This is a genomic window from Enhygromyxa salina (assembly GCF_000737335.2).
Taxonomy (GTDB): Bacteria; Myxococcota_A; Polyangia; order Nannocystales; family Nannocystaceae; genus Plesiocystis; species Plesiocystis salina_C.
This window is the reverse complement of the sequence record NZ_JMCC02000018.1, coordinates 57,672-107,372: the sequence shown is the minus strand read 5'-3', so window position 1 is coordinate 107,372 and position 49,701 is coordinate 57,672. Positions and strand designations below refer to the sequence as shown.

33 protein-coding genes and 1 pseudogene (1 of these 34 cut by a window edge) are annotated in these 49,701 nt (G+C 64.7%); 4 read left to right on the top strand and 30 right to left on the bottom strand.

The genetic code is table 11. The annotated features are described in order from the left end of the window. From DB30_RS09020 to DB30_RS09005, 5 genes and pseudogenes are all read right to left on the bottom strand, one after another. On the bottom strand, positions 1–2,079 hold a 2,079-nt coding region (locus tag DB30_RS09020; protein WP_205632943.1), incomplete at its 3' end, for a DUF6519 domain-containing protein. Positions 2,080–2,104: 25 nt separating this feature from the next. Continuing rightward, positions 2,105–5,605 carry a hypothetical protein gene (locus DB30_RS09015; RefSeq protein WP_146658339.1) on the bottom strand — a complete coding sequence of 1,167 codons (3,501 nt, stop codon included), beginning with the start codon at positions 5,603–5,605 and terminating at the stop codon, positions 2,105–2,107. Then, positions 5,606–5,914: pseudogene (locus DB30_RS43055) on the bottom strand (DUF6519 domain-containing protein); the annotation flags it as partial. A 30-nt stretch (positions 5,915–5,944) separates the two neighbouring features. Further along, positions 5,945–8,335, bottom strand: a complete 2,391-nt coding sequence (locus tag DB30_RS09010; protein WP_052547827.1) for a hypothetical protein — start codon at positions 8,333–8,335, stop codon at positions 5,945–5,947. Between the two features lie 38 nt (positions 8,336–8,373). Further along, positions 8,374–9,714: a baseplate J/gp47 family protein gene (locus tag DB30_RS09005; protein ID WP_146658338.1), complete on the bottom strand. Its 1,341-nt coding sequence runs from the start codon at positions 9,712–9,714 to the stop codon at positions 8,374–8,376. A gap of 904 nt (positions 9,715–10,618) precedes the next feature. Between DB30_RS09005 and DB30_RS42195 the strand changes: the two genes are divergently transcribed. Then, a complete protein-coding gene (locus DB30_RS42195; protein WP_052547823.1) occupies positions 10,619–10,801 on the top strand; it encodes a hypothetical protein in 183 nt (60 codons plus the stop codon). A gap of 307 nt (positions 10,802–11,108) precedes the next feature. Here DB30_RS42195 and DB30_RS08995 read toward each other — a convergent pair whose 3' ends face one another. The 14 genes from DB30_RS08995 to DB30_RS08930 all read right to left on the bottom strand — a co-directional run bounded on the left by DB30_RS08995 (position 11,109) and on the right by DB30_RS08930 (position 25,581). After that, entirely contained in the window at positions 11,109–13,568 is a 2,460-nt protein-coding gene (locus DB30_RS08995) for a baseplate J/gp47 family protein (protein ID WP_052547821.1), read from the bottom strand. After that, on the bottom strand, positions 13,568–13,945 hold the full coding sequence (locus tag DB30_RS08990; protein ID WP_146658336.1) for a GPW/gp25 family protein: 378 nt from the start codon (positions 13,943–13,945) through the stop codon (positions 13,568–13,570). Before DB30_RS08990 ends, DB30_RS08995 begins: the two co-directional genes overlap by 1 nt. A gap of 10 nt (positions 13,946–13,955) precedes the next feature. Beyond that, a complete protein-coding gene (locus tag DB30_RS08985) occupies positions 13,956–14,123 on the bottom strand; it encodes a hypothetical protein (RefSeq protein ID WP_153258258.1) in 168 nt (55 codons plus the stop codon). Between the two features lie 144 nt (positions 14,124–14,267). Beyond that, positions 14,268–14,807, bottom strand: a complete 540-nt coding sequence (locus tag DB30_RS08980) for a phage baseplate assembly protein V (RefSeq protein WP_052547819.1) — start codon at positions 14,805–14,807, stop codon at positions 14,268–14,270. Continuing rightward, positions 14,804–16,063: a hypothetical protein gene (locus DB30_RS08975; RefSeq protein WP_052547817.1), complete on the bottom strand. Its 1,260-nt coding sequence runs from the start codon at positions 16,061–16,063 to the stop codon at positions 14,804–14,806. Before DB30_RS08975 ends, DB30_RS08980 begins: the two co-directional genes overlap by 4 nt. A gap of 10 nt (positions 16,064–16,073) precedes the next feature. Continuing rightward, positions 16,074–16,355, bottom strand: a complete 282-nt coding sequence (locus DB30_RS08970; RefSeq protein ID WP_052547815.1) for a hypothetical protein — start codon at positions 16,353–16,355, stop codon at positions 16,074–16,076. A 25-nt stretch (positions 16,356–16,380) separates the two neighbouring features. Beyond that, positions 16,381–17,082 (bottom strand): CIS tube protein, encoded by a 702-nt coding sequence (locus tag DB30_RS08965; RefSeq protein ID WP_052547813.1) that lies wholly within the window; start codon positions 17,080–17,082, stop codon positions 16,381–16,383. Continuing rightward, positions 17,079–17,351: a hypothetical protein gene (locus DB30_RS08960; protein ID WP_052547810.1), complete on the bottom strand. Its 273-nt coding sequence runs from the start codon at positions 17,349–17,351 to the stop codon at positions 17,079–17,081. The genes DB30_RS08965 and DB30_RS08960 overlap by 4 nt, the downstream gene beginning before the upstream one ends. Then, positions 17,344–19,389 (bottom strand): ATP-binding protein, encoded by a 2,046-nt coding sequence (locus DB30_RS08955; protein WP_146658335.1) that lies wholly within the window; start codon positions 19,387–19,389, stop codon positions 17,344–17,346. Before DB30_RS08955 ends, DB30_RS08960 begins: the two co-directional genes overlap by 8 nt. Before the next feature lie 8 nt (positions 19,390–19,397). Continuing rightward, positions 19,398–20,789: a Pvc16 family protein gene (locus DB30_RS08950; protein ID WP_052547807.1), complete on the bottom strand. Its 1,392-nt coding sequence runs from the start codon at positions 20,787–20,789 to the stop codon at positions 19,398–19,400. A gap of 9 nt (positions 20,790–20,798) precedes the next feature. Further along, the gene (locus DB30_RS08945; protein WP_052547805.1) at positions 20,799–21,506 is read right to left on the bottom strand and encodes a hypothetical protein; all 708 of its coding nucleotides are present in this window, start codon (positions 21,504–21,506) and stop codon (positions 20,799–20,801) included. A gap of 320 nt (positions 21,507–21,826) precedes the next feature. Continuing rightward, complete coding sequence (locus DB30_RS08940) at positions 21,827–22,669, bottom strand: hypothetical protein (RefSeq protein WP_052547803.1); 843 nt, start codon at positions 22,667–22,669, stop codon at positions 21,827–21,829. 47 nt (positions 22,670–22,716) lie between these two features. Further along, entirely contained in the window at positions 22,717–23,220 is a 504-nt protein-coding gene (locus DB30_RS08935) for a phage tail protein (protein WP_052547802.1), read from the bottom strand. A gap of 36 nt (positions 23,221–23,256) precedes the next feature. Further along, complete coding sequence (locus DB30_RS08930) at positions 23,257–25,581, bottom strand: DUF2586 family protein (RefSeq protein WP_146658333.1); 2,325 nt, start codon at positions 25,579–25,581, stop codon at positions 23,257–23,259. Between the two features lie 272 nt (positions 25,582–25,853). Between DB30_RS08930 and DB30_RS08925 the strand changes: the two genes are divergently transcribed. Continuing rightward, positions 25,854–26,324 (top strand): hypothetical protein, encoded by a 471-nt coding sequence (locus DB30_RS08925; protein ID WP_052547798.1) that lies wholly within the window; start codon positions 25,854–25,856, stop codon positions 26,322–26,324. A 206-nt stretch (positions 26,325–26,530) separates the two neighbouring features. Here DB30_RS08925 and DB30_RS08920 read toward each other — a convergent pair whose 3' ends face one another. The 9 genes from DB30_RS08920 to DB30_RS08880 form a co-directional block, all read right to left on the bottom strand. Continuing rightward, on the bottom strand, positions 26,531–27,286 hold the full coding sequence (locus tag DB30_RS08920; RefSeq protein WP_052547796.1) for a LuxR family transcriptional regulator: 756 nt from the start codon (positions 27,284–27,286) through the stop codon (positions 26,531–26,533). Positions 27,287–27,368: 82 nt separating this feature from the next. Next, entirely contained in the window at positions 27,369–28,007 is a 639-nt protein-coding gene (locus tag DB30_RS08915; protein WP_146658332.1) for an eCIS core domain-containing protein, read from the bottom strand. 140 nt (positions 28,008–28,147) lie between these two features. Then, positions 28,148–29,389, bottom strand: coding sequence for a right-handed parallel beta-helix repeat-containing protein (locus tag DB30_RS41310; protein WP_052547792.1), 1,242 nt, complete (start codon positions 29,387–29,389; stop codon positions 28,148–28,150). Between the two features lie 76 nt (positions 29,390–29,465). Beyond that, positions 29,466–30,443, bottom strand: coding sequence for a diacylglycerol/lipid kinase family protein (locus DB30_RS08905; RefSeq protein ID WP_052547790.1), 978 nt, complete (start codon positions 30,441–30,443; stop codon positions 29,466–29,468). 17 nt (positions 30,444–30,460) lie between these two features. Then, positions 30,461–31,489 (bottom strand): NAD-dependent epimerase/dehydratase family protein, encoded by a 1,029-nt coding sequence (locus DB30_RS08900; RefSeq protein WP_240480193.1) that lies wholly within the window; start codon positions 31,487–31,489, stop codon positions 30,461–30,463. Next, entirely contained in the window at positions 31,486–36,315 is a 4,830-nt protein-coding gene (locus tag DB30_RS08895) for an AMP-binding protein (RefSeq protein WP_052547788.1), read from the bottom strand. Before DB30_RS08895 ends, DB30_RS08900 begins: the two co-directional genes overlap by 4 nt. Before the next feature lie 8 nt (positions 36,316–36,323). Next, positions 36,324–37,901, bottom strand: coding sequence for an NPN-dependent hydroxyacid isomerase, LarAH14/15/16 family (gene larAH / locus DB30_RS08890; protein ID WP_052547786.1), 1,578 nt, complete (start codon positions 37,899–37,901; stop codon positions 36,324–36,326). A gap of 9 nt (positions 37,902–37,910) precedes the next feature. Continuing rightward, entirely contained in the window at positions 37,911–38,570 is a 660-nt protein-coding gene (locus DB30_RS08885; protein WP_052547839.1) for an HAD family hydrolase, read from the bottom strand. Positions 38,571–41,963: 3,393 nt separating this feature from the next. Further along, positions 41,964–43,244, bottom strand: coding sequence for a tetratricopeptide repeat protein (locus DB30_RS08880; protein WP_052547780.1), 1,281 nt, complete (start codon positions 43,242–43,244; stop codon positions 41,964–41,966). Positions 43,245–43,506: 262 nt separating this feature from the next. Here DB30_RS08880 and DB30_RS08875 point away from each other — a divergent pair, with 262 nt between their 5' ends. Continuing rightward, positions 43,507–46,797 (top strand): efflux RND transporter permease subunit, encoded by a 3,291-nt coding sequence (locus tag DB30_RS08875; RefSeq protein WP_146658331.1) that lies wholly within the window; start codon positions 43,507–43,509, stop codon positions 46,795–46,797. A gap of 153 nt (positions 46,798–46,950) precedes the next feature. On the opposite strand, the gene DB30_RS08870 is transcribed toward DB30_RS08875, so the two are convergent. After that, positions 46,951–48,573: a GMC family oxidoreductase gene (locus DB30_RS08870; protein ID WP_052547776.1), complete on the bottom strand. Its 1,623-nt coding sequence runs from the start codon at positions 48,571–48,573 to the stop codon at positions 46,951–46,953. 19 nt (positions 48,574–48,592) lie between these two features. Further along, positions 48,593–49,081 (bottom strand): sugar dehydrogenase complex small subunit, encoded by a 489-nt coding sequence (locus DB30_RS08865; protein WP_052547774.1) that lies wholly within the window; start codon positions 49,079–49,081, stop codon positions 48,593–48,595. 513 nt (positions 49,082–49,594) lie between these two features. Here DB30_RS08865 and DB30_RS08860 point away from each other — a divergent pair. Further along, positions 49,595–49,701: the start of a hypothetical protein gene (locus tag DB30_RS08860; RefSeq protein ID WP_146658329.1), read on the top strand. Its footprint extends 499 nt past the window's final position; the window shows 107 of its 606 coding nt (coding positions 1–107); the start codon lies at positions 49,595–49,597; its stop codon lies off the right edge, out of view.

Here is a 49,701-nt window from a genome sequence, read left to right as displayed (position 1 = left end):
AATGTTCACGCCGCCGAGTGCCCCACCCGCCTCGGCATCCGCCGGCACAGTGACCGAGCAGCCACGCATGCTCATCGTGTCGCCGCCGAGCACTACCAAGTAGCTGAAGCCGACCGCGCCGCTGTTCGAGATGTCGCAATTCACAATCTCGACCTCGGTCGCGGCTGCCACGGTGATCGCGGGCGCGGGCAGCCGCCAGTTGGTGACACCGGCCCCGTTCTGAAAGTAGTTGCCGTCGGCAACGATCGTCAGGTTCTCGAGACTGATCTGCTTGCACTCGCCCGCGCCCTCACCATCGACGATCTCGACGCCCACGGACGAGTACGCGATGATCGTGAGATCCTTGATCACAACCCCGGTACAGTCATCAATTTTGAACACGGGTGGCTCGAACACCGTGAAGTCTAGATTGTCGGTGGTCGGCGCTGGGTTGCGGATAATCGTTCGAGGCCCGCAGCCCTCGATCGTCACATTCGCACAGCCCGTGAGGTTCGCGTGGTCCTCGTATTCCCCGGGCAGAATACAGATCTTCCCGCCAGCTTGGACCATGTCCACCGCGTCCTGCAAGGAGCTCACCTGCCCGTGACTGGTCTTCCCGTCACCCACGGTGACCGTGCAACACCCCCCTTCGCACAGCCGCCGCAAGCGCGTGCGGCAGTCGTGAACGGTCGCCTCGGACGGGTCCGGCTCTGTGTCCCAAGACACTGTGGCCAAGGGCGCAAAGAAGCGCCGCGGCCCATGGGGCGCGACCCCGCCGGAGACCGTGTCGTCGAGATCCCAGGGTGTCACCACGTCAGGGGTGGAGGGCCGCGCAGCGATGATCCAGTAGTCGCCCGGCTTGCCCACCGCGTTCAGCGTGACCGTGAGTCCAATGTTTCCAAGCGGCTGCGGGTCATCAACGCCACATTCGATGATCGGCGTACTGGTGACGTCCCCGCCGCGATCCCACACGCGCAGGTACAGATAGTCCTGCTCACCAATCGCGTCGCGGTCGCTCCAGTGCACCTCGTGCTCGGCCAACCACTCCAACCAGCCATCGGTGATCTGATCGCTCAGCGTCAGCTCCTTGGTCTGCGGGTCGTAGCTCGTCGCCACCGTGGTCAAGAAGCCCTCGGCCTCCGCCACTTTCTCGTCGTTGGGGAGCTTCGCGCCCCACTGCAAGATCTCCACGACCTGCCCAGCGCGCGGCAACGCGGCCGCGTCGGCCGGCTCCGTCAAGAAGCTCACGGTCACGCGATCGCCATTCACCTTCACCCGATATAGCGGCGACGCGTTGTCAAATCCCCACACAAAGCCGCTCACGTCGCCATCGTCGCGCAGCTCGACCCGAATGGTCTGGTTCTGCGCGCCAACGTAGCCCGCCGTGACCGGATCGGCGCACAGGTCCTCGTCGTCGCTCGAGCTGTTCGTGGTTACCGTGAGTAGGGCGCTGCTGCGCAGTTCCCCTGTGGCCGCGTCATAGCTTGCCTTGCCACCGTCCTCCAGATCCGTGATCAGCAACGGGAACGCGACGTCACAATCCGCGCTACCCACATCTGGCCTGACCATGAACCGGCGCATTCGCTTGATCCGCACCGAGGTATCGCGGCCACCAAGGGCGACCTCGCGTAGCTCGCTGTCTTCGATCGCGGTCACCGGCTGCTCCCACGCGTAGACGTACACGAGATCGACACGGTCGGCTTCGCCGAATTCATCGGGCATGTTGGCGGTGAGGCTGTCTACCTGCAGCCAGTCGGTCTGGCCCAGAAACGTCTCATATCCTGCGTTGAGATCAACCGCAAGACGCAGCCCGCCAATGTAGTAGCTGCCATCCCCAACCTGAAAGTCGTAGGTCAGGTGGTTCGCTACCAGCGGCATCGCAACGCTCACGCTAGCGCCGTCTGTCGTGAGGCGAAAGCCATCATTGGGCGTGCCCTTCGAGCAAGCAATATCGAGCACGGACTGCCGAAAGTCTTCGGCCACGATCCCAGCGCGCTCGTTCCAGTCGCTGTCAACGATGACGCGGCCTTGCTGCAGGTGCACGCTCGAGTAGTGCTTCTTCGGTTGCAGAAGAAAACGGGAGATATCTTGGGTCGCCATGGCTGTTCCTGTATTTCTTGACGGCTCAGGCCGTTACGCCAACGATGTGGAGGGAGCCCAGCTGTTCGTGGTTGTGCGTCGTGTAGACACAGTAGGTACTATTCAGCCGGTTGATGAAGACGTTGTTGACGACAACCGCAGCCGTCGGGGGTGTGGAGAAGCTTGTTCCGCAGTGGTCGCCAACACACGAGGTGATGAGCGAGGCCTCGCGCAGCTCCGTCACGGTGGCATCGGTGGGAGCAACCGCGGGTCCAGCGAGAACGGACAAGAGCGCGTCGCGCAAACCCTCTCGAAATCGGTTCGCCCGCACCTGAACGCTGCACGCGGCCCCCACGTAGCAGTTTGTCACGACAAAGCTGTAGCCTGCCGGCGCGGCCATGACGTCGTTGACGAAGTCTTCGTCGAACTCTTCGGCGAGTTGATGGGTGTCGACCTCGAGGAAGTTGTTGCTGACCACGACCGAATCAAGAGAGGAGAGCAAGTAGGCAGCGGCATGCCCACCGGCGACGGTCCAGTCGAGGAGACCCCGATTGTCGCAGAAGCTAATGGTTCCGCCCATCACTGGCCCCTGGCCTGGATCCACCATGTGCATCGTCGGGAGGGTGGTCCCGGTCCAGGCGACCTCGGATGCTGGCGACAATCCAATAATCTGGACACAGGCCCCGCCCATGCCATGCTCCATCGAGCCGTAGCGTAGGACCGAATTATCGATCAACGCGTTGTCCGCGGTGTCGCCCTTCGACGTGAAGCTGTTCTCCGTCACCTGAACATCGTTGAACGCACCGCGGACCCACAGCGCCTTGCCTGTGCGATGCGCGACTTCGTTCTTGTGCACCTTCAGGGCCACGCTGCCGGTGCCAACCGTGAAGCTTGGCTGCGGAACCGTGATATTGAAGTGAATCGTGTCGTAGTAGGTGTCGCCACGCAAGGCCGTGACTTCTTGGATTGCGATTCCGCCGCGGAACCCCTCGGGTACAGACCCAGACGCTTCCAGGCCATTGTCGACCACGTAGTTGTCGACGACCACAAGATTCTGCATCGCGACAAATCCCAGGCCACAGCTTGGGGTGCTGTGGTCGGCGCCATTATTCACAATTCGGTTCTGTGCCACCGTGCAGTCGATCCCAGCGGAAATGGTAAGCCCGCCGAGCCCCAGATCGCAGCAGCCCTCCCCACGGGGCGCGAAGATGTCGGAATCGATGCTCGTGATTTGGAGGTTGCGATGAATATGATTGTTGGTGATCAGCAGCTTCGCTACAACGATGAACGCAGGAACATCGCCGCCCGAGAGCATGATGTGGCTAAAGCGCATCATGCCAGTCGAGATCCCCGAAAGGCCCATTGCGCTGATGCGGTTTCGGTCAAGGCGAACGTCAACCAGATGCCCGGCCGGAGTCCACAGCTTTCCCATGCCCGGGTCGCCCAGCGGGGCACCGGTCACCGGCGGGTACTCGAACAAGCTGGAGACTGGCTCGCCAAGGCCACGTTCGGCGGCCGTCCAGATATCGGACATTGCGATCGTCTGCGACGCCCCTGGTGCTGCTACCCAACCTAGTGCGTGACCAAGCGCGACCCCAAACCCCCAGCCCCCATGGACGACGTTGCGGGCCACCTCCACATCTACGGACTGGCTGAGCACATGAATTCCGCCCATGGCGTCCGCCACCGCGCCCGTGTTGAACGCCCCGGCCTGGACCCAGTTGTCATGGATCCGCAGTTTTATCCCACCAAGGACCAGCGCGCCCGTGTAGCTTAGCTTGTCCTCGACCTGGACTCGACAGTTCACGACCGTGAGGTCTTCGCCGCCAAGGGCCAGGACCGCCGGCTGCGGCAAGGCGAAGGTGTTGGGTGCGAGTGTGTAGGCGCCATCCTGGGTGAACTCGAGACCCTCAATTCGGATTCGCTTGCACTCATCGTTGACGCCACGAATCTCAACGCCGCTCGCGCGATTCGCTACGACTGAGAAGTTCTTCAACGTGATGTCTTGGCAGTCCGTCAAAGTGACAACGGCGGCGCCCTTTGTCGTGATCTCCGACCCCAGGTCCTCGAGGTTGACGTTTTGCAACTTGGAGAGCGGCCCGCAGCCCGCGATGGTCACGCCGGTCACCCCATCGAGTTCGACCTCGCCGTCATGAAGCCCGGGCAGCAGGCAGATCTTTCCGCCTGTGCTTGGCAGCAGGTCAAGCGCTTCTTGCAGGCTGTTGACCATTCCGTTGCTCTCTTCGCCGTCGCCAACGGTGATCGTGCAGCAACCGCTCACACACAATCGCTGGAGCTTGCAGCGGCCGTCGATGACACGCGCAACGGGATGCCGCCATACCGGGTATAGAGCGCCGCCGCCAAGGGGTGGGCCGTTGTTGTACTGAACGGCAATACCCGTAACGCTCGTCATGGCCACGAGCGCGTCGTGGAGGCCCATGAACTCCAGTGGCGCCTCCCACTCGATGATCGCCAGGGGCGCAAAGAAGCGGCGCGGCCCGACAGGGGCGTCGTTGTCCATCAGCTGCCACGGCACGACGTTGTTCGGCGTCGCCCGACGGGCAGGCACAACCCAATAGTCGCCGGGCCGACCTTTTCCGCTCAACCTGACCTGCAGCCCGGTATGCCCCAGCTCGACCGGTCCGTTGGCGAGGTCGATCGTCGTGCCGCTGCTGGTATCCGAGCCGCGGTCCCACAGGCGCAGGTAGAAGTACCCGCTGGAGGGGTCCTCGCTGTTCCAGTGCTGAGGATTCGCGTTCAGCCAGTCAACCCACTCTTGCGGCGCGAGCGACCCGAGCTCGAGCTCACGGCTTGCGGAATTGTAGCCCTTGGCCACTTGAAACAGCTGCCCGGTGAGCTCGGCGACCTTCTCGTCATTGCATAGCTTCGCTCCCCACGGGATGATCTCGACGATTTGATCCGCCCGCGGCGCAAGCCTGGCGTCCCTTGGTTGATTCAGGAATGTGATGGTCTTGAGGTCAACGCCGAGCTTCACCCGATACAGCGGTGCGGCAGAACCAAAACCCCATGTGATGCTGGTATCACCGCGCATCTCCACGCGGATCGCCTGGTCCTCGTGACCAAGGTAGCCGCTTGGCGGCTGCGGTCCGCAGGGCAGGTCGCCCGTCTCGGCCACGGGCGTCACCGTGAGGCGCGCGGTCGGAAATAGCTCGTTGTTGTTGTCTTCGAACGTGACATAGCCATCGTTCCCAAGCTCAGTTGCGAACGCAGCCAGCCCCTCCATGGGGTTGTCAGTCCCGATGTCGCTGATCACGTGGACGCGACGCATCCGACGAATCCGGGCTGCGCTGTCCGGGCCGCTCAGCGCACGCTCACGTAGCTCGGAGTCCTCGACAACCGTGACCGGCTGCTCCCACGTCTCGAGCAACACGAGATCATGGCGCCGCACCGGAGGCAATTTTTGGATCTGTGCCGGGGTGAGGTGCTGGAGCTGCGCCAGCGGAAGCGGCAGCAAGTGCGTGATCCCGGGGCGCGCTGGCGCCGTCACCTCAACGCTGCGCCGCAACCAATCCGACTGCGTGGCCAAGCTCTCGGCCTGGTCGAGCTGCAGGCGACACCCACCGACGAAGATGCTACCGGGATTCAAGGTGAAGTCATACGTGTCCGGCTCCCAGATCGAGCCTTCCGTGACAACGACATCCGTCACCGCGAAGCCGTTGTTCGTGCTGCCTTGAATGCCAACCAACTCCATGAGGGTCTGACGGAGATCCTCCGCCACGAGCAGCGCGTCCTCGTTCCAGTCCGAGTCGAGCAGGCTCCGCCCCTGCTGCATGCGGACGCCAGCGTAGTGCTTCTTGCGCTGCAGAAGTTGGCGCGTGATATCGAGGTTGGCCATGAAGTTGTCGCTTGGGTCTGGGGTCGAAGATCAGTTGTCGTTGACGAACTGTTCAATTAGATCGTAGGGCATGAACTCTTCGAGCTTGGCCTGTAGGTCAGCACGCTTGATTTGTTCGAGCAGCTTGTTGCAGGCGCCCATTTCACAGTGGTTCTCGGCGCCTGTTTTCAGCTCGACTGGCGCCGCCTGCGATAAGCGAGCGTAGTCGGGGTCGCCGAACCGGATCGAGTCGAACCAACCCGCAGAGAACTGAGTGTAGAAGTGAGACTCGAAGGGCCGCGGCCAGTTTCCCTCTACCGCAGCGCTGAAGCGAAAACAACCATGCTGGCGGTCGGCAATGGTCCCAGACCCCAAGATGATGCTGTCGCTCACGTACAACCGGTTTGCAACGATGTCGCCTACAATCGTGCAGCGCTCGATGTGTACCTCACCAAATGCAGTGGTGATTGCAGCGATTTCACCCATGTCTGGGGCGTGAATCACCGAGTCTCGAATGATGATCTTGCCAACCGAGCACGGGTCGGCGCCAGCGACGTTCTCGAGGATCGGGCCCAACACAGAAGACTCGATGATGAGTTCTTCGACGTAGCCCGTCAGTTCCAACTGGACGTAGGGTATGGCCTGACACTGCGTCGGCACCGGCCGCAGCTGCTCGCCCCCGGGATCCAGCGTACAGTTGCGGATTTCCACGCGATCCCAAGTATTTGTCAGGGTGATCTTTCCCTCTCGAATTTCACAGGGCCCGGTCGCTGGCACAGGGTCCTGGATTTCGTCAAGGGTGTCCTGAATGCCGATCCAGAGCCCGTCGAACACGAGGCAGCGCAGGTCGGTGGGCAGATCTTTGGGCTTGGCGCTGATCGTCCAGGTCGCCTCGTCATTGGACACGCGCAGGTATGGGCGCTGGTTGTTTGCGGCCTGGAGCCGGTAGCTCTCGACGAGCTCGAGCGGTTCGGGCGGAACGTAGGTCTTGCTATCAACGATCTCGTCGGTCACTTCGAACAGGCCGCTGGGCGTCAGCGCGACCGGGCCAAGCGCGTCTCCGCCGTCATCGAGTAGATTGACGTCTGTCGTCTCGATGCTGGCGCGTCGGTCGTAGGACCCCGCTCCAAGCGCACAAGCGGCGCCATAATGAATGACCCGAGCGATCGGTACTTTGTCGAGGGCGTCGGTGATCACCGCGCCCGTGTGTGGGTCGATGACAAGATCGTAGGGCGAGCTTGGCCCATTGATGATCGTGTGAAAGGCCGCACCCCACAGCGACAGGTTCCCCGCCAGCACTGCCTCACGCGTGGACGCAACAGCGGTCTTGTCGGTGCCAACCGCCATCGTCAACGCCTGATTGCCGCCATCGAGGTCGGCCCCGTAGAGCTGCGCGCTGCCACATCCCTCGACCAGCGCGGCCGCACGCAGCAGACTGAAGTTGAGGAGGATGTTCGACTTCGCGGGGTCCGGGTGCGAGTTGATGAGGCGGCTCAGCTCGCCTGCACTGCGGAATCGAAACCCCGAGTACTTCTGCAGCACCGTGATGGCCGCAGGCGTCAGCGGGAGCGCAGCGATGTCTGCATCGGTCCATTGATACTCGGCGTGTGCCAGCAAGCGACGCTCGATGGCACGAGGCATCTGCCACTCTCGCGAACGGGACCACTGATCCCCGCTTGGGCGTTTGGCGGGCTGAAACAGCGGCGCCGCACGACCCGACGGGTCCAGTGCCCAGGTGTAGGGGTCAACGCTGGTCCCAATCCTCACCGCGGTCGGATAGTTGATCTCCAGCGCGCGCATGCGATGCGCATGCACGCCGATCTTCGAGATGCCGTAGCGACCCTGCTGGCTGCCACGACCGGGATATCGGCGAAAGTCCGGGGTGTGGTTGAGCTCCTCGAAGGCGGTCCACGCCAGCGCGGGAATCCGCGGGCTACGAAGGTTGGCCCAGCCGCCGCGCGGTGTCTGGGTGACCCTGCCCAGCTGCGGCTGGGGGTCGAGCAAGTGGTAGCTGCGAGCGAGCCGCCGGCGGGTGTCGAGGTGGCTTCCCGTCCAACCGGTGATGTCGGCCAGCAGGCGCTCGAGCACCCAGGGCGTGCCCTTTCGGCGGCGATAGAAGATCGTCCGAGCGACGTCGACACGGCGCGCGCGCGGGTTGAGCTGGTGGACCATTCGGGTGGCGACCAGGGCCCCGAGCTGCTCGAGCGCGTCGTCGTCCGCGAGCTCGACGAAGTGGTTCTCCCAGATCCGGTCGAGGGTTCGGCGCAGATCCGCAGATTGGCCGCCCATGGTCTCGACGATCGTGCGGAGCGTGCCGGGGGTATTGGTGCGCGCATCTTTCTCACGATAGAAGCCGGGGATCCACTGCCACAGCTTCTCCGCATAGTAGGCGTCGTACGCATCTTGGGCGATGTTGGCGCTTTGTTCGACTTCGCTTGGCATGATTTGACCTTCTGTGGTTTCGCGGCGTCTGCTTCGACTCAGACGGGGGGAGAGTCGGTGAACGCGAGGTAGTAGCCCTCTGGCGCGCTGACTGTCTTGCCCATCGGCGAGTAGTCGACCGAGGCACCTCGCACCGCGAGCACGCCTTGAACCGAGTGAATCGCCGCGTACAGCTCGCTGCGATGGAAGGCACCGCCGATCACGGCGTTGCGGGGGACCAAGAGGCCGTCGCGCTCGTCGTAGAGCGTTGCGTGGACCGCCGCTTGGACGTCTTGCGGGATGTAGCTTGGGTCCAGCTCGAGATCGAGGTTTAGATAGCGGTACAAGGGCAACGCTTTGACAACCTCGACGCGCGCGCCGGGCTCGGCCATGTTCTGCAGATAGGTGCGCAGGTCCGGGGAAGGGTCTGCGAAGCCCTCGCAGACAATCCAGACTTTGACGAGGGCGTCCTCGCCATCAGCGTCCCAGGCCCAGCGCGCCCGCGCCTGGACAACGCCGCCGTAGCGGGCAGCCTCGACCTCGAAGTCCGCGAGCGAGACGAGGTGACCGAGCACGCGCAGGCTCTGGATCGCTTGCTCGCGGGCCTGCGCTGGGGTTGGGGGATCTTCGCCGCCCGTCGCGGGGAGCGGATTGGAGACCGACTTCACGCCTGGGATGGGACGGACCAGCTTGTTGATCGCGTTGGCCTCGACGTTGCCGCCGGTGCCAAAGCGGTAGGTGGCGACGACGTTGTTGGTGCCGGTTGGGAGCCGCTTGCCGAGCTCGCCGTCGCCGAACTGTATGTGCGTGTTGTGGTCGGCGTCGTGGCGGATGACGTAGATCTCATCGGTTGGGGTGGCGCCGTAGAACGACAGGGCGCGGGTCCATTTCAGGCCGTTGACGTAGACCTCGAGCTCCGGTTTGCGGCCGCCGGGGGCGAAGGGATCGGCGAGGTAGGTGAGCGGGGACCTGGCGAGCTGGAGCGACTGCCATGGCTGCGCGGCGTTGCCGGAGCCTATGATCTCGCGGTTGACGGTCTCGCCGCGAGTGACTTTGGTTAGGCCCCACAGGAAGGTGATCGGCTTGACGAGCTCGCCTTGGAATTGTGTATCGAGGATCTTGGTGATGGTGATGTGGGGGGTGTCGTTGAGGGTGGAGCCACCGCCCTTCGCGGGGACGGCGTTGCCTTCGGCGTCTTGGATGATGATGTTGGTGTCGGCGGCGGGGAGCGAGCTGTCGGGGCTGAGGGTGACGGGGCTGGGGATGTTGAGGAGGTGGTTGGCGGTGACGGTGCGCGTGGGGATCCGCTCGATCGTGCCGGCCTTACGGGCGTCGAACCAGACTCGGATGAGGCTGACGGGGTTCTGATAGCCGATTACGGAGGCCGCTGCGATCGTCAATTGCGTTAGTGGGAACGTAGCCTCTTCGAAGGCTCCCGCGCCGAACCCCGTGTTGGTCACGCGACACGCCATGATCTTCACGCCTGCCTCGACAATAACGACATCCCCCGCCGAGATACTCGAGTATAGGCCGTCCAAATAGAGAATGGCATCAGCCCCGAGAAACTCGTACGAGATCTTTCCGCTAGGGTTACCTAGCCCCGCCGACGAGGCCATGACATTGACCTGCAGTGGCTCTCCTGCCGCCGCACCTAGTCCCAACGTCTCGACGAATTCCCCGACAGCATAGCCCATCCCACTATCCACCAACGCGGTAGCGACAGCCGCATTGTATCCGTCTCCGACTTCGCAGTATGCTCGATAGCCTGCCACGATGCTCGAGTTTCCCAACGGAATACCGACAGCCTCTCCGACGATTTCAGCAGCACTCCATATGCCCGCTCCCGAGGACACCACCGCGCCCTCATAGATACCATTCCGACCCGCAAACTGCCGCTGCGAATCCGTCTCCAAGGCTGTGGCTGGAGTCGTGAGCACATCCGAGGTTGCCGCAATGCCGAGCCCCGGGCTCATTGCCAAGTGCGACATGTCACAGATCAATGGCCCGGCCGGAGGCAGGACCGTATGGAATATTACTTGAAAATCCAGCATGAGTCTACTTTCGGTTGTCTCCCAGAAAATGCCATGGTAGCGTCGCGCGTCATGGACAACAAAGGTCTTACTCTGGTCGCGCTCTTGGTCTTCTCCGGTTTGAGTTGCACCTCAGGCGGCGAATCAGGTGTATGCGTCGCTGGAGAGATCGATTGTGAGTGCAACGCGGGTCTGTGTGTGGTCGGAGGTATTTGTGTAGGGAACGTGTGTCTGGAGGAACCCGAGCCTACTTCGTCCGAAAGCGACAGCGATCTTGACTCTGGAGAAAGTGGTGATGGGGATGGGGACTCTGGTGATGGCGATGGGGACTCTGGTGATGGCGATGGCGATGACGACTCTGGTGATGGCGATGGCGATGGCGATGGTGATGAAGGCAACTGCGAGGCCGGCGAAACATGGTGTGACGGAATCTGCGTGGATACGTCCATTGACCTAGAGCATTGTGGATCCTGTGGTCATGCCTGCGAGGTTGTAGACGGAAATGGCGCTTGCAGTGAGGGAGTTTGCGCGCCAACCCTCGGGAACTGTGTCGCTACCGGTGAACCCTTGGTGAGTTGCAGCGAAGCCTGCGCCGCCCAAGGCAAAGTGTGTGCGGCGGGTGGATGTGGTGGGAGGACGCTGACTTGGCACGGAAATCTCGACTCGTGCAACTCGTTTATCGGAAGTGCCGGAGGTGGCCCGTGTTCCCTCCCAACGGAGCCTGTCACCAACTACTACCGCTGCTGCTGCGGCGAGCAATAACATCAAACCACCTCCCGCACGCGAACCACCACCGTCCCCCGCTCCGGCCAGCGGGGGTCGTTCACCACCCGCAAGATCTGCCCACTCCCCACCCCAAACTCCCCTTCACTGAATTCCCGTCGCCCCGTCTTCTCCCGCGCGCGGAGATCGATCCTCTCCACCGCCCGCACCCCCGCGACGCTCTGAACCTTCGCCTCCAGCGAGCTGCGACGCAGCGGCGTCCCAAACGTGAAGTTATCCGGCGCAAAGAAGCCACCAGGCCCGGTCAGCGCCGACAAGACGTCGGCCTCGACCTGCCCGGCGTAGTACCCACCACGCAGGCAGACTTCAATCCATAGATCGAGGTCAATGTAGTCCGGCGCCGCCAACACGTGGACGTCGCGCCCAACCTGCCGGACGCAGTCCATGACATCCTCGAGCTCTTCGTGCTGATCCGCGGTCATCGTGAACGCCCCCTTCGGATCCGCAGCCACAAACACCGTCAGCCAGCTCCCGGTCCAGCGAAAGCTCGCGTTGGCCCGCTGCACCCAGTCCAGCCGCTCGGCCAGGCGTTCGTAGTCGGCTGGCGTGACGGCGCTGAGCCCTTCATGCCGGAACGCAACCGGCGCGAGCAGCTTTGCGCGCCGCATGTCTTCGGGGTCAACCCCTGTCGTCACGTCGAAGGGGTTGGACACCGCGCTCAGGTCAGGGGTGAGCGGCGGCGCACCGTCAACCGGATTAAACAAGTGCACGATTGCCCCGGCCCCCACGTTGGCGAGCGACCCCGGCCCGGAGCGATAGCGGACCCGGAACACTGTGCCGTCCGCCGGGGTCCGCCCGAACTCTCCGTCGCCAAAGCGAATCGTGTATCCGATATTCGCGGCCCAATCCTGGTGGACGAGCTCGGTCCCGTCCGGCTTGCGATAGCCAATGATCCGCCGCCAGGTTCCGTCCTCGAGCGTGAAGTGCTCGTCGTCGCCGATCGAGTCGAGCAGGGTCCTTCGCCAGACCCACTGCTTGTCGCCGTCCCACTCATCGAGGTCGACCGCGCTGACCTCTTGCAGCTCGATCTCGGGCACCGAGGCGTTGAGCTCGCCAAGCCAGCCAAGGCTGAGCGCCTCGCATTGTCGCGGTGAGTAGCGAAACAGCGGCGGCCGCGATGTGGCCAAGGAGTTCAGCGGCCCTTCGCGCTCGACCACGTCTTCGGCCTCTGCGACGCTGCCATCGCCACGTACGCTGAAGTACTCCGTGAAGGTCGCGCCTGCGGTGGCGGGGACGACGTTGGCCTTGACGGTTGTGTTGGCGATGACCATGGGGCTCGGCAGCGCCTCGTCTTCGGACCAGGCCACGCGGGTGACGTTCTGGCCGGCAAGGGCATCGACCATTTCCTCGTATTCGGTCACGTGGACGAGGTGTCGCTGTGCGGGCGAGCCGTCGGCGGGGTCCTCGTGGAGTACGAGCATGCGGCCATTGACGTCCCAATCGCCCGTCCCGCCGGCGAACCCAAGCAAGAACATCTCGGTCGCACCTTTGGCGAGCTTGGGCTTGGCGCCGTCGGGCTCGTAGGCGGTCAGGGTGTTCCACGCCTCTTCGAGGTTGAACTCGCGCGGGTCGCCAGTCTCGGGCAGATGAACGTCGCGCAGGCCTTCGCCGAATTCGAAGGGGATCGGCGCCTCACCCATTCGGTGGGCCCAGACCTGGGTCCCGGCGTCCACGGTGACGCTGCCCTGCCCCGGCGCGACGTCGAGCTCGAGCACGGTGGTGGGACTGAGGCCATCGTGCATCTCGTAGTCGAGCAGGCGCACGAGCTGACGAAGCGAGCGGCGCTGGCTGAGCTCATCGAGCACGCCCTCACGGATGAAGCGATCTTTTATATAGTTGAACTCGTCGCCGATCGCGGCCATGAGCTCGAGCATCATCACGCCAACGTCGGCGTCGCTGCGGTGCGTCCATAGCGGGTACTTCTGTGTGGCGTAGTCGAGCAGGGCCGTGCGCAAGCTGGTGAAGTCGCGTGCGAGCGGGTTGAGCTCGAGGCCGTCGGCGGGCTCGGGGCAGCCCTGATCGGCGGGCACCAGCTTGCAGTCGAGCGAGCTCGGGCAGGCCTGCTTGAAGCTGAACTCAGCGGTGTGGTAGTGCCAATCCAAGAAGTCTGGATCGGTGATCTCGAGCTTGTAAGTTGAGAAGTCCCCCGGCTCGGCCACGGTGATCTCGAGGTAGACCCGCCCACCAAGCTCCTTCCATTGTGCCTGCGTGATGGTGGCCTCGGCCAGCTTGGTGCCGCCCGTAGGGGCCCAGATCCGCAGCTTGGTGGCGTCATACGCGACCGGCAAGACACCCGCGACCCACGGCACGTCCAGGGTGTCCGGCGCGAGCAGAAACCATACGCGCAGGACAGTTTGGTCGGCGGGGTCGACGACCTCGACGAAGTCGATGCCGGTCAGCTCAGTCTGCGCGCACAGCAATGTCAGGCGATCTTCAGCCATCAGCTCGTGACCTCCAAGTTGAGATGACGCTGATCCATGCGCGCGTAGAGCGTGTAGACGATGGCGACGTTCAGTCGCGCGTCCACGTTCTCGACCTGGACGTCGTCGACGCGGATGAGATCGCCAAGGGTCTCGCTGAGCGCGTTGTAGATCATGGTCTGTGCCAGCGTAGCCGTGGCGGCGGTGATGGGGCTATGGACGAGTCGTCGAATACCAGCACCAAACTCAGGCTTATAAATACGCTCTCCTGGGTTGGTTAGCAAGACCTGTTCGATCAACTGTTGAACATAATCGGGGTAGTCGGTCTCGACGCGCAGGCGCTTGCCTGCGACGTCGTCCTGGACTGGATGATGAAGAGCTCGGATGGGCGTTCGCATGGTCACGTCTTCACATTCCGTTGCCGCGGGTGTCGCCCTGGACGACCGTCATTGTCCCGGTCAACTGGGTCTCGGCGTCGACTGAGACCCCGACCGAATTCGTGCCTAGGGTTGGCATGTTGTTGACACGGACCCGCTGGTTCGACAAGAACCACAGACCAGTACCACCCGCGAACAAGACCGTGTCAGTTACGAGTCCAATATACCCTTGGGCGGTACGGGCTCGGCGGTTGGTTGAGATCCTGCTTGTACCGCGCTCGGCCAAGTGCGACTGCACACCCGCCGGAAAGCTGGAGAATTTCCCTGCCATGGTCTTTGCTCCTCAGGTTACCGACATGGCCCCGTCATGAACGTCGAATTTGGTCACGTTGAGCGCCGTCTTCATGGTCTCGACCTGATGCACGATCTGCGTCTTGGCCTTGCCGCGAATCTCGCCCCCCTCAATCTCGAGGATGGTCTGATTTGCGTTGCTTATCGAGATTTTGTTGGCCTTGTCGTCGATGCGAATCTCGATCTTCTCGGTCTTGATCAGCTTGATGTGCGGTTCGTGGTCCGCTGGCGCGATGTCCTTCTCACTCCAAAAGCATCCCGTCCAGATCGGCAGGCTAGGGTCCCCAGCCTCGAATTCGACCCAAACTGAAGTCCCCTCTTCGGGCAAGAAGAGCATGCCGCGGTCCTTGCCTGCGTACGGTACACACGGCAACGCCCACATCGGGACCTTGCCCATGATCGTAGCCTGAACCTCGATTCGGCCCCGGTGGTCCGGGTCCTCGTTGTTGACGACGATGCCGCGGTACTTGCCGTAGAGGCGGCCCTCGAGCGCGTTCAGGGTCTCGTCGTCTTGGTCGAACTCGCGCGTCATAGGTTGAGCTCCTCGGTCTGGTTCTTGGAGTTGCTGCGCAGGGTGACTTGCATCCAATGTCCGACCGCGTTGATGACGTGGGTGACGTCCGTGGCTTGGTACTTTCCCGCGACCCCACAACCACCCCCGTCGACCTCGAGGACCTGGTGCGGCTCGACGATGCCCTGAAGCATGTGCGCGCTGGTGAGCGCCTCCGCCCGGATGTACCAGCTCGCCTCTGTCGCGGCCGCGAACGCCAGCCATTGGTTGATGTCGGGCTCGCCGTTGCCGCCAACGGTCATGCAGCGGTCGCCCTGGTTGTCGCCCTTCCCCAGTGACTCACCCTCGGTTCCTCCTGTGCCAGCCACCCCGGGGCCGTTGTTCTGCGAGGCGTCGAGGCTTGTGGCGTCTTCAGTCTCGCTCTGGGTGCCATCGCCGAGATCTTGACCGTAGGAGGTGGCCGAGGTCGGGGCCTCGTTGTCCGATGTCACGCTGAAGCTCACAACCGTCTCGCAGCTCTCCGCGTCGCCAAGGATCGAGAACTTATGGGCGTCTGTATCACCCAGCACCAAGCCGTCGAAACCCTCGGCGCTCGGCGGTCCTTTGCTGGTCTCCCGCTCTGGCGAGGCTTCGATGTGAGCCTTGGTTGTGATCTTGAAGCCCGGGTTGGGTGCGAGCGACATGACGTCGTAGGTCAGCCAAAAGCAATACGCGCTCTTCTTGGTGAGGTCGTACACTGCCTCGAGGTCCGTGCCTCGATAGTTGAAGGAGAGCCCGTTCTTCTCGTACTTTTTGATGCCCTGCCCCACACTTGGGCTCTTGCTGATCGGGCTCACAAGCCGCTCGATGATCTCTTTGGTGTCGCCGTTTTCTTGCGAGGGAACGTTGTACCGGTTGATCCGCGTACGGACATCTTGACCGCGGATCTCAAACCACGATCCCGAGCCCCCAACGTTGATGTGGAACTCGGCGTTCTCGATCTGGCCGCGCACCAGACACCTCAGGTCGGCGGGGATTGGCCCCCCGGGCTCCGGCGGGGCGCCGTTGGCCACCAAAATCGCAATGCCCCGGGACTTGGAGAACAGCTCCTGCGCCTTCTCAGCTGCGTCTTTGTCGTCAAAGTCTTCCTGAAAACGGATCGCAAAGGTGGTCTGCTTGCTCAGATGTTGCTCGACCCGGATCTCTGTGATCGCGCTGTCGTGCGTGGGGTCGAGCGACCCGAACTCATCGGAGTCTGGGTCCCCGCTCTGCATCAAGACTATCGCGCCAAAGCTCATGGTGGGTCCATCAGTACGGGGTTGGGATCTTGATCAGCTCGACCTCGGCCAGCTGATCGGGCAGTAACACATCGTTGAGTTCGCAGATCTTCCAGTACGCGCTGGGGTCGCGCAGGTAGTAGTTGGCCAGATGATCGAGGCGTTGCCCCTCGCGACGTATGTGCTCACCGAGCTCCGCCAAGGGTGGTTGTTTGGCCCGCCCCACACGCTTGACCTTGCGGCCTTGTTCATCGGTGACCTCGACGATCGAGGCGTGGCGTACGTAGCGGCTGTTCTTGGCGTAGAGTGACATGTTGATCCTTCGAACTGGCCCCGGGTCAGAACAACGGCGGAATACCGCTCGCGCGCTTGGCCGCGTTGATGGAATTGAGGATCGCCAGCTTGTCCTCGTTGAGTCGCGTCCAGCTGTACGCCGCGGTAGCGATCTTTTGGGTGATGTTCTGGTGACACTTGAAATTGTCGGGAGTCATCACCTCGAGGCCAAGCGCGACCGTTGCGTGCAAAGGCTGAAGATCTGGGGAGTAGAGCGTCTCTTCAACGCTGTAGCTGGTCACGCGCACCGGGACAATGCGGTTGACACCCCACACGAACAGCACGATCGGTACGGTGGGCCGCTCGACCTTGCAGCTGGACTGTCCTGCGAGGGCCTTTGCGTTGCGGACCAGATCACCAAACAAGCCCTCGCTTGGGTAGGTCAGCTTCTTGAGCGCGGCCAGCTGGTCGCCAATGCCGTACTTGGTAGCGATGGGGTTGCGACCCTCGAGATCGTCGGTCGCGTCGAGCTCGACCGAGAGCGTGAAGCTCTCTTTGGGGTTGAAGGGCTGGACCATGGGCATCTGGGCCCCGCGCTGGGTCTGGTCGACCTCGGCCGGGTTCCAGGGCGTGACGGTGTGGCTGATCTTCGTGGGGTTGTATTGAAACAGCACCACGTTGGGCAGCACGACCCCGACGATGTCCTTGACGAGCTGGATCAACGCGCCTTTGTGCAGCCCTGGCTCTGGCCTTCCGAATTCGGTCATGGTGAGTCCTTCTTGCCGTTGCGAAGCTGTAGGGCGATCGCACGGGCGATCGCTTTGGCGCCTTGGTGACGCAGCGCCTGCTCATCGAGGCGCAGTCGCATACCGCCGATCCTGGTGGACCCAAGCGCTGGGTTGGCTGCCAGCTCGTCCCCAAGCGCGTGGCCGATGTCGTGCGTGAGCTGGTGTGGATCGCCAAGCCCAAGGCTGCTCGGGGCCCGCAGGTGGAGGGCGTCGATGCGAACGTTTGCGTGGTTGGGGGTGTCAGGCATGGTGGCGCAACCTCTCTCGCTCGCGCTCGCTGAGCGATCGCCCTTCTTTGCCAAGCTCGCGGTCGATGCCCGCCACCAGGTGTTCAGCCGCGAGCGACTTGCGGGCGCGACGGGCGATGAACAGCGCCGCGAGCACGGCGTTCTTGATCTGCGCTCCGGAGATCTCGACGGCGTCTGCGAGCACGGCGATGGCGGGTTCGAGCGGACGAAGCAGATCGGCACCAAGCAGCTCGCCAAGCACCTTTCGCCATATCGCCCGCCGCTGGGCTGCGTCGGGCCGTCGAAAGCTCAACACATAGCGAATCCGGCGAATGAACGCGGGGTCGATGTTGTTCTTCTTGTTGCTGGCTAGCAAGGCTATGCCCTGGTAGTCCTCGAGCAACTGCAGCAGGTAGTTTGTGTCGGTGTTCGCGTGACGATCGTGCGAGTCCTTGACCTCGGTGCGCTTGGAGAACAGCGCGTCGGCCTCGTCGAATAGCAAGACAGCGTTCATGCGACCGGCCCGCGAGAAGATCATGTCGAGGTTCTTGGCCGTCTCGCCGATGTATTTACTGATGACCGTGGCGAGGTTGATGCGGAACAGATCGAGCTGGAGTTCAGCGGCGACGACCTGCGCGGCCATGGTCTTGCCCGTTCCAGGGGGGCCCGTCAGTAGCGCCACGAGACCGGTACCACGCGGGAACAAGCGCCGCGCCGCGGGCTGCTCCCAGAAGCTCGCGCGCTCGGCCGCCTCGAACGCAAAGTCCTCGAGGGTCTCGCGTACTTGGGCCGGAAGCACCAGATCCGTCCAGTCAAACGGACAATCGAGCAGGCGGCCAAGCTCGCCGAGCCGACCACGGGTCTGCTCGCGGGCCATGAGCGCTGCCTCGCTCGGGTCCGCTGGCATGCGCCGACCGATCTCGGCGATATCACCGACGGCGAGGCGGTGGCGGCTGGCCAGGCTCTCGCGCTCGCGCTCGGGCCAGGTGACGCTCGCTGGCACCAAGCGGCGCCAGAGCTCCCGCCGCTCGTCCAGCGTCGAGCTTGGGATGACCACGTGCTCGTCGACGACGCCGACCTGGCGCGAGAGCTCGCTTGGGTCCTCGCAGGCGACGAATTGCACGTGCACCGGATCGACGCTGCGGGGCCAGCGACGGCTGACGCGGCTGCCGTACCAGACTGGGATCAGCCCACCCAACATGCACATCCGACATGCACGAACATAGAGCTCTGGCCAGGCCGCGTCGTCGATCTCGTCGGTGTCGATCAGCAGCGCGCTGGCGCGAAACTGTTCCGCGGCCGCGGACGCGAGGCTGCGACGACCGCAGCCCGGCGGACCTATGAGCACGACGCGGATCGACCGACGCTGCTCGAGCGCAGTCTCGATCCGCTGGCTGACATGGCTGAGCGGCCAGCTCTCTAGCTGCGGCTGGGCGGCGCCGAGCTCCGCGACGCCGATGAGCTCGGCGTCGAGGCGCAGCTGGCCCTGCAGGCGCGCGCGAACCATGGGATCGACCGTCAGCGGCATCGGTTGGCCAGGGCCCCTGTCGACACAGCGCACCAATCCCCAGGTCGCGAGCTGGCCGCCTTGGTGCCACAGCGTCTGGCGCCCCCACCCGAACAGGCGCGCGGTCAAGGTCTCGGTTGCATAGCAGCGCTCCGGGCTGCCTTGCAGTCGAGCGTAGAGCGGGCCGAGCTCGGGCTCGAGCGCGACGGCGAGGCAGGTGATGAGCAGGTCGAGCTCGCCGACCGAGAGCGAGAAGATCTTGGCGATGTGAAGCAGTGGGTCGCTCTCGTCGCCAATGCGCTGCTGCTCGAGTTCGCTGATCCGTTGGTTGGCGGCCGCGCAATTGCTGTTGCTCTCGTAGTACTCGAGCTCGCCGGCGAGATCGTCGGCCCTGCTGTGCCCTTCGACTTGTCCCGCGCGCACGGCCTGCTCCCAATCGAGCCTTCGCGCAGCGCGCAAGCGAACCAGCTCGACGACCCGCGCGAGCACGGGGTGCTCGGGTGGTCGGGCCTGCTCGGCGCGAACTCGGTCAATTGGGATCGCAGAGGACATGGCGGTGATCAAGGCAGCTCTGTCCAAAATGGCGCCGACTCGGCGCCGTTTACGATGATTCGGGTCGCGTGGTCGCCGGCCTCGGTGGTGTCAAACAACGCTTGCAAGGTCAACTTGGTGGGGCTGTCAACCTCGAATTGCCCGGCTTCGTCGAGGTCCTCGACAGGGTTGAGCGCCTGCGCGACGTAGACTTGGCCATCGACGATCACGCTCAGTTCGATGTCGGAATCATCGAGCGCGAAGGTCGGCTCGATCTCCAGCTCGAGGCGGTTGGTGCCGACCTGCACTACATTCTTGATGCGCGGGATCACGACCAGCGCGACCTCGTTGCTGTCGTTGGTGATCGGGACGAGCTGGCCCCCGACCATTCGCTGCTCGAGGGTCACGCTCAGGAACGCGGTATAGATGCCAGGAAACACATCGAGCACGGTCGGGGCGTCAAGCTCGTTGATGAAGGTCAGCTGTTTTCCGATGTCGAGTTGAAGCTGGCTGTCGGTGGTCGTCAGCGCCCAACCAGCGAGACCGTTCGCGGCGATCTGGAGATCGACGGGAACTGGACCCCCTGTGCCGTCTGGCTGCGCGACGCCGGTCCATCGCTGATTTCGCAGCCACAGCTGGCGCGACTGCCCGGAGAGGAGGTTGTGACCAAGGAGCTCGAGGCGATTGCGAACCGGATCGGCGCTGTCACCCGAGACCCGCGCAGGCGATGCCTGGACCAACTGGGCGCCCCCGCCCGCGGCGGCCGGCAGCGTGAAGGGCAGCTCACTCTGGGTGCACTCGAAGTGCGGCGAGCCCATTTGATAGAGGAATGTGCCAAGGCTCAAGACCGGCGCGGGCATGTTCGTTGGCGCATCGGGCTCGAGCAACATGACGCGAACCTCATAATAGGCCGACAGTCGCGCGGTCTGCTGATCTTCGGTGCCCCAGAACGCGATCGCGTCCTCTGGCGCGGTTGGCCGCATGATGATCTGCACCGGGTTGTTGTGGCCAACGAGAGCCGAGGGCAGGATCGTCTCGTCGTCGATCTTGGTGCTGTCGAACAACACCGGATAGTCGTGAATGGTCTTGAGCGCGTAGCCCATGATCCGCTGCTGGGTGAGCGGGTCAAACTCGGGCTCGGAGGACTCGTGGTGGGCCGTGAGGATGTAAAACAGACACAACCCCATGGGCGTGCGGGCGATGCTGCGCGGGTTCGACCCGGGCCCCTCCATGTTCTTGTAGTACGCCTCCTCAGCGACGTGATACATGTAGAGGCTGATCTTGTTGGTGACCGAGCCGACCTTGTCGGGCGGCTCGGCCGTGACTGTGACGTTCGCGCCAGAGTCAATGTTCTTGTTGATATTGTCGCCGAGCAGCTTCATCAAGCCGGTCGTGACCAAAGATAGATCGATCAAGGCCATGATAGTTGCTCAGCGGTAGCGCAGGCGAAGCCGCCGGCGATTGGGGAAGTGGCGTCCAAGGGGTCCAATTTGCGAGATGCTCTCAATGTCGAGCTTTCCGTTTGCGTTCCGTTCCGGGCCGGTCACTGGGGAGGGGGCGGTGGCCTGGGTTGGCACGATCTCGATCTCGACGCGGCCGATGCTGACGCGGGGGCTGACACCCAGCGCAGGTGCGCGGGCGGGCTCGCCCAGATCTGGGATGAAGGGCTTGGGGGTAGCGATCTTCGGCGCGACGAGGAGCAGGCGCGGGATCGGGGGCCCGGCGGGCTGTGGCTCGAGGCTGGGAGCGGGTCGCGGCGCGACGCCTGGACGAACAGGGGCGTGAGGCTCGTAGGGGACCCAGGGCGAAGCCGCCGGGCTGGCCTTGGCGGTAACTTGGGGCGAGCTTGGCAGGGCGCGGGGCTCGAGTGGGGTGGTTGGCGGGCGCGTGAAGGGCAAGCTCTTGGCGACCTCCTCGACGTCGGTACCGCGCACCTGCTCATCAAAGAAGCGTGGAAAGGGTGCGAACAGCTCGCCGGGATCGAGGGGCTGGCGCTGCGTTGGCGTGCTGACGTCAGGCTCGAGCGCGGACTCGGTCGGTCGCTGTTCGAGTTGGCGAACCTGCGAGTCGACGGGCGCCGGGCGCTCGGCGGGTTGGAGCGCCCCGGGTGCAGCGACGACTGGCTGAACCGGGGACACCACGCTCGCGGCGGTGGACGTGGAATGGCCCGCCCCGGTGGACTTGCGTTGGACGCGTGAGGGCGTCTCCGGCAAGGACGATATTGGCGATACTGGCGATACTGGCGATGCTGGACTTGGCGCGCGCACTCCAGGCGGCGAGGACACTCCCATGGGATCGCTGGATCCGCCACCAATCACTTCAGGGTAGCCGAAGGCACCAAGCTGGTCGTTTGCGACAACCGGAGACCGACTGCGAACAAATGGCACGGCTTGGGTCTCGCCTCCATCGCCAGCTGCGGGCGAGAAGCGCTGAACGAGGCGGTTGAGATATGCACTCATCAGCGGGTCCTCTCTCGCCGAGCGGCGCGCTCAGCGGTGATGAATTCCACATAGGCCCGACGATCATCGCGGGACAAACCCAGGATCTCCGCCTGACTCCAGCCGTAGCTACAGGCCAGGTAGTGGATCTCTTGGGTCAGGTAGCGCCGCTCTTGCTCGAGCGCGCGCAGAAGATACTGCTGAATGTCGAAGCGAACCGCCCGCGCCTCACCGCATTCGTGGCAGGCGATCATCAGCTCGTGATCGACGGTAGGCCCAAGATAGGCCATCGCCGCTTCGACGCGGTCCCAGACTTCGGTGGGCATGTCCCCAACTGTTCGGCGGTCGGCCTCGCTGCCGTCGAGAACGCACCGACGCAGAATCTCGACCCGGGCCCGCTCGGGGTCGAGTCCAGCTACCTCACGCTGATCGTGCCCGTTCGGGAGCCGAAACCGAATTCCGTCGTCGAGCTCATAGACGCAGCCATCGTCTGGCCCCGAGATGATGCCGAGCTGTGTACGGCCCTCGTTGCTGGGCTGAGAGCTAGCGACCATGGCCGCGAGTGAGAAGCTGACCGCGGTGCCCTCGTCGCAGTGATCGCAGGGCACCTCGGTGTCAATTCGGTCGCTGAAGGTCGCCGCATAGACGCCCGCGAGCAGACGATCTCGATCGCACACCGACAGCTGCCACGCGCTCCCCGGACCCACGCAGGTCCCGGGCACCTCGACCAACAAGCGGTCGAGGAGCTCGGTCGCCGCGAGCCCCCCGCCGGCCACGAGCGCCTGCTCATCGTGTCCGCATAGCGGGCGCACGCAGGCCCAGCGGCCGGCGGGGAGGCCGGGATCGAGTCGCACTTGCAGCATGATCGGTACTCGAGGAGGTCGTGGCTTGGGGCGTCGCTACGTGCCGCTCAGAACTCGGCGGGCTCGTCGAGGTCGATTCGGACGAAGCCCTCGTTCTGGATGACGATCGTCTCGAACGCGATGGCGTTGGCGTTGGCGTCGAGCTCGGGCAAGGCGGTGTACTCCGACACCCAGCACCTGAAGATCTGGTACTGACGCACGATCTCACCTTGGAGGTTGAGCATCTCGATCGTCAGGTTCTTGCGGAGCCCAGCGAGCGAGACAGCCCCGTCCCCCTCGTTGCTGTAGACCTTGGACGCCCAATCTTGAAACTCGGGTGCGAAGGTCAGACCACGCTCGAGCGTGATGGCCTCGAACTTCGAGGCGCCAGGAGACAGGCGTGGCGTGCTCAGATCGTTGCCTTCCCGATGGCTGACAACTTCGGTCGAACGCTTGAGCGCGCTGACCTTGCTGACCCCTGCGACGACCTTGTCGTCGAAGCGAACGCGGAACTTGAAGTTCTTGTAGGGATCGATGCGGTTTGCGGTGACCGTGAACTGCTGTACGGGCATTGTGAAGCTCCTTCTGGCGCGAATGACGGACCCGGATTAGGTCTGAACCTCGCCGGCCTTTTGCTGTAGGGTGATGACCACGAACTCGGCCGGCTTGAGCGGCGCGAAGCCGATCACGACATTGACAATGCCAAGGTTCACGTCGTTTTGGGTGGTCGTGTCGGCGTCGACCTTCACGAAGTAGGCGTCGCTCGCCTTGGCGCCCGCGAACGCACCGCGCTGAAACAGGCCGTTCATGTAGGCGCCCGCGGCCTGGGCGAGCTGCCGCCAGAGCGGGGTGTCGTTGGGCTCGAACACCGCCCACTTCAATCCACGATAGAGGCTCTCCTCGATCATCAGGGCCAGGCGGCGGATCGGCACATATTTGTATTCGTCGTTCCCGGAGTTGTCGAAACCGACCATGGTCCGCGCACCCCAGCTCACGATGCCGTTGGGGAACGCCCGAATCGCGTTAACCGCCAGCGGGTTGATGATCCCGTTGTCGGCGTCGCTCATGGCGTGCTCGATGCCACGGACCCCGAGCAGGTTGGCGTCGAGACCGGCCGGCGCCTTCCAGACCCCGCGCGAGGCGTCGGTCCGGGCCATGACGCCCGCGATCGCACCCGATGGGTCGATCTTCTTGGTGCCCGCCCCCCAGCTGACCTCGAGCCGCGGCCAGTAGGTGGCGGCATGATCGGTCGCGATGCCGATGCGGAACTCGGCGATGTTGGTTTCAACCTCCTGGATCGTGGTCCACGACGATGGCGCATCGACGAGCACGATGGCGCGTCGGCCCATGGCGAACACGCTGGCGATGGGCCAGAGCGCGGCCCGGTCGGCGTCGCTTTGACCCGCGGCCCGGGGGAGCACGAGAATGTTGAACAGGTCAATCTCGCGACCCGCGGTCACGAACGCAGCTTTGTAGTCTGCATCGACCGGCTTGGTCCCGTTGTCCCCTGCGCCAGCGTCGGTCTGGTAGCCGGGCAGACCGGTGCCGCCGAGCTGGTAGCGAGTGACGTTGGCAGCGTCGTCGAAGTATGCGTTGAAGCCCGCGTCCCCTTCGTTGAGCACCGCGGTGACGTCGCCTTGGTCACCGTTGAAGTTGGCCTTCATGACCAAGCGATGTCCATGGCGCGCGGCGACCCAGTCAATCGAGGGGTGGGCGTTGATCGCCGAGACCAGCTGATCGATGTTGAGCTGGAGGGCGCGCAAGGTAGGCTCCTCGCCCACGGGTGCGGCCATCGTGCCGCTGGCCGCGGTCCAACTGGGCGAGAAGCTCTCTGCGGCACCCAACACCGCGTCGTCAAACTCGATCGGGTTGATCGCCGACAGGTCCGAGGCCATGAACGCCCCGATGCTCCCCTGAAATTCGCCGACCGACTCGAAGCTGAGGTTCGAGAAGTACCCAGTGGGCGCCGGCCGGCGGATGGCGTAGCCGCAGACCTCGAGGGCACCGAGCGAGCTCGTCATGTTCATCGCAGCGCCGATGTCGTCGACGCCGTTGACCGATGCGAAGCGAATCCGTCGGCCGCCGTCGACGCTGATCTTGTAGGCGTAGTAGGTCGCCGAGCCATCGACGTCGAGCGCGGTGACGGTCACGGTCTTGCCTTGTGAGGCGAGGGCGAGCTCAATGGCGTCGTTGATCGCGATCGTGGTCGCCGCGCTCACGCTCACGGGGACCATGGGGCCATCGTCGGCGCTGACCTGAAAACGGCCGGTGCCGCCCGCGGCGGTGATCGCCGCGCCCAGGTTCTTGTCTGGGTCGGCGTTGGGCTCCATTTGTCCCCAGACCGTGTAGCCGTCGATGATCGCCGGCGCCTCGAGGTCAGTCGCGGTCACCAGCGCGGAGTTCTGCGCGAGCGTGCTGACCACATAGTTGCCGTGGTTGGGGTCCATCGAGAGGTTCTTGAACACTTCGCTCACGACCACGACGGGGCTACCGCCTGTGTCGGTGCCCCACAGCTGGACCTCGAGGTTGAAGGTCATCTCTGGCGTCGCGGTGTTGTAGTCGACGATCGCACGGAGGCTCTCTCCAATGGTGCCTGCGCTGCGAGCGGTCAGCGTGAGGACGTTGGTGTCGTCCTGGTTGGCGAGGGTCACCGCGGATGACGTCGCATTATTGGCGATGCGCATGATCCACGCTTGCGACCCTCCGTTGAGGAAGAACTGCGTGACTTGATCATGCAACTCGCCCGAGCCGTTGGTGGCGCCGAACTTGCGCTCGTAGTCTGTGAGGCTCAAAACACGGGTCGGTGTGCCCATGGGCCCCTGGTCTGCCATTCCAATGAACAGCGCGACCGAGGACGAGACACCGGTTATCGTTCGTGAACCGGACGACACCTCTTGAATGTAAACGCCGGGATAGCTCACCTGTACAGGCATGTCGTTTCTTCTTCCTCTGCGATTCTTCCGTGTGAGCGCACGAGCGAACGCCCGCGAACAAATCAGCTACTGAAACATGGACATTGCGACGAGCGTCGCGTTGGTCGTGCTGCGCAACCTGACACAGCGTCGGCGCGCGCGGTACTGTCCTTTGGTGAAGCTGTCCGAAAGTGAAGGTTTCACTCACCGTTGGGCGGGTGACAGTCCGGGGGGAGGGACAGTAGCTGCGACCGCAAGTCGTCAGTACACTCGAGCCAACGAGGTGAACGGCAATGTCTCTGGCGGTACAATTCAACATCCATGACCTCAACGCGCTCGACGGCGTGACCGAGCTCCCCGCGCCCACCGAAGGGGGGACCGTGACGAAGTCCGTGAACACCCAAGGTGTCGTGGTGATCGACGCTGCGGTCAGCGAGCTGTTTGGCGCGTTCGACCCGGGGAGCTTACTCGGGGCCCGGTCCGGCGATTTTGTGCTTCAGACCATGCAGATCTCGAGCACGGGGACCTTCTCGAGCGGGACTGTCAACGTTGCGATCGTCGGTCCCCAGCCACCCGACGCTGAGGGGGCGCCGTATCGCTTCGTCTTTCACACGCTCACGGGGCCAGACGACTTGTTCGAGGGCGGCAAGATCATTCCTGCGGGATACAAGCTGTCGTTCATGAGCGACGCTGTTGGACCTCACGTCGTGCGCCTGACCCTGTGGCCGGTCGCCCGCTTGGAGCAGATCTCCGCGTTGATGTGAGTACCTACCCTAGAGCGCCAATCAGTTTGAATTCACGACGCCAGGCACATCTGGGGCCGCTCCTGCCGTTGTCGGTCGGCGCTCGCAGTATGCCGGATACAGCTTCGGCCTCCCTCCTAGGCAGGAACGGCCCCAGACGCACCTGACGACGCGACTCCAAACTGATCGGCGCTCTAGGAGCCCGTGGGGCATTGCACCACGGGCTGCTAAGTGGGCCCACCCTCCTGGGCGAGCAACCGAGCGAGATCATTGCGAGAGTCGAGCTCGAGCTTGCGCAGCAGGTTGGCCGCGTGAAATTTGGCGGTTCGTGGGACCACGCCGAGCACGGTTGCGATGTCCTCGTAGCGATGCCCCTGAAACAGCCAATAGAGGACCTCACCCTCCCTGGGCGTGAGCTGCTTTTCGCCTGCGAGCCGACAGACAGCGGCTTCAATGCACCCCGACGTGCGGTCGGCGGCTGGCGCGGTCTCGCGGATCGGCTCGAACACGATGGAGCGGTCGAGTGGGGGGGCAGAAGCTGGCCTGGACACCGGTGGCTGACGGGACGGCGACGCGAGCCGGCGGCGCCATCGAAGGGTGCAGGTGAGCGCGTTCGTGAGGCTCTCGAGCAAGGCGGCGCGCGCGATCGGCTGGACGAGACAGTCGACGGCGCCCCCCCGCAGAGATTGGGCAATATCCACAGCCCCGCCGACCCCCAATACTACGACTGAAGCGCAGGCTGCCTCCGATGAGCGAAGCGCCGTGATCACGCCGGCGCTCCAGCCACAGCCGCGGCGAACGGCGATGACGCCAACGTCACACGCTTTATCGAAGTCGATCCGGACGCCCGGCCCGGCCCGGCGAAGCTCGCAACCTTGACCCTCGAGGGCTTCGGAGATCTCGTTACTGCTCGCGGGATCGTCAGCGACAATCTGCACGACGGCGTGCTTCAGCGTCACGTGGGTGGTGATGAGTTCGTTCATGGCGTCGAGTAGTTGAACCCTTCACCCAATGTGTAGAGCCCAAACAATCGCCAGGCTTTCTGCTCTGCCCCAACGATTCACGCTATTTCTCGGACTTGCGCCGCACCGCGCCGCTTTGCTGGATCGTGTGGGTCAGCTCGTGCGCGACCAGATGACGCCCCCGCTCGCTGTTGTAGTCGAGCTGGCCGGACCCAAAGAAGAGATCTCGCCCAACCGTGAACGCGCGGGCGCCTAGATTGTTCGACAGCGAGGATGCCTCGGCGCCTTGGTGAACCCGCACATCACCAAAATCTGCGTTGAAGCGTGGCTCGAAGTAGGACCTCGCGGAGTCTGGTAGCGGCTGGCCGCTACTGGCTCGCGCGCGCGAGATCCTCGAGTTGGCCTGCGGGCTGAGGGTTGGTGTCGCTCCACCACCATCGCTTGGGCTGCGACGTAGCTCCTCGTCCCCTTGGCAACTGGCGCATGCCCGCTGCACACCCAAGGCGCCGCTGCTCAGCTCGCCCTCGAGCTCGCCGCCACCGACGACCGCGGTGGCGATGGCGTCAGCCTCGCGTTCGTAGGCATCATCGACGGGGCCGATCTCGAGTTGGTACTGCGGTGCGACTGGGGCGGCGGTGATCTGGGCCGTATTGAACGTTGGCGACCCCAGCCCCGCAAAGGGTCGCGGGCGGCGTTCGCTGGCCTGCGAGCTGCTGTGCTTGCTCAATACTGCGAATCCCATCGCGACGATTATGGGCGGGTGGTCGGTGTCGGTCAAGCTGGCGGTGAGACGGGGGAAGAGCCCATCCAACGTCCAGCATGTCTGACAGCATGTCTGACGATGACGTGGGCGAGCTTGCGCTCATCGAGCCCGAGCGAAGCTCACGGATCGCTACAGACCCCTTCGTCGCAGACGAAGCTGACCCCATTCGCATAAAACCCATAGCTCTCGACCATCAGATCAAACAGCATGAACACATCGTCCGGCACGTTCTCTTCAGCAAACCCAAACCCAAAGTCCGAGTCCGTCACCGTGACCCCAGCCCCACCATTATTGAAGTCCCCAACCCACAGTCCGCCGCCGCCCGTCCACATCCCGCCGCCCGCGGTATTGTGAATCACAACCGAGTCGCTAATCGTGCACTGCGCCGCGGTTTGGCAGCCATAATTGATACTGATCGCCCCACCGCCGCCGCCCGCGACATTGTCGATCAATGTTGTATTGCTCATATGAAACTGGCCATACATGAAGATCGCCCCGCCGTCCTGGGACGAGACGTTGTCCATGAACGTGCAGTCGTTGATCGTGACCACTGGAACGGTGCCGTTGCCGCCGCCGGACACACACAGCGCCCCGCCAAGCACGGCCTCGTTCGCGTCAAACTCTAGATTCTCGAGCAGCGCCACCCGCGGAACGTTGAACTGGTGCCTGATGTGGATCGCCCCGCCACAGGTCACGTTGAAGCCAGACTGGACCGAGCCCGTGCCGCCAGTGAAGGTGATGTCGCGGATCGTCACGTCGTTGGTGTTGGTCACCAACGCCGCGCCCACAGCCGGCTCCCAGATCGTCTGGCCTGGGCCCGCGCCTTGGATCTCGATGTCATCGTCGACGGTGACGTTCTCGTCGTAGGTGCCGGGGCAGATCTGAACGAGCGCGCCGTCGGGCGCCGCGAACACGGCGTCGGCGATCGTTGGGTAGCGGGCGGACTGGCCGCCCATGAGCGTGAGGATGACGGGGTCGAGGTTCTCGTCGCAATCAAAGCCTGGACCGGGGTCTCCGTCGCCGTCCCCGTCCCCGTCCCCGTCGCCCGTGTCGCCATCCCCGTCGCCGTCCCCATCCCCGTCTCCGTCACCCGTGTCGCCGTCCCCGTCGCCAGGGTCTCCGTCTCCGTCCCCGTCTCCGGTGTCCCCGTCTCCGTCTCCGTCTCCGTCTCCGTCCCCGTCCCCGTCCCCGGTGTCGCCGTCGCCCGTGTCGCCGTCTCCGTCGCCAGAGTCACCGTCCCCATCCCCATCCCCGCTCGTTTCAGTGCTGGCTTCGTCCGCGGCACCGTCGTCGCCACAAGCCAACGGCGCGAGCGCCAGGGTCAGAGCGGGGATACAAGACAACGCGCGCGGAAGCTTCATTGCATCCGTATACCACCCAGACTCAGCCAAGCGTGAGCCAAATGTCCGAACCTGTCTGGCAACGCCAAGCAGCGGGTCAGCTAATGCGAATCTTCAACGCAGCCGCCCGCAGCTCGAAGCGAGCCGGCAACCGCCCAACCTGCTCCCCGTCGATCTCGATCGGCACATCGGCCTCGTCCGAGACCGGCACGAACTCCACAGCGGTCGCGTGCTTGTGCGAGATCCCCTTCGTCCGCATGTGATTGCCACCAAACACCTTGGCCAGTGTCGCGGTCAGCTTGGTCCGTGACATCCCCTCGACCGTGACGGCGTCAAATCGCCCGTCGTCAATCTTGGCCCCGGGGGCAACCCACATCCCCGCGCCAAAGTATTGACCATTTGCGACGATCCCAAGCGTCAGGTCGATGCGCTGGTCCTCGGGCTGGTCATCGAATTTCATGCGAACTTGGACATTGCGCCAGGCCCGAATTCCCTTGAGCGAGCCCAGCACGTATTTGAGCGTGGGCCCTAGCTGCGAGTCCGAGCTGTTGACCCGCCGGACAACCTCGCCGCTCACGCCCACGCTGGCTACATTCAGAAACGGTCGAGACCGGGTCTGGCCGCTTGGGTCGGTGTATCGGGCGATGCCATAGTCGACAGTGCGCGGCTGCACACAGCACAGGCGCTCGACCTGCCTACGCATCCGTCGACGCCCAAACATGCGCTGAAAGTCGCCCCCGGTGCCGGCGGCCAAGATCGCCAGGATCGCGTCAGGAAACCGATTCGCCCCGTGCTCGTCGACAAACCCTGACAGGACCTCGTTGGTGGTGCCGTCGCCGCCCACGGACAAGATCGTGTCCGCCCCCGCCTCGAGCGCCTCGCGGCACAGCTCGGTCGCGTGACCGGCGGCCTCCGTGAAGCGGACCTCGAGCCCCGGAAAGTGGACCGCCAGCGCCTCGTGGACGTGGTCCCACCGCTTCTTGGCCGCGCCGCTGCTCGCCGTGGGGTTGATGATCGCCGTGGTCTTGCCAGCGGGGACCGTCTCGGGGGTTGGCGTTTGCGCGGCAGTGTTCATGGTCGGTCGGTCCGCTGTTAGGTCGCCCGCATCATCACGACCCCGCGCTCGCGCAGATCCGCGACAGTGTCTGCGAGGGTGATCATCGGGTCGCGCGCCCGCCAGCCAAGCTCGTTCTCGGCCAGGGTCGAGTCGACATACCAATAATGCTGGGCCATTTCGATGCTGATCGCATCGGGCAGGGCGTCGTCCTCGCCAAGCACTTCTTGCGCGCGGCGAACCAGCCACCGGGTCGCCCGCTCGACCAGCTGGTGATCCGGCAGCGCGAACACGCTGCCGTCGAGCCCGGCAACTCGAGCGATGCGCGAATAAAATGTGCGGATCGGGCAATTGCAGGAGACCAGCAAGTAGCGCTGGCCCGCGCGCCCCTTCTCGAGCGCCAGGATCATGCCCAGCGCGGCGTCGCGCGCGTCAACGAAGGTGTACCCGCCAGCCGGCACCACGGGCGTGCGCTGCTCGAGGGCGCGCCGAACGTCCTCGGTCGAGCTGCCCTGGTGATCCCCCGGCCCCAGCAGCAGCGCCGGGTTGACGATCACGACCTCGAAGTCGGCGTCATCGTGCTCGAGAGCGATCTGCTCGCCGTAGTACTTGCTGCGGTAGTAGGGCCACTTGTTGATCAGCTCGAGCGGCGCGGGGGTGGTCTCGTTGGCGACGGCGTCTGGATCCGTGCTGACACCAAGCGTACCGCTGGTGCTGGCGACCACGGCCCGCTTCACGCCGGCGCGCTTGCACGCGGCGAGGACGTTGCCGACGCCGCCAACGTTGACCTTGGTCATGAGCACCGCGTCGGCGCCGTCGCGCGAGACCTTGCCCGCGCAGTGCAACACGGCAGCGCAGCCAGCGGCCGCAGCTTCTACGCTGGCGCTGTCGAGCACGTCGCCGGTTGCGAGGGTGGCCCCGAGCGCGGCGACCCGCTTGGCGGCAGGAGCGTTGGGATCGCGGACCAGCGCAACAACCGACTTGCCCTGCTCGCGCAGCGCCGCGACCACGTGGGCGCCAAGAAAACCGGTCGCGCCGGTGACCAAGATGGCTTGGGGTTCCGTCACAGATCGAACGCCTTTTGAAAGACCTGAAGCAACGCGATGTCGTTGCTCTTGACCTTGCCGGCCATGAATTCCGCGACCGAGGGGGTGTAGCTCTCGCGCACGATCTTCTCGAAGATCTCGACGGAGGTCTTGAGCACACAATCGGCGCTGCCGCCCTCGGGCCGACCGGGGCTGAAGCTCGCGGCGGTGGGGCTGAGCGCGAGCGTCCACTTGCCGTCGCTCGCGCTGCCCAGCGAGAAGTAGAAGCTGGTTGGTTTGTCGATCGCGCCGGGCACGAACCGGCCCTCGAGGTGCTCGAACAACACCTTGATGCCCGACACCCCAGGCCGGGGCGAGGTGCCGCCCGGACGCGCGTGGCTGGACTTGCGCGCGCTTGGGCTGGCGTCGGCTTGGGTGGCGGCCGCGGCGTCGAGCGCCTCACGCTCGAGGTCCAGCTGCCAGCCGTCACGCAGCGCTGCGACGGCGTTGTGGCTGAGCCGCGCGACCTCGCGGTAGGCGTCGGAGCGCTTCATGCCGGCGACGCGCGCCTCGAGCTGCTCGAGGTTGAGCGGCGGACCAATGCGCACGTTGACCTTGCGCTTGCGAGGGAGCGGCACCTTGGCGCCCTTGGGCAGCGCCTTGTGGGTGCCACCCAGCCACAGCGGCAAAACGTCGACCTTGTAGTTGAGCACCAGGTGACCGATCAGCGGCATGAACTCCCGCATCACGCCGTCGGTGCTGCGGCTGCCTTCGGGGAAGATCAACACCGTGCGCCCACGCTCGATGTGCTCGCCGGCCTGCTCAATCGCCTTGCGCAAGCCCGAGCGCCGGTCGAGCGCGGCCATGTTGGTGAAGTTCTCGAAGTACGCCCGCATCCACTTGTTCTTGAAGAAATAATCTTCAGCGGCGAGCGCGACCAGCTCTTGGCCGTAGCTGCCAAGCGCGTACTTGGCCAAGCCCATGTCGAGGTGCGAGGCGTGGTTGGCCACGACCAGCGTGTGCCGGTTGTAGGGGATGTTGGCCTTGCCGCTGACCTCGACCTGCATGAAGCGGTCGTAGAACGACAGCTGCCCGACGGTCAGCGCGGCCTTGGCGGGGTCGCGGATGAACTCGGGGACGTACAGGTTTTCGTCGTCGCGCTCGATGTCGCGGGTCTTGGACGGCTCGACCTTGCGGCCCTCGGCGGCCCGGGCGGCGTCCTCGATCTGCGCGACGGTGCGCAACGCCGACAGATCCACGCTTGCGAGCCGCGGTGACGCAGCCTCGAGCGTGGAGGTGAGCTCGACGACCATCAGCGAGTCGAAGCCCAGATCATTCTGCAGATCGTGGGTGTCGAGCAGGTCCTCGGGCTTCTTCCTGGCGATCGACGCGATCGCGCTGCGCACGAAGCCAACCTGGTCGCCGCTGGTCGCCAACGCCTTGGCCGCGGCCACGGCTTCGGATGCCTCGCGCAGGGTCTCGAGGATCTCTTGCACGCGCTTGCGGGTGACCTTGCGGGTGGCCGTGCGCGGGAGCTCGACGTCGGTGAAGTGGATCACCGTGGGCCGCATGTGGCGGGGCAGCGCGGCGATGTCCTTGCGCAACTCGAACTCCGCTTCGCGGCGCCGGTCGCTGCGATCGACCTTTTGATCGTTGTCGTCGAGGCCGCGGTTGGCGTAGTCGGGGACCGCGAGCACGGCGACGCGCTCGGCCCCTTCTTTGTCGCGATCGGGGATCCCGACGATCGACAGCTCCTTGATGAACTTTGGCAGCCCGAGCATGACCTCGACGTCGTCGGGGTACACGTTCTCGCCGGACGCCGAGAGGATCACCTCTTTGCTGCGACCCACGATCTTGAGCCGCGACTTGTTGTCGAGCTTGCCAAGGTCGCCAGTCCGCAGCCAGCCTTCATCGAGCGCCGCTTCGGTCGCGGCGGCGTCGCTCTCGTAGCCAACCATGACGTTGGGCCCGCGCGCGAGCACCTCGCCCACGCCCTCGTCGTTGGGCTTGTCGATCTTGATCTCGACGCCGGGGATCGCCTTGCCAACGTTGCCGCCCTTGTTGCGGGCGGATGCCTTGGACAAGGTCAGCACGGGCGCGGCCTCGGTCAGGCCGTAGCCCTCTGCGAGGTGCAGGCCCAGACCCTGGAATGTGCGGTGCACGTCTTTGGGCAGCGCCGCGGCGCCCGAGACCAGGTACTTGAGGTTGCCGCCGAGCTGTTGATGGATCGGCCCAAACAACACGCGGCCAAGGTCGAGGCCAAGGGTCTTGCCGATGTTGCGGTTGAGATCCAGCGTGAAGTCGAACAGCTTCTCGGTCAGCTTGCCGCGCTCGCGGACCTCGTTGAGGACCCGGCGCTCGATCAGCTCCCACAGCGCGGGCACGCCGATCATCGCGGTGACCTGGCCCTGCGCGAGACCGTCGATCATGCGATCGCCGTTGATCTCGTCGAGGTAGATGACCCGCGCGCCACGGGACAAGGGCAGCAACATGCCGCAGGTGAACTCGAAGGTGTGGTGCAGCGGCAGGACCGACAGCACCCGATCTTCGTGCTCGAGCGGGAACAAGGGCGCGAGCGCGGCGATCAGCGCGCTGAAGTTGGCGTGGGTGAGCATCACGCCCTTGGGATCGCCGGTCGTGCCCGAGGTGTAGAGCACGCTGGCCAGATCGTCGTCGTCAATCTGTACGTCGGGGGCGACTGGCTCGGGATCGTTGTCGGGGTGGGTGGCCGCGGCGGTCTCGTATAGATCCCAGCGCGGGCACAGCTCCGCCTGTTGTTCGAGGCTGACCACGTGCTCGTCGAACACGGCGATCTTGGCCTTGGACTTGCGCAGCACCGTGGCCAGCGAGAGCGCCTCGAAGTCCTTGTCAACCGGGACCGCGGCGGCGCCCGTGCGCAAGATGCCAAAGTAGACGATGCCCCACGACGGGTGGTTGCGGCCGCTGAGCGCGACCCGGTCCCCCTTGCGAACACCGGCTTCCCACAGCCGCTGGGCGACCGCGGCCGAGCGCCGCTCGAGGTCGCGGTAGGTGATGCGGGTGAGCTGCGGCGGGTCACCCTCGAGCCGCTGAAACGCCAGCGCGTGCTCGTGGCGATCACACAGGTCCAGGAGCATCGCAACCAAGTTGTCGTGACGCCGCAGGGCCTTGGTCTCTTTGCGCAGCCTCTCTTCGAGCAAGGGGATCGAGAATTCCTCGACGCCCTTGTGGTGGATCTCGAGCCAGTAATCGCGCCAGTCGATCTCCTCGGGGTTCCACGGGAGCTTGACCTGATCGGCCGGGCTCAGGCTCTTCATCAGGGCCCGGGTGTTCTTGGCCGAGAACCGGTACTCGTTCGCCGTGATGAACGGGATGAAGGCGTCGAACACCGCCTCGATGTTGGTCGCCGTCTTGGCCAGACTCGCGACTTGCTTGCGAAGCGGCTCGGTGTAGCGGGCGCTTGGGGTCTCGCGGAACCGCTCGAGCAGACCCGCCAGCTGCACGCTGCGCTTGCGCAGCTGCGGCGAGGACCAGCGATTGTAGTGTTCGATCGGGACGATCGCCGGCTCCGAGTGGGCCTGCAGCGCGTTGACGATCGGGTTGCCCTTGGTTCGGCGATTGTAGTAGCGGCGCTTGGCCAGGCCGATCAGCTCACCCGCGCGGCGGGTCTTGAGCGGGTTCGCGTCCGAGGTGCACAGCTGATAGCAGACCTCGTGGCGGTTCTCGAGCAAGGCCGCGAGCGCGCCGATCATGCCCGCCGAGCACATGTCGACCGGGATCGCGTCGTAGTAGCAATTCTCGCCGACCGGAATGTTCTGCTGACCTTGGTAGGTCAGGTACATGATCGGGGTCGAGGTGGAGATGCCCTCACACCAGCCAACCTTGGGGAACTCGGTGGCCGACTCGACGATCGAGGGCCGCACGATCGTCAGCGGCAGGCCCGAGTTCAACAGCACCTGCTCACCGATGCTCTTGGTGTAGGTGTAGATGTTGGGCCAGCCCCAGAAGGTCGCCCGCTCGGCGCCGGCGTCGATCAGGCGCTCGCGGACGAAGCGACGCTTGACCCGATCGAGCTCGTCGTCGAGCGCGGCCCCGCGCAGGGGCTCGTGGCGCTCTCGCAGGTTGCGCTTGGCTTCGTCGAGCAGGTGCGACTGGCGGGGCGCGTCTTCGGCCCGGCGCCGGGTGGACGCGACCAGATCACCGCACTCTTGGATCTCGCGCTCGGCCGACCAGTGGCCAACGTCGAGCTCGTCGGCGCGGGGAAACGGGAACTCGAGGGTGTTGCGCTCCTCGGTCACGCCGTCGCGGCAGCCAACCACGAAGCAGGTGCTGGTGTGCATGATCGGCACGTCGCCCAGCGCCCGCGACAGGGCGATCAGGTGGCGCGCCCCGTAGGCGTTGACGCTGAGCGCCTCGTCGAGCGGCGGGTTGAAGTCGACGACGCCTGCGACGTTGACGATCGCGTGGATCTGCTTGGCGGTGCCGCTGGCCCTGGCGGCCGCGAGCTCGCTGACGAGCTGCGCGTCAACGCCCAGCAGATCGCGGGTGACGTCGCCGTCAATTGCAACGACCTTGGTCTTGATCCACGCGTCGAGGTTGGGGTGCTGATCGCGGAGCGGATCAAACACGGGCGAGGGCACGATCTCGGACCACCAGCGCTCCTCCGAGGTCACGGTCTTGCGCGAGCGCACGACCGTGTAGATCGTCCCGACTTCGGGGTAGCGATGCAGCAACATCGCCAGCCAGACCTTGCCCAAGAACCCGGTCGTGCCGATGACGATCAGGTTCTTGCCGGCCAGCGCCCCGCTGACGTCTAGGTCGGCTACTGGGTCGGCTACTAGGTCGGCTACTGGGTCGGCCAATTGCGCCTTGGTATCTTGCTCGCTCATGAATCGCCTCAGCGCACGTCGGTCATCATGATCGGTGCAAAGTTGATGCTGGTGATCTGCGGATCCCGGGGGGCCGTCTCTTTGGCCATGCGGATCGCCTCGGTCATGTTCGGGGCGGTCTCGTAGCCCAGGATCTCGGGTACGTACTCGTTGTCCGCGCCCACGACGATGCAGCGGCCCTGCCAGGCGCGGCCACGCTCGCCCCAGTACCACATGTAAAATGGGTGATTGGGGTGATAGGCGATCCCGGTCCGGTACATGCGAATGTACGCGGGGTTGCGCGAGAACTCCTTCTCGAAACGCTTGTGCAGCTCGATCGCGTCGCGGGTCTGGGGCAGCAGCTTGTGAAAGAACTCCACGTAGCTGGCGTGCTGATCGTGGTCAAAGCGATCGCTGCACGGGTGCGTGATGATCAGCGTGCCGCCCTGCTTGAGCAGCGGCTTGTTGCGATGCAGGTTGTGCAGGTAGCCCTGGGCCATGACCTGAACCAGCAGCGGGTTCAAGAACGCGTGCACGTTGTAGGGCGAGATGTACGGGATTCCCGTGACCTGAATGTCGGCCTGGCCGTCAACCTCGACGCAATATTGCTCGTAGCACTTGGCAATTGTGCGCTTGTGGGTGGGCTCGGTCGCGCCCGCGAACACCCCGGTCACACCGTAGGGCGCGGGGTAGCGGGTGAAGATCTCTTCACGCAGACCGGCCGGGCACTTGTCCAGCGCGAACAGCACGGCGCGCAGCGCTAGCTTCTCCCGGGTCGTGTACTCGTCTGGGTTCTTGCCCAGGAAGTCCAGGTTCCGGTCGAACATCCGGTTGTTGAGCGTGGTCTCGATATGGAAGATATCGACCTTCTCGTTCACCAAGCGCCCGATGCGGTCGAAGATCCCCTGCATGTGGGACTTCTCCGGCTGCATGTAGCTGGCGGTCTCGCGGGTCACGTAGGGGTTGTGGTGGGCGGCCAAGGTCTTGCCGCCGCACAGGCCCACGCCCACGGACTTGTGGCCGCCGTCCATCGGGACCAGGTTGATGTTGCAGTAGATCACCAGGTCGGCTTCGACGGCGGCGCGGCTGAGCTCGACGACGTCGCCCTCGGGCGTGGTCCCGAGCTCGAGCATCGCGTCGGCGTCTTCCGCGTCGTGGTGGTACAGGCGATCGGGCCAGAAGCGATCGAAGATCCTCTTGCCGACCATGCGCTCGACCTCGGCGTCGCTGAGGCGCCGGTGGTAGGCGAGCGCGATGATCAGCTCGATGTCTTCCACGCCGTGATCGGCGAGCATCTCGAGCACGATCGTGAGCACCCGCTCGCGCGCGTCGGGGGTCCGCATCGGCGGCAGCGGCAGCGAGATGTCGTCGAGCGCGATCACGACCTTCATGCCCGGACGCAGCTTGGCGTAGAGCGGCTCGCAGCCGTACGGGTGGGTGATCGCGTAGCGGATCGCGGCGTCGAGATCCTTGATCGGCTCGAGCGGCGGCTTGGGGTAGATGCAGCGCGTGCCGACCGGGAGGTCGACCTCGATCAGGTTGTCACCGCAAAACTGCACGCGCGGGGCGCTGTGCTTGTCGAGGTAGACGATGTTCGGGCTGGTCATGAAGCTGTCTCAGGTGAGCTCGATGATTGGCCACTGGTAGGTTCGGGCCAGTCGCAAGAGCTTGGGATCGGGGTTGATCACCGCGGGGCGGCCGACGACCGAGAGCATCGGCACGTCGGAGTAGGAGTCGGAGTAGCCAAAGCACTCGGCCAGCTCGTGGCCGTTGTCGCGGGCATGGTTGGCGATCAGCCGCGACTTGTTGGGCCCAGCAACGACCGGGCGCAGCAGCTTGCCGGTCGCCTGGCCGTCGTGGATCTCGAGCCGGTTGCCAACGTAGTGATCGGCGCCCAGCTCGGTGGCCAGGCGCGCGAGCAGGAAGTCGAGCGCGCCAGACACGAACACGACCTCGTGACCGAGATCTTTGGCGCGCGAGACGATGTCGCGGGCGCCGTCGTAGATGTTGGAGCGCATGCACCACTCGAAGGCCTCGTCGGCGAGCACGTGCAGGCGATCCTCGGGGGTCCCGCGGAACGCCTCGAACAGCAGCTCGTTGAAGGCCCGGCGATCGGTCAGCTCCGCGACCAGCAACTGTGGCGCGCGCAGAAGTAGCCGGCCAAGCTGCTTGGCCGAGCGCAGCGGGTTGATGTCGTTGGCCATGTACCAGACGGCCGTGTGCATCAGGTTGCTACTGACCAGGGTTCCGTCGACGTCGAAGTAGCTCGCGGTCATTGGGGGGACCTCGTCGGCGTACACGGCTCGCGTGCGCCCGGGATGCTGCCGTGATCACGCCCTTGCGTGAATGCCCGACAGATCCATTCGAGTGCGGCTGGTTACCCCGGTTGCGAGGCTGGGTCTAGTGCGCGTCTCGTCGCGCATCCGGACCCAGGTGCGAACTCACCTGCGCGGTGTGTTCTCCGCTCGGGCGAGGCTGCTCGGCGGCTTGCGGACGCCTCTGCGGACTGGACCGCTGGACGCTAGCCACGGCTGTTCTCCGCGCGTGCGAGATCGTTCGCTGCCCTCGGTGAACCAGTCGCCCTCGGCCGAGCTGAAGACACTTGCGGACCCCCTCAACGCACGTCCGCGTCGCATAGTGCGCGGGACGGCCGGATCTGCGACGACGGTTCACTTCACGCGGCCAAGCCCCGACAGCACCAACTATGAAATTTCCGGGCGGGCTGGTTCACCGCGCAGCATCAGCGGCGGGACCCGCCCATACAGGACGCCCCAGCTGCGACCGAAGGCTTGTTCGCGACGCGACTCCAGCAAGCGAAGCTCACGTTCTTCGCGTGGCGTCAGAATCCACCCTAGCAGCAACAGGGGCATGAAGAGTGGAAGCAGAAGCAACGCCATCCTTCGATCGTAGCGCGCCGTCGACACGCGACAACCGAGCACACGAGCGTTCGAATCGCGCGTAGCCCAGCTCACTCGCAGGCCGGGCTTCGGTCTTCCCGGGCGTACTGCAAGAAGGTCCGACGAGCTGCGGCAAAGCTGGATCACCGAAGCTCGAGCATTCCGACGGAACGCGGATCGGGCCACGCCAGATTTGCGGCTTGCCCTGTTCCATCACCGCCATGCACTCGACCTAGGCCGGGCCCGACGGCAGCAGGTCGCCGCCGCGCGCCCACGCTGCGCCGCGTTGGGCTCGATCGCCGCCTGCCAGTGCGAAACGGCTCGAGCCCGTCCGCCAGCCAAGGCGCCTCGCTCGGCGCGGTGCCCAGCCACAGGCTCGCCTGGGCGCGGCGTAAGCCTCCGAGTCGAGCGACTCGGGATCGGCCGTGCCCGTCTGCGGCCGCGCGGCGTAACGGCAGACGAACGTCGAGGTAGGGGCCGCGGAACAGGCGCTGCCCGGGGTCCGTGTTGAACTCGAGCAGCGCTCGCTCGTACGAGACGACGGTGGCCGCGGCTGATCGGGCCCCGCTGGCCAGCAAGACTACCAGAACACTACCGCGGAACTTCGGTCAGATCACCAGCTTCCCCCCCCTGCCCTGGACCGGCCAAAGTTCGCCGCACTCGCACATTGCTTCATACCGACGCTCAATTCGGCTCACACCAGGCCTCCTTGCAGGACCACCCCGGCTTCCCCAAAGGCGCACACACATGGTCAACATCGTAACATCCCGTCCAGTACCACCCTGAGGAACGCGGGTATGAATGTTTGCTAGCAAAGGCTCCATCCAATGTTAGCTCGTTGTCGAATCCCGGAGCCATAACGTCCGCCGATATCCCGAGTCCGGGGAGCGATCCGGGATCATCGACGTTCATGAACCCGCTAGGATAATCATCATGAACCATCCCCAGAGTGTGCCCCGTCTCGTGAGCCAACGTGACCCAGTCATATGGGTTCGAATCGGTCACCACAAAGCGCCCCCAGTCCCAGACCTTGCCAAATGGAGACACTGACGCCAGGCCTGCCTCGGGTTGGCAGAATGTCGCAACGCACGTCTGGGTTGAGTTGTTTGTCAAGAACCCCGTGCCGTTGACGGGTTCCGCATAGGGGCCCAAAGCTATCGTATTGAGCGCAAGATCGCGCCAGGCGCCGTCCGTCGCCTCACCAAAGAGCAGAAGACCCGGGTTGGGATCGTTTTCCGAGGGCTGATATGGATAGTCCTCCATGCCTGGTGGACAAACAGGTTCGCCCGCCCCCACAGCTTCCCCGTTTAGGTACTGGATGCCGTGTTGGCAGCTCGAGAACGCCTCGTGATCTTCAAATACCCAGCACGAAAATATACGGTAATGAACCGCGTCATTCTCGCTCGGCCGTACATCATTGAGCAATTCGGAGGCCTGCAGAGCCCAATCCGCGAAGGTCACCATCCACGTTTCGCCAAGCTCCGTGCAGAGGTCTCCTCCTCCCATCAGAGCATAGTTCTTTCCGTTTTCTATCCGACTACGTGCCGTTCGAAAGTGACTTGATTCTGGTTGTCTCTCTCCCAGCCTTCCCGGGCCGCCTCCCAGGTGGGTAGTTCTATCCAGGCTCGATCTGTCGCAGCCCCCTCTCCCTTCTCGAGGATTCCGAAGGGCGTGGCGAGGACTAGGGTGTGTTCGGGCCAGTGAAGTCGACGCAGTTCGTGAACAGTGGCATATCGATAGAATCCGTCGAGCCCCGGCGCCTCCATCCATTCTTCGAGTTTTGGCAGGGCGGGACGCAGTTCATCGGCTGGGCCCGTCGGCCTCAGGCCCGCCGAAACCTCGAATTCGGGATAATCTGAAGCCGCACCACCAACCTCGGTTTCTCCGCCGACGGTGCCCCCGTCATCGTTGCAGGGAGCCACTGGCAGGCCCTCGGTGTCCGAGCAGGCCGATGCTACGGGCAACCAAATTGAAAGACAGCCTGCGAGCCTGAGTGTCGACTTGTGGAACATGGCGGTTTCGCGAATTTTGACGCACGGATGCGGGAGGAAAGAGCTGATGACCAGCGCACTCATTGAACGGCGCAATAGTAGAGACTTTCGGCCTCTGCAGGCGAAAGCTCTCCTCGGCATTCGTCAGGAGCGGCCACGTCACTCAAACACGCCGACTGCGAGCATGTTCCGGCGTTTTGTGTGTAGCAATCTGTCATCGTTGCAATCGTCTGTGTGTAGCACTGGACGACATCAACGCTGTCCGCCGTAGCGGAACCACTCGAGTCTAGCACGGACTTCATGCAGTTGATGACATCGTCGTCCGGAGGCTGGCCAAGAGTGGTCAGGCACTCCGTCTCAGAGGTGAACATACCGCTCTCCGGGTCGTTCGGGTTCAGAAACAGCTGATAGCATTCACAGCCAGCCTGAACCTCAGCCTCACGTTGGTCCACGTATTGCCGAATCGCATCGTCCAGCCTGGAGTCGTAGTCAGGGCAGCCAGTGCCCGCCGCGAAGACTGTAAGGAGCGCCGTCAGAGTGAAGAGGGGCGATCTCATGAAGCCTGTTTCCCACGCACGACGAGCTCGTGTCAACTTGTTTCTCGGAATCCTCGGAAGGACCGGTGGGTAGACCACGGCACCGAGGCGCCGTCGGAGTGCCACATTACGGCGCTGCCCTCCAGCAATCGCGGCGAATTTGGCCCGCCGTGAGAGCTGATGCATGAGGGCAACCGGCTGGTGCAATTCACAGCACACAGGCGGACGCGCTGCTCGCCGAGGTGTCATTCGCAGATCTCGATCAAGCCGGCGCGCGGATACATCGTCAGAGTCAACGTCGACAACAGCGGTCGTCCAAGCCCACCGCGCGGGAAAAAGTCATCGTCAGTAAACGGGCGCAGGGTCGTCGCCACCGCCTCGACCTCGAGCGCGTGGTCGGACCAGGTGAGCTCGAGCGCCGCGCTCACGCGGGTGTCATTTACCAGCTCGCCAAATTCGTGACTATCGAGGGACAGTTGCTGCTCGGATGCGGTGTCGAGGCTCAACCAGAGCGGTCGCCCCTCGACCTCGAGGCGAGCGAGCGGGATGGTCAAGAGCCCTCGATCCACCCACCGCATCGGTACGGGCCCCTCACTCGGGGGCTCGCGCTCGCCGATCGTGAGGGTGTGGCCAACAAAGTCGAACTCGAGCATCGGAAGCTGACGGAGCACCTGGGTGCCCAGAGCGAGCTGGATCTCATCATCCGGGACCCCGGCGGCGAGCACAACCGGCACGTCTCGCAGGGTGATGGTCCCCAGCCTGAGTTCGGGAATCCAGGTCACGCCATCCTCCGACTTCGTGGGCTCCGAGACCCCGAGCGCGCGAGCGAGGGCGGGCCCGCCTCCCGAGAACACATCATTCGGACCCACCCCGACACGCAGCTGAGTGTCGTTGACCCACGCGGTTGTCGTCCACTCATGGGGGCGCGGCCCCACCTCGAGCGCCGCCGTGCCCGACGAAGCCAGCGCGAACGCGTGGCTGCCCGTGACCCACTTCGAGCCCAGCTCGCACGCAACTCGAGCCGCGCCCTCCACGGTGATGCCCGAACGGACCGCGCTGTGACACACCTCGGCAACCGTGCTGAAGTCGAGATCCAAGAAGGAAAGCCACAGGAGGCTGGCCCCCGCACCGTCGACGGCGCACATGTCCCCGCTCGTGCAGCCTTCGATGCTATCTCGCAAGATCGCTTGGGCCCCGGCCATGTCACCCCGCGCGAGCAGAGCGACCGCGAGCAAGTCGGCGCTGGTTGGGTTCAGAAGCAGCTCGACCGCACGCCGGGCGTCGGCCTCCATGTGATCGAGATCGCCGAGCCTGAACTCGACCTCCGCGAGCGCGACACGAAGGTCCGCGTCGGCGGGCGAACCTTCGACGCGCGCCCGCAGTTGCGCGGCTCGATGGTGCAGCGAGGCCGGGTCCGTCGGGCCATCGAGTGGATACGTGGAAGTTGGCGACGGCGCCGCGCTAACGTCGAGGGGCGGGTGACAGCCCAGCGCCGAGCTCAGCGCGACGACGAGACCGACGCGCATCGCCGCTCCTGCTGCACGATGTTGCGGGCGGGCTCGCGGCGCAACCTGCGTCGGGCTGACCCGCAACACCGCCGCGATCACCAAACCGCTCCCAAGCACTTCGCGCGACGGAGGTGTCCGCGAGTGGACGAGAAGCCCTCGCCCGAGCTGAAAACACCCTCGTCTGCGCATCTGGACAACTCTACCAGCACCCCGCCCAGACCTCGAACACTCAGCGTTACCCGGGCTGGGACCCGCGGCCCGTACAGGGTAGCTTTCCCGCGTGCGGAGCTGGAGCCTGTCCGACCTGGCCCTCGCGCGGCCTGTCACGGTCGCGATGCTGTTAGTCGCGGTGTTCCTGCTTGGGACCATCGCGATGGTCCAGCTGCCCCTCGCGTTCTTGCCGGCCGAGTCGGCCTCGCGCGTGCGCGTGCGCGTCAACCTCACGACCACCTCGCCAGAGCTGCTCGAGCGCGAGGTCATCCGTCCGCTCGAAGAGGCGCTGGCAGGTGTCCGCGAGCTCGACACGATCCGGGTCTCGAGCGGGTCCTGGGGCGTGCGCATGGACCTCGAGTTTCAGGCGGGCACGGACATCGACGCGCGCAAGCTCGAGCTGCGCGAGCGCATCGATCGGGCGCGCGCTTCCCTGCCCGACACGATCCAGACCATTGAATTGAGCTCTTCGCAGGGCTCGGCCGACGAGCCGATCATGCGGGTGCGGATCGCCAGCGACAAGGAACTGGACGGGGAGTACTACCTGATCGAGCGCCGCGTGGTCCGGGCGATCGAGCGCATCGAAGGCGTGGCGTCGATCGAGCTCGAGGGCGTGGAGCCACACGAGCTCGAGGTCGCGCTGGATCTCGACGCGGCGCGCAGCCAGGGGATCGCGCTGGGTGACGTTGGCGACGCGGTCCGCCAGACCCAGCGCGGTCGCAGCTTGGGCAGCCTGCGTCGCAGCAGCCACGACACGGGCCTGCGCAGCCCCGGGGCCCCGGCGGAGGCCGAGCACTTCGCCGCGCTCCCGATCGAGCGCGGGTCCGCGACCGGCGAGCTCGAGCCCGACATGCTCACCCTCGACGCCGAAGCCGACGCGGCGAGCACCACTGCCACCAGCGCAGGCACATCGTTCGCGCGGGTCGGCGAGGTCGCGCGGGTCGGCATGCACCCCAAAGAGCAGCGCCGCGGCAGCCGCCTCAACGGGCGCCCGGCGATCAACCTCGAGGTGTTCGCCGACGCAGGCGCGAGCCCAGTCGACGTGTCGGCCCAAGTCCGCGAGGTCGTCGATGGGCTGCGCGGAGACCCCAGCCTAGGTGGGATCGACGTCGCGGTGTTTGAAGACCAAGGCACGATGATCCTGGCCACGCTGGGCGACCTGCGCGACACCGGGATCTACGGCGGGCTGATCGGCATCATCGTGCTGTTTGGGTTCTTGCACCGCTGGCGCACGACCTTGACGGCCGCTGTGTGTATCCCGCTGAGCGTGCTGGCGGCCTGCGGCGTGCTGTTTTTACGGGGCGGCGAACTCAACTGCATCGTGTTGCTCGCGCTGGTGCTGTGCGTGGGCATGTTGATCGACAACGCGGTGGTGATCGTGGAGTCGATCCAGCTGCACCTGCAGCGGGGCGCGACCCGGTTCGAGGCCGCCAAGCAGGGCGCACGCGAGGTTGGGCTGGCGACCGTGGCCTCGACGATGTCGAGCGTGATCGTGTTCCTGCCAATGATCGTGGGCGGCGGCGGCGGCGGGAACATGTACACGTTCATGCGGCCGCTGGGGGCGACCTTCGTGACCGCCCTGGTCGCGAGCTTGCTGGTCTCGCAGCTGGCGGTGCCGCTGCTGATGTCGATGAAATTGCCAAGCCTGGGGCTGCGCGGGCTCGGCAAGTCCGATGATGGTGAGTCGCCAGCGTCAGACTACAAGCGCACCCGCAACTACTTGCTCGAGCCGGTCGCGCGGCTCTACGCTCGGTTTGTATCGTGGACGATCGGGCACCCGCGCCTGATCCTGGGCGTGGGGCTCACGCTGTGTGCCTCGGCCGTGTATCCGGCCATGAACATGCAGGTTGACATGGGCATGGACGAAAAGATGGTCTCGATGCCGATCCGGCTCGAGCTGACCGGCAGCCGCGACGTCGAGGAGGTCGAGGCCCGGGTGATGGTCGCCGAGAAGGCCCTGCTCGCCGACAAAGAGGCGATCGGCGTCGACACGCTGACCTGCCGCTTTCGTGACTGGGGGGCCTGGTGCGACGCGTTTCCCGGCACCGAGATCGAGTCCGAGCAGCAGCTGTCGGACTTCAAGCAGCGCCTGAGCGACGCGCTGCCCGAGCAACCTGGCGTGCGCTACCACGTGGGCGAGCGCGACGGCTGGTGGATGCGGGATCGGGATCCACGGGAGGTGCAATTCGTGCTGCGCGGCGAGGACATGGCGACGCTGTTCGAGCAGTCCGAGAAATTTGCGGATCACCTGGCCAAGCGGCTGCCAAAGGGCAGCGCCGACGATCCCGAAGCCGGCGGCTACGACACGATCACCGGGCCGTTCAACGAGGGCAATCAAGAGCTGCACATTCAGCTGGACATCGATCGTCTGCGCCGCCTGGGCCTGCGCGCCAGCGACGTCGCGCAGATGGTCTCGCTCGCGTTTCAGGGGGTACCGCTTGGCAGCATTCGCGGCCCAGAGGGCGAGGTCGAGCTGCGCTTGTCAACCGGGCGGCTGCACGAGCAACCTTCTGCAAAGCCCGGCGACACTGGGCCGGATCTGGCGGATCTCGAGGATCTACGCATTCCGCTGCCGCAGCCAACCGCTGGCGGCGCGCGCGAGGTTCCGCTGGCCACGCTGGGGACGATCGAGCTGTCGCGCAGCCCCTGGTGGGTCCAGCGGGTCGATCGCCAGACCGAGCTGCGCATGAAAATTCGGTTCTTCTCGGCCGACGCCGACGCCAACAACGCAGCGATCGAGCAGGCCAAGCAGGGCTTCGTGCTGCCCGAGGGCTACTCGTTTGGTGAGCGCACCCGCTGGGGCCGCGACGAGGGCGAGATGGTCCAGCTGGCGATCAACCTGGGTCTGTGCCTGATCCTGGTCTACGCGGTCATGGCCTCGCTGTTCGAGAGCTTCTTGCAGCCCGGCGCGATCCTGGCAACTGGATTGCTGGGCTGCTTTGGCGCGCCGTGGGCGATGTGGGCGACCAAGACGACCTTTGATCTGGTTGCGATGATCGGGCTGTTCATCCTGATCGGGATCATTGTCAATAACGGGATCATGCTAATTGACAAGGTCACGCAATTGCGTGCGCAAGGCGTGACCCGCGACGAGGCGCTGGCCCAGGCCGGCCGCGACCGGCTGCGGCCGGTGTTGATGACGGCGATCACCACGATCTTTGGGCTGATCCCGATGCTGCTGCACCACCCAACCTTGGCGGGGGTCTACTATCACTCGATTGCGATCATCATCGCGGCCGGGCTGGCCACGAGCACGATGATGACGCTGGTGTTTCTGCCCTCTGCGTATGTGCTGGTCGAGAATTTCTCGCTGACCTCCCGCAGGGTCTGGCGCAAGATCACGAGGCGCCGCGGCGCGTGAGCTTGGGCTCACGCGCCTTGCTTGGTCTCACAGCCAGCAGCAGGTCCGGGCGTCGTTCTCGGTCGGCGTAGGCCGCTGAATTGGCGAGGCGCCAGACTGCAGCTGTTCGGCGACGTGCAGAGGGCTGTGCTTGGGTAGGCCGCCGCCCCTCGCCTACCAATTCGGCAAGTCATCGATGATCGTCGCTGCAGCCCGCAGCGCCAAGGCGACGATCGTCAAGGTGGGGTTGGCCGTGCCGCCCGTTGGGAACACGCCGCTACCGAGCATGAACAGGTTTGGGTGCTGGTGCGCGCGCAGCTGGACGTCGACCACCGACATCGCCGGATCGGCGCCCATCCGGTACGTACCCATGACATGGCCTGCACCCTCGAAGTCGTCGCGGTGTTGGATCTCGTCGGCCTCGAGGGCCGCGAAGATCTGACCGTGGACGGCGCGGGCGTCGGTCAGGCCGCCGCGTGTGTAGCTATCGATTGAGTAGGTGATCCGCGGCCGCGGTAGGCCAAAGCTGTCGAGGTTGTCAAAGTCGGGGACGACGCGGTTGCTTGGGTCGGGGAGCTGTTCAGTCATGCTCGACAGGCGCAGCTCTCGGGAGCTGCGCTCGGCCAACGCGGTCGCCAGCGCCGAGCCGCGCAGGCCCGCTGCGAGCAGCGTGGGTACGCGCTGCGCCGGTCCGCCAGCGGGCCAGGTCCAGCCATCGTTGCCAAACTCGACCCGAAACGCCGCGCGCGCGTCACGGCTGGCCAGCGCCCTCGTGTCGTCGATCCCCGCGGTGGACAGCGGTCCGCGGTACTGGCCAAGCGCCCGACCGGACACGGCCCAGCTCAGCTGAATCGGGTGATCCATGAGGTTGCGGCCGACCTGATCACTTTGGTTTGCCACGCCCTCGGGGACCGCGTCGCTGCGCGACATCAACAACAGCTTGGCCGTCTCGATCGCGTGGGCCGCGAGCACGTAGAGCCGGCCCGTGACGCGCAGCGTGTCGGCGCCCGGGCGCCGGGCGACGATCGCCGAGACCAGGCCGTCTCCGTCAAGCTCGATCTCGTGAGCGACGGCGTTGTCGATGATCTCGACGCCGACGGCCTCGGCCTTGGCCACGTGGACCGCGGCCTCATAGCGAGCGACGATCGGGCACAGCGGGATGCACGAGGCGGCGCCGCAGCAAGCCGGGCGGCCGTCGTACTCTTTGGTATTGCGGGCTTGGGCGGTGATCGTGACCTCGTGGCCCAGGCCCGCGATCGCCTGCGTAATCTGCAGATCCGAGTAGCTCAGCGGGATCGGCTGCATTGGGTACTCCGCGCTGCGGGGCGAGCCTAGATCGCCGGATCCCGCGACCCCGAGCACGGCCTCGGCCGCCACGTACCACGGCTCGAGGTCTTCGTAGCTGATCGGCCAATTGACGCCAACGCCAAACTCGGTGTTGAGCCTAAAGTCGCTGGGGAGCAGGCGGATCGCTGTGCCCAGCCAATGCCAGGTCGTGCCGCCGACGAGGCGCAGATACGTGCTCTTGAACAGGTCGGGCCCGTCTTGGACATAGTAGGCGTCAGCGCCAGTGTCGAGGACCGTCGGGTAGGGCGCGTGCTTGGTGTTGGGGAACGGCGACTCGGGGTTCTTGACCAGCGCACTGCGATAGGTCCGGAGCGCCTCATTGCGATCGACCCGAGGTCCGGCGTCGAGAGCGATGACGCTGATCCCAGCCTCTGCGAGCCGGTGGGCCGCCGTCATGCCAGCGACACCACACCCAACGATGATCACGTCCGCGTCTCTTTGCTCAGGCATATTGAGGGTCCTTCTGTGATCACACGCTTGGCGCCGCGCTCCAGAACCCAAGCGGCCCGCCGCATTGACTGGGCGGGTTGGTGTTCAGCGCGCGCCAGCTCAGCGCGTCGAGGTGAGTCGCCACCTGCAGCCCACCGCCGGCCGCGACGTAGATCCCCGAGTACCACATCATGGTGATCTGATCGGCGACCTCGGGCGCGAGCTCGAGCGCGCCGCTGGCCTCGAGTTCGTCGAGATCCTTGGGCGGACTCGCATGAAAGCCGCCGGCTTCATAGAGTTGCTCGAGCGCAGCAGCCCACTCGGCGTCGGCCTCGACGCTGCTGCGGTAGAGCTCGGCGTGGATCTCGTCGAGCTCCTCAAAGCCCGTGAGCAGCTGCGAGAGCAGGTAGAACCGCTCACCTGCGTCAAGCGCTGCGCTTGGATCGCTACAAGCAGAGAGAGCCAGACACGCGGGCCCCCCAGCAAGGCTGACGAGGAACGACCGCCGACCCAGGACCCTGTGGTGCAACGCATCGCGTCGGCCACTCGAGGCGGCGCGATGCAGCGCACCACGGGCTCCTGGGCCCGGGGCATGGGGCGAAATCTCTGGCGCGCGCATATCCGATCTCGACCCAATGAGCATGCCTCTCAAATCCATCGAGGCGAGTTTTGTGGTCCCGATCTCATTGCGCGAGGAAGACCGCGCTGGAGTGAGCGAAGAGGGGATCCCCGTCCGGTTCGAGGCGCTCTAGCGAGGCTCCGCCTCAGACCGTCGGGCATGTAGACCTCGGCATGGACATCGCCTCCGTGAGTTGGCGTCAGCAAGAACTGCCGGAGCTTCGCGTGTCGACCGGGTGGTAGCGTTCCGGCACTAGTGCCCTTGGGGGCGAGGGTGAACCCGCCCGCGCGATCCTCGACGAGCCCGGCTGCTCGCGGGCGCGGCGAACCGCGGGAAGCCTGGTTGAGGGTACATCAGCCAGTTGGAAGCTCTGCAAAGCCGGCCTTGGCTACGCGTGTGCCGTGGGGCGATATGCTGAGCAGCATGCCGCGCTTGCCGTTGTACTCGTTTCGAGAATTGTGCTCACGATCCGAGCACCAGCGCTTCCTCGATGGATTCTGCGCGCAGCTCGAGCGCCGCTCGCAAGGGGC

Excerpts from the sequence above, each read along its gene's own strand:
- DB30_RS09010 (WP_052547827.1), bottom strand. The coding sequence starts at position 8,335 with ATGCCAAGCGAAGTCGAACAAAGCGCCAACATCGCCCAAGATGCGTAC.
- DB30_RS08995 (WP_052547821.1), bottom strand. The coding sequence starts at position 13,568 with ATGGCTGAAGATCGCCTGACATTGCTGTGCGCGCAGACTGAGCTGACC.
- DB30_RS08990 (WP_146658336.1), bottom strand. The coding sequence starts at position 13,945 with ATGCGAACGCCCATCCGAGCTCTTCATCATCCAGTCCAGGACGACGTC.
- DB30_RS08980 (WP_052547819.1), bottom strand. The coding sequence starts at position 14,807 with ATGACGCGCGAGTTCGACCAAGACGACGAGACCCTGAACGCGCTCGAG.
- DB30_RS08975 (WP_052547817.1), bottom strand. The coding sequence starts at position 16,063 with ATGAGCTTTGGCGCGATAGTCTTGATGCAGAGCGGGGACCCAGACTCC.
- DB30_RS08970 (WP_052547815.1), bottom strand. The coding sequence starts at position 16,355 with ATGTCACTCTACGCCAAGAACAGCCGCTACGTACGCCACGCCTCGATC.
- DB30_RS08965 (WP_052547813.1), bottom strand. The coding sequence starts at position 17,082 with ATGACCGAATTCGGAAGGCCAGAGCCAGGGCTGCACAAAGGCGCGTTG.
- DB30_RS08960 (WP_052547810.1), bottom strand. The coding sequence starts at position 17,351 with ATGCCTGACACCCCCAACCACGCAAACGTTCGCATCGACGCCCTCCAC.
- DB30_RS08955 (WP_146658335.1), bottom strand. The coding sequence starts at position 19,389 with ATGTCCTCTGCGATCCCAATTGACCGAGTTCGCGCCGAGCAGGCCCGA.
- DB30_RS08950 (WP_052547807.1), bottom strand. The coding sequence starts at position 20,789 with ATGGCCTTGATCGATCTATCTTTGGTCACGACCGGCTTGATGAAGCTG.
- DB30_RS08940 (WP_052547803.1), bottom strand. The coding sequence starts at position 22,669 with ATGCTGCAAGTGCGACTCGATCCCGGCCTCCCCGCCGGCCGCTGGGCC.
- DB30_RS08935 (WP_052547802.1), bottom strand. The coding sequence starts at position 23,220 with ATGCCCGTACAGCAGTTCACGGTCACCGCAAACCGCATCGATCCCTAC.
- DB30_RS08930 (WP_146658333.1), bottom strand. The coding sequence starts at position 25,581 with ATGCCTGTACAGGTGAGCTATCCCGGCGTTTACATTCAAGAGGTGTCG.
- DB30_RS08925 (WP_052547798.1), top strand. The coding sequence starts at position 25,854 with ATGTCTCTGGCGGTACAATTCAACATCCATGACCTCAACGCGCTCGAC.
- DB30_RS08920 (WP_052547796.1), bottom strand. The coding sequence starts at position 27,286 with ATGAACGAACTCATCACCACCCACGTGACGCTGAAGCACGCCGTCGTG.
- DB30_RS08915 (WP_146658332.1), bottom strand. The coding sequence starts at position 28,007 with ATGGGATTCGCAGTATTGAGCAAGCACAGCAGCTCGCAGGCCAGCGAA.
- DB30_RS41310 (WP_052547792.1), bottom strand. The coding sequence starts at position 29,389 with ATGAAGCTTCCGCGCGCGTTGTCTTGTATCCCCGCTCTGACCCTGGCG.
- DB30_RS08905 (WP_052547790.1), bottom strand. The coding sequence starts at position 30,443 with ATGAACACTGCCGCGCAAACGCCAACCCCCGAGACGGTCCCCGCTGGC.
- DB30_RS08895 (WP_052547788.1), bottom strand. The coding sequence starts at position 36,315 with ATGAGCGAGCAAGATACCAAGGCGCAATTGGCCGACCCAGTAGCCGAC.
- larAH (WP_052547786.1), bottom strand. The coding sequence starts at position 37,901 with ATGACCAGCCCGAACATCGTCTACCTCGACAAGCACAGCGCCCCGCGC.
- DB30_RS08885 (WP_052547839.1), bottom strand. The coding sequence starts at position 38,570 with ATGACCGCGAGCTACTTCGACGTCGACGGAACCCTGGTCAGTAGCAAC.
- DB30_RS08880 (WP_052547780.1), bottom strand. The coding sequence starts at position 43,244 with ATGCGCGTCGGTCTCGTCGTCGCGCTGAGCTCGGCGCTGGGCTGTCAC.
- DB30_RS08870 (WP_052547776.1), bottom strand. The coding sequence starts at position 48,573 with ATGCCTGAGCAAAGAGACGCGGACGTGATCATCGTTGGGTGTGGTGTC.